The sequence below is a fragment of the Gammaproteobacteria bacterium genome (assembly GCA_022450155.1).
Lineage (GTDB): Bacteria > Pseudomonadota > Gammaproteobacteria > Arenicellales > UBA868 > REDSEA-S09-B13.
This window is the reverse complement of record JAKUQR010000012.1, coordinates 57,672-102,512: the sequence shown is the minus strand read 5'-3', so window position 1 is coordinate 102,512 and position 44,841 is coordinate 57,672. Positions and strand designations below refer to the sequence as shown.

Annotated in this window: 52 protein-coding genes and 1 pseudogene (1 of these 53 cut by a window edge); 22 read left to right on the top strand and 31 right to left on the bottom strand. The window is 55.5% G+C overall.

Annotated elements, in window-relative coordinates; translation table 11 throughout:
* Nucleotides 1–381 (top strand): isoaspartyl peptidase/L-asparaginase (locus tag MK323_08815; protein MCH2482265.1); only part of this gene is annotated, 381 nt, incomplete at its 5' end.
* A gap of 11 nt (nt 382–392) precedes the next feature.
* Here MK323_08815 and MK323_08810 read toward each other — a convergent pair.
* The gene (locus tag MK323_08810) at nt 393–926 is read right to left on the bottom strand and encodes an N-acetyltransferase (GenBank protein MCH2482264.1); all 534 of its coding nucleotides are present in this window, start codon (nt 924–926) and stop codon (nt 393–395) included.
* A gap of 85 nt (nt 927–1,011) precedes the next feature.
* Here MK323_08810 and MK323_08805 point away from each other — a divergent pair, with 85 nt between their 5' ends.
* From MK323_08805 to MK323_08795, 3 genes are all read left to right on the top strand, one after another.
* A complete protein-coding gene (locus MK323_08805; GenBank protein ID MCH2482263.1) occupies nt 1,012–1,812 on the top strand; it encodes a methyltransferase domain-containing protein in 801 nt (266 codons plus the stop codon).
* Nucleotides 1,809–2,819 carry a threonine/serine dehydratase gene (locus MK323_08800; GenBank protein MCH2482262.1) on the top strand — a complete coding sequence of 337 codons (1,011 nt, stop codon included), beginning with the start codon at nt 1,809–1,811 and terminating at the stop codon, nt 2,817–2,819. Before MK323_08805 ends, MK323_08800 begins: the two co-directional genes overlap by 4 nt.
* 229 nt (nt 2,820–3,048) lie before the next feature.
* Nucleotides 3,049–3,198 carry a hypothetical protein gene (locus tag MK323_08795; protein ID MCH2482261.1) on the top strand — a complete coding sequence of 50 codons (150 nt, stop codon included), beginning with the start codon at nt 3,049–3,051 and terminating at the stop codon, nt 3,196–3,198.
* On the opposite strand, the gene MK323_08790 is transcribed toward MK323_08795, so the two are convergent.
* Nucleotides 3,182–3,487, bottom strand: a complete 306-nt coding sequence (locus tag MK323_08790; GenBank protein MCH2482260.1) for a transcriptional regulator — start codon at nt 3,485–3,487, stop codon at nt 3,182–3,184. The two genes, MK323_08795 and MK323_08790, sit on opposite strands and share 17 nt — an antisense overlap.
* A gap of 11 nt (nt 3,488–3,498) precedes the next feature.
* Nucleotides 3,499–4,200: a hypothetical protein gene (locus tag MK323_08785; GenBank protein ID MCH2482259.1), complete on the bottom strand. Its 702-nt coding sequence runs from the start codon at nt 4,198–4,200 to the stop codon at nt 3,499–3,501.
* 151 nt (nt 4,201–4,351) lie between these two features.
* Here MK323_08785 and MK323_08780 point away from each other — a divergent pair, with 151 nt between their 5' ends.
* Nucleotides 4,352–5,407 carry a pyridoxal-phosphate dependent enzyme gene (locus MK323_08780; GenBank protein MCH2482258.1) on the top strand — a complete coding sequence of 352 codons (1,056 nt, stop codon included), beginning with the start codon at nt 4,352–4,354 and terminating at the stop codon, nt 5,405–5,407.
* A gap of 21 nt (nt 5,408–5,428) precedes the next feature.
* On the opposite strand, the gene MK323_08775 is transcribed toward MK323_08780, so the two are convergent.
* The 7 genes from MK323_08775 to MK323_08745 all read right to left on the bottom strand — a co-directional run bounded on the left by MK323_08775 (nt 5,429) and on the right by MK323_08745 (nt 12,072).
* Nucleotides 5,429–5,824 carry a rhodanese-like domain-containing protein gene (locus MK323_08775; protein MCH2482257.1) on the bottom strand — a complete coding sequence of 132 codons (396 nt, stop codon included), beginning with the start codon at nt 5,822–5,824 and terminating at the stop codon, nt 5,429–5,431.
* Nucleotides 5,825–5,910: 86 nt separating this feature from the next.
* Nucleotides 5,911–6,630: an SDR family NAD(P)-dependent oxidoreductase gene (locus MK323_08770; protein MCH2482256.1), complete on the bottom strand. Its 720-nt coding sequence runs from the start codon at nt 6,628–6,630 to the stop codon at nt 5,911–5,913.
* Entirely contained in the window at nt 6,627–7,868 is a 1,242-nt protein-coding gene (locus tag MK323_08765) for a pyridoxal phosphate-dependent aminotransferase (protein ID MCH2482255.1), read from the bottom strand. The genes MK323_08770 and MK323_08765 overlap by 4 nt, the downstream gene beginning before the upstream one ends.
* Nucleotides 7,869–7,971: 103 nt before the next feature.
* Nucleotides 7,972–9,210 (bottom strand): MFS transporter, encoded by a 1,239-nt coding sequence (locus MK323_08760; GenBank protein ID MCH2482254.1) that lies wholly within the window; start codon nt 9,208–9,210, stop codon nt 7,972–7,974.
* A gap of 53 nt (nt 9,211–9,263) precedes the next feature.
* Complete coding sequence (gene hpaD, locus MK323_08755) at nt 9,264–10,136, bottom strand: 3,4-dihydroxyphenylacetate 2,3-dioxygenase (GenBank protein ID MCH2482253.1); 873 nt, start codon at nt 10,134–10,136, stop codon at nt 9,264–9,266.
* 14 nt (nt 10,137–10,150) lie between these two features.
* The gene (gene hpaE / locus MK323_08750; protein ID MCH2482252.1) at nt 10,151–11,674 is read right to left on the bottom strand and encodes a 5-carboxymethyl-2-hydroxymuconate semialdehyde dehydrogenase; all 1,524 of its coding nucleotides are present in this window, start codon (nt 11,672–11,674) and stop codon (nt 10,151–10,153) included.
* A gap of 2 nt (nt 11,675–11,676) precedes the next feature.
* Complete coding sequence (locus tag MK323_08745) at nt 11,677–12,072, bottom strand: 5-carboxymethyl-2-hydroxymuconate Delta-isomerase (protein MCH2482251.1); 396 nt, start codon at nt 12,070–12,072, stop codon at nt 11,677–11,679.
* 133 nt (nt 12,073–12,205) lie between these two features.
* Between MK323_08745 and dapA the strand changes: the two genes are divergently transcribed.
* The 5 genes from dapA to MK323_08720 all read left to right on the top strand — a co-directional run bounded on the left by dapA (nt 12,206) and on the right by MK323_08720 (nt 16,915).
* Nucleotides 12,206–13,105, top strand: a complete 900-nt coding sequence (gene dapA / locus MK323_08740) for a 4-hydroxy-tetrahydrodipicolinate synthase (GenBank protein ID MCH2482250.1) — start codon at nt 12,206–12,208, stop codon at nt 13,103–13,105.
* Nucleotides 13,106–13,114: 9 nt separating this feature from the next.
* A complete protein-coding gene (locus tag MK323_08735; protein MCH2482249.1) occupies nt 13,115–13,966 on the top strand; it encodes a fumarylacetoacetate hydrolase family protein in 852 nt (283 codons plus the stop codon).
* The gene (gene hpaR, locus MK323_08730) at nt 13,959–14,456 is read left to right on the top strand and encodes a homoprotocatechuate degradation operon regulator HpaR (protein ID MCH2482248.1); all 498 of its coding nucleotides are present in this window, start codon (nt 13,959–13,961) and stop codon (nt 14,454–14,456) included. The genes MK323_08735 and hpaR overlap by 8 nt, the downstream gene beginning before the upstream one ends.
* Nucleotides 14,457–14,461: 5 nt before the next feature.
* Entirely contained in the window at nt 14,462–15,568 is a 1,107-nt protein-coding gene (locus MK323_08725) for a PEP/pyruvate-binding domain-containing protein (GenBank protein ID MCH2482247.1), read from the top strand.
* A gap of 231 nt (nt 15,569–15,799) precedes the next feature.
* A complete protein-coding gene (locus MK323_08720) occupies nt 15,800–16,915 on the top strand; it encodes a 5-methyltetrahydropteroyltriglutamate--homocysteine S-methyltransferase (protein MCH2482246.1) in 1,116 nt (371 codons plus the stop codon).
* A 70-nt stretch (nt 16,916–16,985) separates the two neighbouring features.
* Here the strand turns inward: MK323_08720 and metC are convergent, their stop codons facing one another.
* Nucleotides 16,986–18,149 carry a cystathionine beta-lyase gene (gene metC / locus MK323_08715; GenBank protein ID MCH2482245.1) on the bottom strand — a complete coding sequence of 388 codons (1,164 nt, stop codon included), beginning with the start codon at nt 18,147–18,149 and terminating at the stop codon, nt 16,986–16,988.
* Nucleotides 18,150–18,270: 121 nt separating this feature from the next.
* Between metC and MK323_08710 the strand changes: the two genes are divergently transcribed.
* From MK323_08710 to MK323_08700, 3 genes are read left to right on the top strand one after another with little or no spacing between them, the layout of a single operon-like run.
* Complete coding sequence (locus MK323_08710; GenBank protein MCH2482244.1) at nt 18,271–19,026, top strand: sulfite exporter TauE/SafE family protein; 756 nt, start codon at nt 18,271–18,273, stop codon at nt 19,024–19,026.
* A gap of 24 nt (nt 19,027–19,050) precedes the next feature.
* On the top strand, nt 19,051–19,968 hold the full coding sequence (locus MK323_08705; protein ID MCH2482243.1) for a sulfotransferase domain-containing protein: 918 nt from the start codon (nt 19,051–19,053) through the stop codon (nt 19,966–19,968).
* Nucleotides 19,969–20,000: 32 nt separating this feature from the next.
* Nucleotides 20,001–20,159, top strand: coding sequence for a hypothetical protein (locus MK323_08700; GenBank protein ID MCH2482242.1), 159 nt, complete (start codon nt 20,001–20,003; stop codon nt 20,157–20,159).
* Nucleotides 20,160–20,212: 53 nt separating this feature from the next.
* Here MK323_08700 and MK323_08695 read toward each other — a convergent pair whose 3' ends face one another.
* From MK323_08695 to MK323_08660, 8 genes are all read right to left on the bottom strand, one after another.
* Nucleotides 20,213–20,728: a hypothetical protein gene (locus MK323_08695; protein ID MCH2482241.1), complete on the bottom strand. Its 516-nt coding sequence runs from the start codon at nt 20,726–20,728 to the stop codon at nt 20,213–20,215.
* The gene (locus MK323_08690) at nt 20,725–22,458 is read right to left on the bottom strand and encodes a PEP-utilizing enzyme (protein ID MCH2482240.1); all 1,734 of its coding nucleotides are present in this window, start codon (nt 22,456–22,458) and stop codon (nt 20,725–20,727) included. The genes MK323_08695 and MK323_08690 overlap by 4 nt, the downstream gene beginning before the upstream one ends.
* Before the next feature lie 41 nt (nt 22,459–22,499).
* Complete coding sequence (locus MK323_08685; GenBank protein MCH2482239.1) at nt 22,500–23,663, bottom strand: aromatic ring-hydroxylating dioxygenase subunit alpha; 1,164 nt, start codon at nt 23,661–23,663, stop codon at nt 22,500–22,502.
* Between the two features lie 160 nt (nt 23,664–23,823).
* Nucleotides 23,824–24,471 carry an HAD-IA family hydrolase gene (locus MK323_08680; protein MCH2482238.1) on the bottom strand — a complete coding sequence of 216 codons (648 nt, stop codon included), beginning with the start codon at nt 24,469–24,471 and terminating at the stop codon, nt 23,824–23,826.
* A 39-nt stretch (nt 24,472–24,510) separates the two neighbouring features.
* The gene (locus MK323_08675) at nt 24,511–26,013 is read right to left on the bottom strand and encodes a tripartite tricarboxylate transporter permease (protein MCH2482237.1); all 1,503 of its coding nucleotides are present in this window, start codon (nt 26,011–26,013) and stop codon (nt 24,511–24,513) included.
* A gap of 11 nt (nt 26,014–26,024) precedes the next feature.
* A complete protein-coding gene (locus MK323_08670; protein MCH2482236.1) occupies nt 26,025–26,561 on the bottom strand; it encodes a tripartite tricarboxylate transporter TctB family protein in 537 nt (178 codons plus the stop codon).
* A 71-nt stretch (nt 26,562–26,632) separates the two neighbouring features.
* Nucleotides 26,633–27,595, bottom strand: coding sequence for a tripartite tricarboxylate transporter substrate binding protein (locus tag MK323_08665; protein ID MCH2482235.1), 963 nt, complete (start codon nt 27,593–27,595; stop codon nt 26,633–26,635).
* 159 nt (nt 27,596–27,754) lie between these two features.
* Nucleotides 27,755–29,047, bottom strand: a complete 1,293-nt coding sequence (locus tag MK323_08660) for an aminotransferase class III-fold pyridoxal phosphate-dependent enzyme (protein ID MCH2482234.1) — start codon at nt 29,045–29,047, stop codon at nt 27,755–27,757.
* A gap of 377 nt (nt 29,048–29,424) precedes the next feature.
* Between MK323_08660 and MK323_08655 the strand changes: the two genes are divergently transcribed.
* From MK323_08655 to paaX, 4 genes are all read left to right on the top strand, one after another.
* Nucleotides 29,425–30,219: an SDR family oxidoreductase gene (locus tag MK323_08655; protein ID MCH2482233.1), complete on the top strand. Its 795-nt coding sequence runs from the start codon at nt 29,425–29,427 to the stop codon at nt 30,217–30,219.
* A 159-nt stretch (nt 30,220–30,378) separates the two neighbouring features.
* Entirely contained in the window at nt 30,379–30,816 is a 438-nt protein-coding gene (gene paaI / locus MK323_08650; GenBank protein ID MCH2482232.1) for a hydroxyphenylacetyl-CoA thioesterase PaaI, read from the top strand.
* Entirely contained in the window at nt 30,813–32,114 is a 1,302-nt protein-coding gene (gene paaF, locus MK323_08645) for a phenylacetate--CoA ligase (protein ID MCH2482231.1), read from the top strand. The genes paaI and paaF overlap by 4 nt, the downstream gene beginning before the upstream one ends.
* Nucleotides 32,115–32,184: 70 nt before the next feature.
* Entirely contained in the window at nt 32,185–33,048 is an 864-nt protein-coding gene (gene paaX, locus MK323_08640) for a phenylacetic acid degradation operon negative regulatory protein PaaX (GenBank protein MCH2482230.1), read from the top strand.
* Here the strand turns inward: paaX and paaK are convergent.
* From paaK to MK323_08605, 7 genes are all read right to left on the bottom strand, one after another.
* Complete coding sequence (gene paaK, locus MK323_08635; GenBank protein ID MCH2482229.1) at nt 33,045–34,097, bottom strand: phenylacetate-CoA oxygenase/reductase subunit PaaK; 1,053 nt, start codon at nt 34,095–34,097, stop codon at nt 33,045–33,047. The two genes, paaX and paaK, sit on opposite strands and share 4 nt — an antisense overlap.
* 26 nt (nt 34,098–34,123) lie before the next feature.
* Entirely contained in the window at nt 34,124–34,630 is a 507-nt protein-coding gene (paaJ, locus tag MK323_08630; GenBank protein ID MCH2482228.1) for a phenylacetate-CoA oxygenase subunit PaaJ, read from the bottom strand.
* Nucleotides 34,624–35,322, bottom strand: a complete 699-nt coding sequence (paaC, locus tag MK323_08625; protein MCH2482227.1) for a phenylacetate-CoA oxygenase subunit PaaC — start codon at nt 35,320–35,322, stop codon at nt 34,624–34,626. The genes paaJ and paaC overlap by 7 nt, the downstream gene beginning before the upstream one ends.
* Nucleotides 35,323–35,390: 68 nt before the next feature.
* The gene (paaB, locus tag MK323_08620) at nt 35,391–35,684 is read right to left on the bottom strand and encodes a 1,2-phenylacetyl-CoA epoxidase subunit B (protein ID MCH2482226.1); all 294 of its coding nucleotides are present in this window, start codon (nt 35,682–35,684) and stop codon (nt 35,391–35,393) included.
* Between the two features lie 38 nt (nt 35,685–35,722).
* A complete protein-coding gene (gene paaA, locus MK323_08615; protein MCH2482225.1) occupies nt 35,723–36,703 on the bottom strand; it encodes a 1,2-phenylacetyl-CoA epoxidase subunit A in 981 nt (326 codons plus the stop codon).
* A gap of 125 nt (nt 36,704–36,828) precedes the next feature.
* Complete coding sequence (locus MK323_08610) at nt 36,829–37,476, bottom strand: RraA family protein (GenBank protein ID MCH2482224.1); 648 nt, start codon at nt 37,474–37,476, stop codon at nt 36,829–36,831.
* A gap of 16 nt (nt 37,477–37,492) precedes the next feature.
* Complete coding sequence (locus MK323_08605) at nt 37,493–37,642, bottom strand: flavin reductase family protein (protein MCH2482223.1); 150 nt, start codon at nt 37,640–37,642, stop codon at nt 37,493–37,495.
* 219 nt (nt 37,643–37,861) lie between these two features.
* Between MK323_08605 and MK323_08600 the strand changes: the two genes are divergently transcribed.
* Nucleotides 37,862–38,176 (top strand): SCP2 sterol-binding domain-containing protein, encoded by a 315-nt coding sequence (locus MK323_08600; GenBank protein ID MCH2482222.1) that lies wholly within the window; start codon nt 37,862–37,864, stop codon nt 38,174–38,176.
* Between the two features lie 38 nt (nt 38,177–38,214).
* Here MK323_08600 and MK323_08595 read toward each other — a convergent pair whose 3' ends face one another.
* Nucleotides 38,215–39,078, bottom strand: coding sequence for a 3-hydroxyacyl-CoA dehydrogenase family protein (locus MK323_08595; GenBank protein MCH2482221.1), 864 nt, complete (start codon nt 39,076–39,078; stop codon nt 38,215–38,217).
* Nucleotides 39,079–39,183: 105 nt separating this feature from the next.
* Nucleotides 39,184–39,492: a DUF1330 domain-containing protein gene (locus MK323_08590; protein ID MCH2482220.1), complete on the bottom strand. Its 309-nt coding sequence runs from the start codon at nt 39,490–39,492 to the stop codon at nt 39,184–39,186.
* A gap of 182 nt (nt 39,493–39,674) precedes the next feature.
* On the opposite strand from MK323_08590, the pseudogene MK323_08585 reads away from it, so the two are divergent.
* Nucleotides 39,675–40,398, top strand: a pseudogene (locus tag MK323_08585) (enoyl-CoA hydratase-related protein).
* Between the two features lie 17 nt (nt 40,399–40,415).
* Entirely contained in the window at nt 40,416–40,898 is a 483-nt protein-coding gene (locus MK323_08580; GenBank protein MCH2482219.1) for a cupin domain-containing protein, read from the top strand.
* A gap of 199 nt (nt 40,899–41,097) precedes the next feature.
* On the opposite strand, the gene MK323_08575 is transcribed toward MK323_08580, so the two are convergent.
* Nucleotides 41,098–42,579 carry a 4-hydroxyphenylacetate 3-monooxygenase gene (locus MK323_08575; GenBank protein ID MCH2482218.1) on the bottom strand — a complete coding sequence of 494 codons (1,482 nt, stop codon included), beginning with the start codon at nt 42,577–42,579 and terminating at the stop codon, nt 41,098–41,100.
* Nucleotides 42,580–43,100: 521 nt separating this feature from the next.
* Between MK323_08575 and MK323_08570 the strand changes: the two genes are divergently transcribed.
* Nucleotides 43,101–43,259, top strand: a complete 159-nt coding sequence (locus MK323_08570; GenBank protein ID MCH2482217.1) for a hypothetical protein — start codon at nt 43,101–43,103, stop codon at nt 43,257–43,259.
* 11 nt (nt 43,260–43,270) lie between these two features.
* Nucleotides 43,271–44,173, top strand: coding sequence for an alpha/beta hydrolase (locus tag MK323_08565; protein MCH2482216.1), 903 nt, complete (start codon nt 43,271–43,273; stop codon nt 44,171–44,173).
* Between the two features lie 93 nt (nt 44,174–44,266).
* Here MK323_08565 and MK323_08560 read toward each other — a convergent pair whose 3' ends face one another.
* Together MK323_08560 and MK323_08555 are read right to left on the bottom strand one after the other, a co-directional pair.
* Complete coding sequence (locus tag MK323_08560) at nt 44,267–44,641, bottom strand: cupin (GenBank protein ID MCH2482215.1); 375 nt, start codon at nt 44,639–44,641, stop codon at nt 44,267–44,269.
* Nucleotides 44,642–44,656: 15 nt separating this feature from the next.
* A protein-coding gene (locus tag MK323_08555) for a hypothetical protein (protein ID MCH2482214.1) crosses the window boundary here: on the bottom strand, nt 44,657–44,841 show its 3' portion. Its footprint extends 43 nt past the window's final position; 185 of the gene's 228 nt are visible here — the last part of the coding sequence; the start codon falls outside the window, past its right edge; its stop codon occupies nt 44,657–44,659.

The following is a 44,841-nucleotide window of genomic DNA, read 5'->3' as shown; positions in this document are numbered from 1 at the left end:
GGCTGGGCCTGGAAATATCCGGGTCGGGTCGGTGATTCGCCGATCATTGGTGCCGGCAACTACGCAGACAACCGCTACGGTGCGGCAGGCTGTACCGGCATGGGGGAAATGGCCATTCGCGGTGTGACGGCACACAGCGTGGTGTTCTACCTCAAGAGCGGTGCGTCGGTCGCCCAGGCCGGCATCCGTGCCATGCAGGACCTCGATCATCTGGGTGGTCGATACCTCTCAGGCATGAACATCGTTGTGCTGGACAGAAGTGGTACCCCAGGTGGCTTCAGCAGCATCAAAGACCGCACCTTCATCTACCAGACCGAAGACATGAGCACTCACGAGGAAACGATGCGTACGCTCGTAGACATTACCCAGCGCTGGGGCTAGGCCTTGAACCTTCAGTTGACTGATTCTTCTTCTTCGTAGAACACAGGCGCATAACGAACTTCGCCCCGAGGCAAGTCGGCGGACCCTTGATCGAGCGGCAGTATCTGGAATGCCGGCCTGTTGCGCCGGGTGCCAAACCAGAAACCCGATACAAAGGCCTGACAAAACCCGAACCGGCAGTAATAGGCGGGGTCACCCAACACAAAGCACGTTTCATAGTGGTGCTCGCGGCACCACTTGAGACCGTGACGGATGAGTTGGGTACCTATACCCTGCAACTGGCGCGCCGGCAGCACGGCCACCGGCCCCAGTGCAACCGCAACGGCCGACGTCCCGGCACCGATCACATCGACTTCTGAAAACAGAGCGTGTCCACACACCGTTGAATCGCTGAGCGCAACATAAGACAGATACGGGCGATGGCCTTGCCGAATGCGGGTGACGATCCGGGATTCCATCCCGCCCCCAAACGCAGTATCGTGCAGCCTGGCAACCGCATCAAAATCGGCGTCGTTTTCTTCCCGAAATTCCAAGAAACGGCTCATCGTATACTCATCATCCGGTAAATTAATCCAGCGCCCAAACGGCCTCGACTGATCATTGACGACCCGAGACGGTGGGTTCGAATACATGTCCAACCATAAAACTTCGGAACATTACGGACACGCTTTAAGCCACATCCATGATACCGGCTTTGCCGGTGTTGCAGAAGCGGCTGCAGACATGCTGATCTGCGCACTTAAAGCTTCGCGACTAACTCATGGCAGGATCACTGATCTGGGTTGTGGCAGCGGCATCCTGGCACGAAGACTGTTCGATCAGGGCTACACCGTCGAAGGGGTCGACCAGTCCGTCGCCATGCTGGCACTGGCGCAGTCGCGCGCACCGGGGGCAAAATTCAGACACGAGTCACTGTTCGACTGTGAGATCGGGCCCTCAGTCGCTGTCTGTGCCATTGGTGAATGTTTTAACTACCTCTTCGACCCCAACAATGATGACGCGGCGCTGGACCGCGTACTGCACCGCGTGCATCAGTCACTGGAAGGCGGTGGGATTTTTCTCTTCGACATCGCTACGCCGGACCGGATCGTGAAGGCGCCAGCGAAAAACTTTTTCCAGACGCAAGACTGCACGACCCTGGTCGAGAATGTTCGATCGGAGATACCGCTCAGGATGACGCGGGAGATATCTTCTTTTGTCAGGGACGGTGAATACTACGAACGTGTGGATGAAACCCATTCCCTGCGACTGATCGACCCCGACACGCTTGCGCACAGTATCACCACACTGGGTTTCGAATTTGAGATGTTCGAGTGCTACGGCCCAACTCCACTGCCCACCGGATGCGTCGGATTTCTTGCCCACAAACGCAATGCCCCCGGGCCAGATAAAGTGAATCGAGTATGGGGGAATCAGGCGGTACTGCCATGACAGCTGATCTACAGTCACTGAGACAGCGGATCAACGCCGCCGACGAGCGCATCCGGGAACATGTGCGGCAAACCTATCTGGAACACTCTCCCCTACTGAGCGATCTATGCGCTGGCAGTGTGTACTGCAAGCTGGAGAATCTGCAGCACACCGGTTCGTTCAAACTTCGGGGCGCCTTCAACAAAATACTCTCACTCTCGGAAACTGATCGAAAAAACGGCATCGTGACCTCATCCTCGGGTAATCATGGTGCCGGCGTCGCCTATGCTCTCAAGACACTGAAACAGTCCGGTACGATCTATGTTCCCGAGAACGTGGTGCCGGAAAAAGCACGCAATATCGAGCGGCTGGGGGGGCAGTTGACCTACTTTGGCACTGATGTTGTCGAAACCGACGCTGAAGCCTACCGTTTTGCCGAACAGCACGGCATGACTTTTATCTCCCCCTACAACGATCTGGATGTCGTTGCGGGCCAGGGGACGATCGGCGTGGAGCTACTGCACCAGATGACGTCACTGGATGCCGTTTTTGTTGCGGTCGGCGGCGGTGGTCTGATATCGGGTATCGGTGCCTGCCTGAAAACTGCGCTGCCTGGGATAGAGGTTGTGGGTTGTTCACCACAAAATTCTGCTGTCATGATGGCCTCGGTCGAGGCCGGTCACGTACTTGACATGCCAAGCCTGCCCACACTGTCTGACGGTACCGCAGGGGGTGTTGAGCCCGGCGCTGTGACTTTCGAGCTGTGCAGCACGATTGTCGACCGCTGGGTCAGCGTGACCGAATCTGAGATCAGCGGAGCCATTCGATTGTTCCTGGCCGAACACCGGATGGCTGTAGAAGGTGCGGCCGGCGTTGCCCTTGCGGCTTTTCAGAAAACCTCCACCGACTACGCCGGGAAATTCGTGGCGATCATCATCTGCGGCGGCAATATCGGGCGGGACAAGCTTCAGAGCGTGCTGTCTGAAAGCCTCACACCGGGACCGGCGAAGCCGGCCCCGGGGAGGTAACAATGGCGGATTGACGGGAACTCAGAGGGGAGGAGGAAAAATCCGGAGATGGCTCCCATCATAACGATACAGCTGGTTACCGCCTGAACATCTCCGTTGCGTGGCAGAGCTACGGGTACACCGGCAGACTCCGTCACGGTACTGAAGCGGGATACTAGGTATCCCGCCGCCTGGTCCAACAGCCAAATTGAACAACCTGCCGTTGGAAGGGAATAAATACGGTGGTCCGATGGAAACAAAGGAGGAGACAGCTTTCCGAGGGGATGTTCCCATCGTATCGATGCCACCGTTCACCGCTAACCCATCCCCGGAAGCAATTCTTGACCCTGTACTCAAGGCGACCGGTGCTGATCTACCCTGGATCATGCTGATGCCTTGAGCACGGATTCGATTGTCGTCAAATAGTTCTGCACTTCTTTTTTGCCCTTTTTCGTACAACGGTAGCTGGTTCTTGGTTTTCGACCGATAAATTTCTTGTCTATCTTCACCAGTCCCTCATCTTCCAGTTTCTTCATATGGGTCGAAAGATTGCCTTTTGTCAGTTCCAGTGACTGAAGCAGCGAGTTGAAGTCAACCGCGGCTTCTGCAAACGACAGGTGGGCCATGATCGACAAACGAACACGGTCAAACAGAACTGGATGAACATTGAGCAGATCGGTCGAAGCCACGACTCTTCGTCTCAGTCACCGAATCCGTTCTGCTGCCGGTACAGATACAACAGCCGCCCAAGCGATATACCTGTTATTACGATGAATACGACAAAGGGCACCAGCAACTCAGACGAGTCGTTGACAAATTGTATAAACCCAGCTGCTATACATAGGACGCCCAGCACCACACCGACACGGGTAGGCAGCGTAAACAATCGGCCCTGGAGCAGGTAATCACCGGTAAAAGCCAGCAGCAAGGGCGCGATCCACTGCGGTTGCCCGACCAGCAGAATCAGAGAAACCGCGATGAATTTCATCAGTAGGTCCGAGGTATAGGACAGATGCCGCGCATACCGGAAGTTTCTGGCAATATAGGTGTTGAATTCTTCGCCGCTGTTCTGTGCCGCCCGCCACAGTACAAGGTAGAGCGACACAATCATCGCCAGCACCAGACACGCCATCAGGCCGATGCCCAACAGCGGGAACTCGCCAGCTTCCCGCCCCAGCAGGATGAAAGCCGATATACCCCGGCCTGAAAGGACTTCGATGATGACAAACACCAGTGCGACGCATAACGCACCGGCCTGCAATAGAATGTTGGCGTTCAGCGTGGCGCCGAAAAGCCCTACAGACCGGTGTTCGGCCTTCGTCTGCTCGACCTGGTTGAGGACGCGTCTAAGCAGTTCAACATCGGCGATCGCCCGCCGGACATCGGTGTTACTGTCTGTCATCCCACCCCCATAGTTGCAAACTGGTTTGTATTACAAACCATAAATATAAAACTGACCGGCCAAGCTGTCAAGAGAGACTGGAATCAAAGACGAGCCGAGTTGGTGGAGAACGAATCGAGCAATTAAAATAGGAAGATTCGGGCCCTGATCAATGGCGATCGATCGCCTGGCATACTCCAAGTATTTCCCTCATTCAAATGGAACAATTCAGCCAGTGACCACTTCGCTTCAACTCGACGACATTCGATCAGCGGCACAAAGAATTCAGCCGTATATCAACCGCACACCACTGTACCATTGGCAGGACGACTGGGTGGACGAACACATTTCAGGCGGCGAGCTCCATCTCAAGCTTGAATTTCTACAGCGCACGGGCAGCTTCAAGGCCCGGGGTGCCGTGAACAACATCCTCACCCGGGATGATGTGGAGCGGGGCAAAGGCGTCACAGCCGTCAGTGCCGGGAATCACGCCATCGCCGTTGCCTATGCCGCTGATGCACTCGGTGTCTCGGCCAAGGTCGTGATGCATCGCGGTGCAAATCCGGCTCGTGTCGCCAAATGCCGCGCGTTCGGCGCCGAAGTCGTTCTGGTCGACGACATGACGCAGGGATTCCCGACCATGGAAGAAATTGCTGAGAGAGAGGATCGCAGTGTTATCCACCCTTTCGATGGCCAAGCGACGATGCAGGGCACCGGAACGGTGGGCCTGGAAATCGCTGAGTCCATAGCTGATCTCGATGCAGTGGTGGTGGCCGTCGGCGGTGGCGGCCTGATTGCCGGGGTAGGCAGTGCACTTAAAGCACTGCAGCCCTCGCTGACACTCTACGGCGTCGAACCTGACGGGGCTTCTGGTATGAGCCAAAGCCTGTCACTCGGCAGGCCCCTCGACAAGGTGGAGGTCAATACCATAGCCGACAGCATGGGTGCGCCACTTCACTGCGCCGAGAGTTTTGCGATCTGTCAGCAGGTGGTGGATGAGATTGTGCTGCTGGACGACGATGCACTGTGCCGAGGCATGACCATCGCTTTTGATCAGCTCAAGTTCTCACTGGAAGCCGCCGGCTCAGCAGTATTGGCCGCCCTGGCCGGACCCCTCAAAGGCCGACTCACGGGCAAGCGCACCGCCGCAATTCTCTGTGGCAGCAACATCGACGAGGCGAGCTGGCAACAATTGATCGAACGCGGCCGCAGCAGTCAGCCGGCATGAGACCACTCCGAAATTCAAACGTTATTTCTTTTCTTTAGCTTCAGTAGGATAGTCGTTTTTCTTCCAGGCCGAATATCCGCCTGCCATGTGGCAAACCGGGGAAAGACCCATTTCCTGAACACTCTTCGCTGCCAATGCTGATCGCAACCCGCCGGCGCAGAAAAATATGAAACGCTGCCCCGACTGGAAAACGTCCCGGGCATAGGGGCTTTGCGGATCCACCCAGAACTCGAGCATCCCGCGCGGTGCGTGAACCGCTCCTGGAATGGCACCTTCACGCCACAGTTCGCGAATATCGCGAATATCCACAAACACCACGTCTTCATCTTCCAGATGGTCCCGTGCTTCATCCACAGTCCACGTTTCGACAACAGTTTCGGCTTCGGCACACAGTTCTTTAATTCCTTTTGTAATCATAGGGTTCTCCATTGCGATCGGTCATGGACGGCCCGGTTCATAGAACGAACACGCCACCAGACCATCATGGACGCCTCATCAGCGCTTTACTGAACATAGTCTGCCACCTCGTGGCGACTTCCGGGTGCGGGGCCTGACACCAGAATAGCCACAACGGCATCGGCCACGAGCGCCGGACTCCGAAGCGCGCCTTGGACCTTGAACCCCACGAAGTCCTGAAGTCTGGGGAAATCGGTTTGCGCTGCTGAGCGGATCGACGCCTGCATGCCGGTGTCGATCAGACCCGGACTGATGTTGACCGCATTAATCGGGAAAGGATTGTCGGCCTGCTCCAGCGCAATCGTCCGGATGAAATGTTCGATGCCCGCTTTCGCGGCACAGTACAGCGACCAGCCCTCAATGCCCGAGAGAGCCGCGCCTGACGAGATGTTGACAATCGCCTTGGGACAGTCTTTGGCTTGAAAAGCCAGTATGAAAGCCCTGAGCAGCACAATGGCACCGACAAAATTCACGTTAACGTTGCCAAGCACACTGTCGAATGCCTTGTCGGCAACCTGACCGATGGGCATCACATCCCCAGCATTGTTGAACAGCAGCACGTGCTCGCAGGGGTCCGCCGCAATTCGCCCAAACTCATCGTCCAAGATCTGCTGCGCCACCGCCGGTTGCGCAAGATCCACCTGGACGGAATCGGCCGTACGACCGCTGCGTGACAGCTCCGTGATCTTGTACCCCGCACGCCGATACTCATCGACCAGTGCAGCACCCAGTCCCCGCGAGCCACCGGAGATGATCATTCGTTTCATCGAGTCCCCGATACCTGTGGACCACTGGTCCGATTGTTAACAGCGCACTCAATTCTGGCCAGTGCCTGTTCCAGCGTTTGGCGGCGACAAGCCACATTCATGCGGGCAAACCCCTCACCCTCCGGTCCGAAAATATGACCACCATCGACGTAGACCCGGGCGTCATCCATCATAAGGCTGTTCAAAGCCTCTCCATCCAGTCCAAGGTCCCGGCAGTCAATCCAGGCCAGATAGGTCCCCTCGATCGGTATCAGTTTCATCGACTGCAGGTGGCTCTTTAGATAATTGTCCAGGTACTCAAGATTGCTCCAGATATAGTCGATCACCTGCGCAAGCCAGGGTTCACCATGGTTGTAGGCGGCCTCAGTTCCGACCAGGCCGAACGGGTTTGTGCCCCAAAGACCCAGCGCCCGCAATTCGATCCGAAGTTCGTCTCGAAGCTCTGCATCGGGCACGATGATATTGGAGGTCTGCAGGCCAGCCAGGCTGAAGGTCTTGCTGGGTGCCGTACAGACAAAAACGTCTTTCAGAAATCGCTCATCCAGCGTACCGTAGCTGACGAACTGTCGGCCCGGCATGATCAGATCACTGTGAAGCTCGTCAGCGATGACCCGCACGCCGTTTTCGGTACAGATCTCGGCATAGCGGCTGAGTTCTTCCCGGCTCCACACCCGTCCGACCGGGTTGTGCGGACTACATAGAATCGCCAGCTTGACCGCAGGATCAGCGGCCTTTTCTGCCAGATCGTCAAAGTCCATTTCATAGCGGTCGCCCGTTAGCAGCAGAGCACTGGATGAGATCTCGCGCTGGTTATTCTCGATAGAGAATGTAAATGGATGGTAGACCGGTCGCTGTATCAAAACCTTATCGCCCGGCGCCGTGAAATGGCGAACGATTACGTGCAGTGCCGTGACCACACCCGGCATCATCAGGATCCAGTCCGGCTCCACTGTCCATGCCTTTCGCCGCGCCATCCAGCTGCACACTGCCGACAGGTAACTGTCGGTCTTGGATGCATAGCCGTAAACGCCCCGCTGCGCCCGCCGCGTCACCGCTTCAACAATGGGCGGTGCCGCCAGAAAATCCATGTCTGCAATCCACATGGGCAATACGGACTGGTCGCCTAGATCAGGATCGGTCAGATTCCAGTGTTTTAGTCCATGATCATCGACCATGAACTCCCACTTGATCGAATTGACACCGTAATGATCAACTGCCTGATCAAAATCTATAGTCACCGAAATACCTCAGTCGCTTGTATATAAAGCGGTTCCGGCGTCTGATTAACAGGTGGTCACCGGAGAAGGGGGCGAATTCTACTCTGTCCTGCAGAGTCCGGTATCACCGCATCTCACGCCAGTGCACAAGCACCGCCATTAATGCCATCATCCCGCACAGCGTCATCACACTGATTGCGCGCGCAGCACCGATCCAATCTGCGAGATACCCGACACTGAGCATACCGAGCGGCATGGTGCCGATACACATCGTCAGAATCCCCAGTACCCGTCCGCGGATCGATGCTGGTGTTTCCACAAAAATTAGGGTGCTCTGCATCGTGCCAAAACCCGCCAGGCCAAGCCCGCCAATCAGCAATACGGACACGGACAGCCCAAATACCCCGGACAACGAGAAAATGAATACGGCCACGAGCACGATTGTGGAGCCGATGACGAATATCCGCCGGTAATACACCGACTGTGCAAAGACCGTCACGACGATCGCTCCGAACAGCGCACCACACCCATCTGCTGCAGCCAATACACCGATCAGAGACGGTTCAAGATGCAAAACATCCTTACCAATAACTGGAATCATGCCTAGAAACGGGAAAGCAAAAAAGTTCATCAGCACAGTAATAACCAGAACCGCCGTCACAACACGGTTCGAGCGGATGTAACGCAGCCCCTCGATGATGTCCGCAAGTAAGGAGGATGTCCGTGCTGGCGGCGCCGATGGATCGGCCGACAGTTTCGCAATCAAAAATGCGGCCAGTGCCGAGAGAACAAACCCGACCAGATAAGTGCCTACCAGCCCAACGGCCTGGTAGACCACACCGCCGAGAAGTGGCCCGGCCATGCGAGTGGCGTTGTTGGTCGCGGAATCCAGGCCCATGGCCGCGCCCAGGCGCCGCATTCCTGCCACTTCACCGAGCAGCATGCGACGTATCGCAAAGTCAGCAGAAAACAGCAGGCCATTCGCGACTGCGCCGACACCGACCTGCCAGAGTGTGATGTAGCCACTCAGTGCCAGCAAAAACAAAATGGCACACACAACCGAGAGCAACACCAGCCCCCCCAGCAACAGTCGACGACGATCAAACCGTTCGGCGACCACACCGACAATGCTGCCCATCAGGATCAACGGCAACAGTCGCAGAAAGACCATCACGGCAACCAGCATGGGTGATCCAGTCACTTCGTAGGTGAATACCCCTACTGCGAGCATATCCAGCCAGCGGACCGTTCCGTAGATCGCGCCAGCCAGCCACACTTTTCGGAAATTGGAATCGCCCAGTAGTGACAGCCGCTCACGCCAGCCTGCGGCGCTGGCAGACTGTGCTTCGGGTTCAGCTGGCACGGCAGGAAACGGTCAGTTCTCGCACCCCGACCGGCTGCGCAGTTGTCACGGCGTTATGTGGTTGCAGAAGCAGTAAATTCCGGCACCTCGAAGACCACGTTGCACTGCCCGGTACCCGAGCTTGGAAAATAATCGGTGACAATGTCGACCGGTCCCCGGTACGTATCCCAACCCAGAGCACCGAGCAGCATGGCGGTATCATGCATACCGCCCTCACCCTGACAGGCTTCGGCATATTCCGGGAGCATTGCCGTGAATAGGTCGAAGCGACCGGACGCCCACAGTTCCAGTACTTTGAGGTCGACCTGACGGTAGAACTCACGACTGATGTCAAACATCGAATCCTGCGGACTGCCATCGTCCTGGAACCGGTGGGACAGTGAGCCGCTGGCGAAGATCGCCACCCGGCTGTCGCTGCGCACGATCGCCTCGACCACCGCTTCACCAAACAGACGGCTATTGTCAAGCGTGTGCCAGTCGCACCAGGCCGACACCGAGACCACCTTGAAATGCTGGTCATCATTCATGTACCGGTTCGGAACCAGTGTGCCGTATTCCAGGCCCAGGCTTTCCATCTGATGGGCGCGGGCATTCAGCCCTATTTCCTGTGCACATTCGGCAATCAGTTCGCCCAGTGCTGGATTACCGGGGCACTCGTAGGCCATGTCCTGAATAAAGTGCGGGAGTTCATTGCTGGTATAAACCCCCTTGAACCGCGGCGCACAGTTGATGTGGTAGCCGGCATTGACCAGCCAATGCACGTCAAACACCACCAGCGTGTCGGCGCCACGCTCGCGTGCTCGCCGACTGATCTCACGATGGCCATCGATAGCGGCCTGCCGACAGCCCTGGTGAGGACCGGGCAGTTCTGAGAGATACATCGACGGCACATGAGTGATTTTTGCTGCCAGAACCAGTTCACCCATAACGCTTCTCCCTGTCAGTTGGTCAGGCCCAACCTGGGGACCCGATGATCCGTGGTGGCTATACTGATGTTCTTGGTTTCCATGTAGAAATCAAAACTGTAATCGCCCCCATCGCGCCCCATGCCGCTGGATTTCATCCCACCGAATGGTGTCGGCAAGTGGCGAACATTTTCCGAATTCACCCAGATCATGCCGGCATCCATCTGCCCGGCAACCCGATGCGCACGACCGACATCCCGTGTCCATAAATAGCCGGCCAGCCCGTAGTCCACCGCATTGGCCTGATCCAGCGCATCGGCCTCGTCATCAAAAATCAGCACCGACAACACCGGCCCAAAAATCTCTTCCCGGGCCACGCGCATCGCACCGGACACACCGGTCAGCAACGTGGGCTGAAAATAACAGCCCCCGGCTTTATCCAGTGCCTCGCCGCCAACCCGGACCGTGGCACCTTCTTCTGCGCCCACCGCCATGTAGCTGCAGACCTTGCTGTGGTGGTCCGGATGGATCAAGGGACCGAGTTCAGTTGCCGGGTCGAGCGGATGCCCGACCTTGATTTGTTCGACCCGGCTTGCCAGCGCATCGACGAATTCGTCATGAATGCTCTGCTGCACCAGCAATCGGCTTGAAGAGGTACAGCGTTCACCATTTAAGCTGTAGATCATGAACACCACCGCATCCAGTGCCCGATCCAGATCAGCATCGTCGAACACAATCACCGGATTTTTTCCGCCGAGTTCAAAGTGAACGCGCTTGAGTGTTTGTGCGCCCTGCGACATGATGTGGCGGCCGGTTTCAGACCCCCCTACAAAAGCAACTGCACGCACATCCGGGTGCTCGGTTAAGGCGCGACCCGCCACCTCACCGAGGCCGTTGACGAGGTTCCAGACGCCTGCCGGCAGCCCCGCATCATGGGCGATCTCCGCCAGTAGCGTCGCTGTCAGCGGGCTCCATTCGGCCGGCTTGTGAATCACAGTACACCCGGCAGCCAGGGCCGGTGCAATTTTCCAGGTCGACAGCATGAACGGCGTGTTCCAGGGGGTGATGACCCCGACCGGTCCCAGCGGTTCGCGAACCGTGTAATTCAGCTGGTTAACCGCCGGCAGATGCAGACCGTCGCGTGCCGACGGCGCACGGTCTGCGAAAAAACGAAAATTCTCGGCACCACGCACAGCGGCCTTACTCATGTAGCGAATGGCCTGGCCGGTGTCGACGCTCTCGACCAAAGAAATCTCCTCGGCTCGCGCTTCGATGGCGTCGGCGATGCGGTGAAGCAGCTGGCGTCTCGCAGCACCGGACACAGTTCGCCACGCCGCGAATGCCCCGGTCGCCGCTTCAACGGCCAGATCGATCTCCGCTTTACCACCCATCGCGACGCTGTTGATTACGGTGCCATCGATCGGTGTGCGGTTCTCCAGTGCTGGCTCACGACCGCCAGCCACCGCTTTCCCGTCAATGAGGTGCCCTAGTGGCGTCCCCTGGAAGCGGGACAGATACTGCTCGGCCTTGTGCTGGTTGTCAGTACAACGATCAGTCATGGTCAGCCTCCCCGGCGACGTTTGACATAATCGTGCAGGTTGCTCTTCTTGTGGCTGGTCTCGGGCACGATCTCCTGGATCTCGAGCGACACACCCAGAGGATGGGCCGCCATGTCCGGTTCCAGAAATTCACACAAAGCCTCAAACACCTCATGTGCTGCCCGCTGCCGGGTTTCCAGATCCCGGCCGGATCCGATCCGCAAGACCAGGTGCACGAATGCATTGTCGCTATGACCATCTGCGATCAGATAACCCTCTCGGGGGACACGCCGGGTCCTGATGCCGCCCTCCGGGAATACGCCGGTTGCCAGTGCGGCCTGGTGCACGGTGTGCGTGAGATCGCCCAGGTCAATACGGGCTGACAGGTTTGCTGAGTGCTCAATAAAGATATGGGGCATAACGTAAGCCGGCCTGGCCGTCCGCAGCAGTGGGTGAAATGAGTGTTATGCTAATATTTAACATGTTAATTAAGTTGGTTAAACCCCTGCCGCCTGCTCGATCGATTCAAAACTGATTTCCGGAGGTATTTGCATGTCTGCTGGCGTTGAACAACTCAAAGGCTCCATCCCCCCCCTGATCACGCCCTTTCGGAATGGTGAGGTCGACCTGGCCGGTTACGCCGGACTGGTCGATTTTCAGGTCGAGCAGGGATCTCATGGCATTCTGGTTAATGGGACCACCTCTGAACCGTCCACACTGACCGTCGACGAGCGCAACCACTTGATTGACGTCGCCATGGAGACCGTGGCTGGACGAATACCGGTGGTCGCGGCCACCGGTTCCCAGTCACTCGCCGAAACGCAGGCTTTGACCGCCCACGCGGTTGACGCCGGTGTCGATGCGCTGCTGATCGTCACGCCTTATTACATCCGGCCGCCGCAACGCGGTCTGATCGAATACTACCTCGAAGTCACCACCCCTCATCCACTGCCGTGGATGATCTATCACATCCCCGGCAGGACCGCCGTATCCGTCACACTGGATACGGTCGCTGAACTGCGCGATCGTTCCCCACAGTTTGTCGGCATGAAACATGCCGTCAACGATCTCGGGTTTGTGTCCGAATGCCTTGCACGGGTCGGAAGTGACTTCAGGATTTTTGTCGGTCTTGAGGAACTCAGTTTTCCCATGATGGCAGTGGGTGCCTGCGGCCTGATGAACGCTGTAGGCAACCTGAGGCCAAAGCCCCTGGCAGACATGTGCGAGGCGGTGTGGCGGAACGATCTCGACGAGGGGCGCAAGATTCACCAGCGATTGCTTGAGATCAACAAGGCTGTATTTTTCGATACCAATCCGATCCCCATGAAGTACATGATGAAGCGCCTTGGAATCATCCCAGAAAACGAACACCGCCTGCCCATGGTGGCGGCCAGCACGGAACTCGCCGCCCGGCTCGACCGGGTGCTCGATAACGCCGGTCTACTGGACTGAGACGCCCGTATGAAACTAGCTTCTTTTCTCACAGAGAACCGGCGAGCCTATGGCATCGTGACCGACAGCGGTGTGATTGATCTCAGTCGGCTGTCTGAAACACCGGATAACCTGTGTTCTGCCCTCACTGACCCGGGCCCACAACAACTGGCTGCGCTGGGTGCTGAACTCGCACCGGATTTTGCGCTGAACGAGATCAGTTATGCACCGCCGATCACCGACCCGCAAAAAATCATCTGCATCGGCGTGAATTACGTCAATCGCAATGAAGAGTACGACGACACGGCCCTGCCTCCCTACCCCAGTGTATTCCTGCGCACGCCTGGTTCACTGGTGGGACACCTGCAACCGATCGTCCGACCACCGGAATCCGAGCAGTTCGACTACGAGGGCGAGATCGCGATCGTCATCGGCAAGCCTGGCCGACGGATTGCCCAGGACGATGCCGAAGCACACATTGCCGGGCTGACCGTACTTCAGGAAGGCAGCGTCCGGGACTGGATGCGGCACGGCAAATTCAACGTGACCCAGGGCAAGAATTTCGACCGATCCGGCGCTGTCGGACCCTGGCTAGTGACCGCAGATGAATTCGACAACTATGACAATCTGACCGTGACCACCCGGGTCAATGGTGAACAGCGCCAGCACGACACAACCGCCAATCTGCTGTTTTCATTTTCGTATCTGATCAGCTATCTATCTACCTTCATGGGTCTTCAAACCGGCGATATCATTTCAACCGGTACGCCGACGGGTGCTGGTGCCCGATTCGATCCACCCCGTTTTCTGGTAGCCGGCGATGAGGTTCAAGTCGAGGTGCCCGGTGTAGGACTGCTGCGTAACACGGTCGTCGATGAATAACAGCGACTCCAAGCGTCCGCCGCCAGCCGTTCCCGACAAAGGCGTATTCTCTCACGGCCTGAACGACTTTTCCCACACACTACCCATCAGGCTGCTGCGGGCACGGCACGCAGCCGTCAGCCAGTTTCAGCCGATCTTCCGCAAATACAACGTCACCGAACAGCAATGGCGAGTACTGCGCATGGTGACATCGGCGGGCGATATGACAGCGGGTGAACTGTCCCAGGCAATTTTCATCAGCATGCCCAGCCTGTCACGAATCATGCAGTCCCTGGAGGCGCGCAACCTCATTCGCCGCCGCGCCAATGAAGATGACCTCAGACAAACGATGGTGTCTTCCACCTTGGCTGCCCAGGCGATGGTCGCCGAGGCGGCCATCTGGTCGGATACGCGCTACAGCGACATTGCCCAATGGTTCGGCAAGGAGCGCCTGGAACAACTTCAAACACTGCTGGATGACCTGGTTCAGACTCTCGACCAGCATCAGTAGATGCTGTGCCCCCTAAACGCGATGCCGATGGCGAGCGTATGACCGACACATCGGACAGCCCTCAAGCACCGCCGGTCACTGTCGTGCTCAGCACAATCGAGGCCACAGACCCTGCGCTCGTGGGACCCAAAATGGTTCACGTCGATTGGCTTCGGCGCTGGGGCGCACCCGTACCTGAAGCGTTCTGTATCACTACGGGGGCCTTTAAGATATTTCTCGACCACAACGCTTTGGCACCATCACTGGCTGCTGCCGAATCAAGCTGGGCGGACGGTAACGATACCGACCTTAAACAGGCGAGCCTGCTCTGCCGTCAGAAATTGTTAGCCGCCGCCATGCCGAGCAACATAGAGCAATCACTCAATAGTGCCTACCGTGCCTTGGCCGGTACTGAAGACGATGCTGAGCTGCCAGTTGCGGTGCGCAGCTCTGCCAGTGGTGAGGACTCAAAAGAGGCCAGCTTTGCGGGTCAGTATGAATCTTTTCTCAACATCCAAGGCCCGGGGCCATTGGTTAACGCGGTACGCCAAGTGTGGGCGTCGCTGTTTTCAGAACGCGCTATGCGTTACCGGCGTCGTAGCGGAACTCCTTTCGGCGAGACCCCTATGGCCGTTATTGTCATGTCGATGGTGCCTGCCCATTGCGCTGGCGTCGCATTTTCTGCCGACCCGGTAACTGGCAAACAGGATCGAATCATCATCGAGGGTTGCTGGGGCTACGGCGAAGCCGTTGTTCAGGGTGTCACCGTACCAGACAGGATTGCAGTTGATAAGGAAGATCAGCGGATTCTGGACTACAGGATCGGTTCAAAACAGATCCACAGCGCAATCGATCCTTCTACAGGAACCGTTGGTGAATTCAAGACTGACCCTGAACGACAGACTGAACCGTGCCTGACCTCCGCTGAAGTCATTCAAATCGCCACGGAAGTCTCCCGGCTTGAACGACAGATCGGGACACCTGTCGATACCGAGTGGGTATTGACCAACGCGGGGCAGCTTTTTTTCGTTCAACTGAGACCTATTACATCCTTGCCTGATCCGGCTCCACAATCTACTGTTTCAACGCTGCGCGCTGCAGGCCGCTGGCGCCGAGACCGCAACAACAAATAGAACCCTCGAGCTAATCTCAGAGCAAGCACTCTCGGATCCAGATCAGAAAATGGTGCCAGCCGAGTTCTTGCTCAAGTTATGGCTTGTGAATCGTTTCTAGCCCCCGAAAAAAGAAACCTTCCGAGTGATCAAACTCGGAAGGTTCACAATTGAATTATTATTCTGTAGACGACTGGACACCTGGCAACGTTTCATCCTATAACATCGTTGCAACCCTAGGTACACACTCAAATGCTAGACAAGAAACCTATCTTTAGAGCCGATCATGTCGGTAGCTTGTTGCGGCCGCAGGCGGTGAAAGACGCCCGAAAGGCTTGCCTTGAGGATGGCAGCATCGATTCTGCGGCCCTGGCGCAGGTCGAAGACGAGGCCATTCGCCAAGCCGTCGTCATACAGCAATCGGCTGGACTCAAGGCAGTCACTGACGGTGAGTACCGGCGCTCGTTCTGGCACTATGACTTCATGGGCCACCTGACCGGTTTCGAGCTGGTTGAACGTGACCACGGCCTTAAGTTCTCGGGGGCGGTCCTTCGGCCGATATTTCCCACGATCCCAGGAAAACTAGATTTTCCCGACGATCACCCCATGCTGGCACATTTTTCATACCTGGCGTCGGTCGCTGACGTGCAACCGAAAATCTCTATACCAGGCCCGAGCTGCTGCCATTTTCGGACGGCTGCGGCAGACATCCTGCCTGCGGAATACACCGATCTTGACGTCTTATTCGCTGATATCACGGCAACCTACGCGAAAGCGGTCAAGGCTTTTTATACCGCAGGCTGTCGGTATCTCCAAATGGACGACATCTTTTTTGCCTACCTGTGCGATCCCAAGATCAGAGCCGAAAAAGCAGAACAAGGACTTGATCCGGACTGGCTGGTCTCACGCTACGCCCAGATGATGCGGGAGGCCATCCAGGACAGACCGTCTGACATGACCATCGCCATGCACGTTTGCCGTGGAAATTTCCAGTCGACCTGGATGGCAGAGGGCGCCTACGACCCAGTGGCCGATGCGGTGTTTAATCAGACTGGGATCGATGTGTTTTTTCTGGAGTACGACACAGAACGGGCGGGTGGCCTCGCACCATTGCGGCTGCTGCCAAAAGGTAGCCAGCGGATAATGGTCGGCTTCATCACGACCAAAAAGGGGGAACTTGAAAGCCCCGACACCCTGCGCCGAAAATTTGACGAGGCATCGAAACACGCCGACCTTGATCAGCTCGGCATCGCGCCGCAATGTGGCTTCGCCTCGACCGAAGAGGGCAACAAGCTGACTGAAGACGAACAAAGACGAAAACTCGAACTGGTGACAGCAACAGCTGAACGGATTTGGGGTAGTGTCTGAACAGACCCTTGCTGGGATGTAGACTCATCTGATTTTGCATCCACCGGCTCCAAGCTTCGACTCAAACAGTTCAAATTCTTGCCAGGCCCTGGGTAAGATCGGCGATCAGGTCCTCTGGGTCCTCAAGGCCAATGTGTACCCGGAGCATGAACGGCTTCTCAGTCCATGGCACCCGTTCACGTGCAACCGGCATATGGTTAAACGCAATCAGGCTCTCATAACCACCCCAGGAGGAGCCTATCTGGAAATACTTAAGGCTATCTGCCATCGCCTTCACCGCGGTTTCATCTTCAGAATGCATCGCGAGCCCAAACAAACTGGACGCACCCTTGAAGTCACGCTTCCACAGTGCATGGCCAGGATCACCCGCCAGCGCAGGGTATAGCACGCGGTGTACCTGAGGCTGATCTGCCAACCAGGTGGCTACGTTTAACGTTGATTCCTGCTGCCGGCAAAGCCGAACAGAAAGCGTGCGTAGCCCTCGAAGGGCGAGATAACAATCATCCGGACTGGCTGCGTCACCGAGATTGTGCGCATGGCTGACCAGAATTCGGTGAGTGGCTTCACTAGACGACGTTACCATGCCGATGACAAGATCTGAATGACCGGCAATGTACTTTGTACCAGCCTGAATCGAAATATCGACACCGTGTTCAAGCGGCCGAAAAAATACCGGTGTGGCCCAGGTATTGTCCATAACCGTCAACACACCTTTTTCCTTTGCAGCCCGGGTAATTCCAGGGATGTCCTGCATCTCGAAAGTGAGCGAACCGGGTGCCTCCATAAATACCAGCCGTGTGTTCTTCTGGATCAATTCCGCGATCGCATCACCTATGTCCGGCGGGTAATATTCCGTGGTGACACCATATCGGCTCAACACCTGGTTACAGAAGGTACGCGTTGGCCCATAAACACTGTCCGAGATCAGGATATGATCCCCAGCACTGACCAATGCACCCAGAGCCACACTGATGGCGGACAGTCCCGATGTAGTAACTATGGTGCCATGTCCGCCTTCAAGATCAGCGATTGCTTCACCCAATGCCCGTGAATTCTGGGTACCCCGTGCGCCGTAGGTAATATCCGTGAGGTTTTTCTCGTCATCGAATCGATGAATGTAACTGTCCATATCCGCCGACAGAATTGTGGACGCGCGGTACACCGGCAGATTGACTGTGCCCTCAAAACTGCTGGGGCCACGCCCCAGGTGTACAAGCTTTGTATCTTCCTTCATGATCTTTCGACTCAATTCCCCGATCAACTTCCATTGCAGTTGACTGACTATTCTACAAGCTCATGCCGAGTTGAAACGGTACCGGAACAAAACACAATGCTAACGTTAACATTCAACCCTGATGAATATCGTCGAGCTTATTCCACCTGATCTGACAGCCCTGTCGACCACTGGATTGGTGCTGTTGAGCTTTCTGACCTCAGCACTGACCGCAGCCGTCGGCATAGGCGGAGGGCTCGTATTTCTGGCCGCCCTGGCTTCTTTCCTCCCACCATTGGTGGTTCTGCCCGTACATGGTGTGGTTCAGTTTGGATCCAACGGCGGCCGGGCCAGTCTGATGTATGAGCATATCGACTGGTCTGTCACAGGGTACTTTCTGCTGGGTTCTATCCTTGGCGTCATCGTCGCCGGCCGAGTTTTTGTCGCACTCCCAGTCGAAGTCCTGCGCGGGCTCCTGGGTTTTTTTGTGCTGTATTCTGTCTGGACGCCGAAACTACGCCCTTCCAGCATACCTCTGCCGGGTTTCCTCGGTGTCGGCGCCGTCACCAGTTTCGCCAGCCTATTTGTCGGCGGCACCGGCCCCCTGGTTTCAGCGTTTCTCTCGCCCGAACATCTGGGCCGCAAAAAGCTGGTGGCGACCCATGCGATCTGTATGACAGTACAGCACGGGCTGAAAGGCGTGATATTCGGTTTTCTGGGTTTTCAGTTCCTGCCGTGGCTGCCGGCACTGCTGGTCATGATACTCAGTGGCTTTCTCGGCACGCTCACGGGCAGGCGTATTCTTCATCGTCTGCCGGAAAAGCTGTTTACGCAACTGTTCCGCGCAATACTGACCGTACTGGGTGTGCGACTGCTTCTACTGGCATTTATCGGGTAGTCATCAAGACACGGAACGCACGACATGATGAACAGGAATCGACCGCGCTGGCCCGGCCCAGAAAGCCGACCGACCACGCTGGCGGGTATGCGGGAGCGCATGCAGCATTTCCGCAGTGACGAAAGCGAACAGCGGGCAGATGAGACACTCGTGCAAGCGAATGACGTGTTTATCGCCACCTATCCCAAGTGCGGAACGACACTGCTGCAGCAGATGCTGCACACGTTACGGACCCGGGGCGATATGAGTTTCGAGGAAATTACAGAAGTGGTGCCCTGGTTTGAATCTGCCTGGGATATCGGCATCGACCCCGGCGCCGAACAAGTCGCATCCCCTCGTGTTTTCAAGACACACCGGTCTGCAGACAAACTGAGCAATGTCGGTCGCTTCATTCACATGACACGTGATCCGCTGTCACTGGCGGATTCCTTCTACCGATTCTTCTCCGGCTGGGCCTTTGAGACCGGCAGCATATCGATCGAAGAATTTGCGCGGAAAATGATCCTTGGCGGCACCGGCTCGGGGCTCTACTGGCACCATGTGCTGAACTGGTGGCCACGACGGCAAGACGAAAATGTGCTGTTTCTGTGCTACGAAGACTTTCTAGACAACCCCGCAGCGATCATTGCCCGCGTTGCGCAACACGCGGGTATTGCCCTTGATCCAGAACTTGCTGAGATGACCCTACAACACACCAGTCTGAACTTCATGCGGACCCACGCGGGTAAGTTTGATGACCACCTGCTGCGCGAGCACTTGGACCCGGTTCTTGGCCTGCCGCCGGGCGGGGAAACACACAAGGTCGCCCCTGAAGGCGTACAACGTACGGAACTGTCGGCCTCTGTACACCGGCTTTTCGATCAGCGCTGGCAGGACACGATTGGCCTGAAGCTCAACTTCAAAAACTATGATGAACTGCGCCGTGCCGCTGCGCTCGATTGAACCCGGCGGAAACCGGTGCATGATCATGACCCATGACTCAATCAACCGAAACACTGACGGCCCGGCGCGATCGACTGCTCGGAGAGAACACACCGCTGTTCATGATGCTGCGCAGCTTCACTTATCTGGGCTGGTGGAACGAAAGACGCAACGAGTTCTATGTCGGCCTATATCGAGCCCGTGATTGCTGAAGCGAGGGCGGCCACGCTCGAGTTTTTCAAATCCGCCAACAGATTAGTGTTGGCTATTGATCCGGTTGGGTCGACCGGTCCCAGTAATCGGATAGTTTGTTGTGGTTCGCGATTGGAAAATCAGCCAGCGAGCAGCGAAACTGAAGGTACTCATCAACACTATCGGCCCGCGCCCACGCGCGGTACTCTTCGGCAACAATCAATGACTCCGCATAGCAGGCAAATTCGTGATACTGATCATTGCGGCTGCAATCCAGTTCATCCAGCGAGGCCGTGTCTAGTTCTCGTACGTCGATCACAGTCTCGACCTCGGGTGCGTAGCGAAAGATCTTGGTGATGTGTGGAAACGCTGTGACGAAACCTACGCCTTCATAACTCCCCTCACAAAAACGAGCTTCAAACTCTGCCATCGAAAACCGCGCATTGGCCCAGTCGTATAACGCCGGTTCATTTCGACCAACGATAGACAGCAGATAGAGCTTGAATACTGACCGCCCATCCGGCATGTTCAGCACCGTCTGTCCCGCGGTGATGCCGTGATAGGACTGGCAGGACAGAACCTGTGTCATCCGTGTGCCCGCTGGAGAATTGTTACGGTACCGGTAGTGCCATCGAGCGCCAAGGTATCTCCAGTTTTAATCCGGGCTGTTGCGTTACCCATGGCCACCACACAGGGGATGCCATATTCCCGGCCCACAATGGCCGCATGCGACAGCGTGCCGCCTTGGTCGGTGAGGCAGCCAGCAATCTTGGTAAACGCCGGGGTCCAACTCGGTGTCGTCCCTTCGCAGACCAGTATCTCGCCGGTTTGTATTTGATGAATGTCGTCGGCGCCCAGCAGTACTCGTGCAGGCCCGGTGGCCGACCCGCGACTTGCCGGCATACCGTTCAACGTAGTAGCGCTGCCCTCGATTTTAAGAGTTTCCAGAAACGCCGGTGTGAACCCGTCGAGCTCCGTCAGAATGGGATCACTCACCGATTCAGGCGGCACACCCAGAAATTTCGGTATTTGATGACGACGTTCCCGCCAGGACCAGTAGTAGTCTTTTCTTTCGCCCACCTGTGCCGAGAGTTCATTCCACCTTGTTTCACCGCGCGCCAGAGCCAGTAACTCGGGATAAAAGCAGAACACGGTGTCTTCCGGGTCCGCCAGGTCCAGCGCCTGGCCCAGGCCCAGTGCGGCTTTGCGCATCGGAATAGCCGTACGGTAATCAATGTAAAAATTGTGATCTTCATTCCACCACAGAAAATTGGCCTTACGGCAACTGTCGAGCGTCTGGTCAAATTCACGCTGCTCGGCACGACTCAGTCGTGAACGGGCCGCCTCCAGCGCATTTTCACGGTCGTCTTCAGCCAATTTGCGCTTAGCATCGAAATCAGGTCGTTCACCAGACGCCACATAGGTCCCAATAGACTGCAGAACCGGTGCGGGGTCTTCGATCCAACTGGGTGAGAGCGGATCTGCCACCGTTTCGGTGCGCCAGCCCCATTCATCCAGAAATTGATCAAAGGCCTCCGCCCAGCCCGCTGCCCCACCACCGGCAGTGCGCATTTTCGGCAGCAGATCAGCGTGGCTTTCGGTACTGGTAAACCATTGCGCAAGATCATTCTCTCTCACCAGATCCACCATTTCCCACAGTGCACGGTCGCCCTGGCTGATCCGGCTATCATATCCCTGCAGGAACGTGGCGACGTCGGCGTGCGGTATCGACAGTTCTGTACACAGATCATAAAACCCGGCATGGTTGATGAGCAGCAGGTACATGAGTTCGAAGTGCCGTTCCCAGCTCCAGCGCACGTGCTCGCGCGTATACACCAGGTAATCCCCCATCTCTTCCGGACTGCGCCCGGATGTCTCATAGGATTCGATCAAACGGTTGGCGGCCATCAGCGCATCAATCTCCTGAGTCCAGATGCGGTCAAAGTCATCAACAAACTGCGGCAGCCGCTGTGCCAACCGCTGATCGCGCGCCTTGAGAACCGCTTCTGATTCCAGAGCCAGCTCCGATCCAAACAAATGTGTGCCGGCAACCCGCATGTCATATCCATTGGTCGGCGGCAGCGGCGAGTGATGCGAGGCGTACTGCATGGCCCAGGTTAGCGCCAGTTCACAGAACATCAACCCATAGGGCGTACAGCCGTTGGGCCAGCGGTATTCCAGGACCCAGAACCCTTTGAGGTCTGCTTCAGTGAGTTTCTTAAACGGTGCGTAGTAGACCGTTTGTGCCACGTGCTCGGGTACCATTCCCGGATAACCTGGATCTCTCGCCAGTTCTTCGGCACTGATGGTGTCAATCATCGACAATTTTCTCGGCTGACCCGACTGTGACGATTTTTTTTTCATGGTGATGTGCTTTCTTGGTCAATCAGTGAGCGGGCCAGGTATCTATAAAATTCCACTAATGTACCTTCGAACGGGCTGAGGGGTCCACGTTGGGCCTTACTAGACATCATCACTTTAGCCAACTCGGTCGTCGCCTTTGCATCTTCCTCGTTCACTTTAAGGATGAGCTCTCGTCGTTCCTCAGCAATATTGGGATGTTCGCGAGCGACCTCGTTTGAGACTAGATAACCACCCAGTACTCTCGTATTGCTTATCCCCGCAGGACTGAAACTCAACCAGTTGTTGGTGTTGGGACGCATAGCCATCGTAAATGCCGGAAAGATGTACACCATATAGCCGGTATACAGGTCTTCGTCAGAAAACGTATCCAAATAACCCATCGGGTTGAAAGGATGGTCTTGACCTCCAATGTAGGCATCATCCATCCGACATCGTTGATGCGTGAAAGAACCGTCCTCCGGGCTTGCTGGTAAATACGTATTTTTCGCGGGTAACTGCCCTCCAACTGTATCTTTATGTAACCCCACGTGGTGGTAGTATTCCATGGAGTTTTCTGCCGACAACTTCCAATTACCCGCCCACTCGGTCTGGTAATGCATGATTTCTGTTTGCTCGTTGAGTCGATAATTTACGAGATACTGATTTGCTGTATGCATTTTTTCGAGGAGTGGCGGCGCACCATCATCCAAATTAATAAACAAAAATCCACACCAGGTTTCGAGCCGGTAACTTGGCAGGCTACAAAGGGACTTATCGAACACAGATGAACCTTTCATAAAAGGTGCAGCGTATAAACTCCCGTCGGTCTCATATGTCCAGGCATGGTAGGGACAAACAAAACGCTTCGTGTTTCCACTCCCTTGAGCGACGGGCATAAAGCGGTGACGGCAAATGTTCGACAATGCACGTATCACCCCATCCTGCCCATGTACGACCACTAAAGATTCATTAAGAATATCTATACAGTAATAGTCCCCCGGGGCCGGAATGTATTCCGCTCGGCCCACACAGAGCCACTCTTTTCTAAAAATAGCATCCAGTTCCAGCGCATATAAATCAACATCGGTATAAGCCTCGGGGGGAAGCGAGTAGCACGATAGATGGTCAAGAGACAAGTACTCTGACAGCGTACTCATCAACTCGTTGGATGGTGAGTTCATAGAATCAGACGATTTTCCTGTTCGCGCCCAAACTCAGTATAAAACAATAAACGGTGCTGTCGGTCACCAGTCAGTCACATACCGATTCGTACTCAGTCTATTCTGTACAACCCTCTATAAATGTTCATCCAAGTGGCTCCGGAATAACATCGAATACGAATCAAGTGAGTTTCAGTGCCCTTCGAACATCATCAAACCCGGATTCTGGATCCGTAATGTCCAACCGAATGGCTTCAATCCCGCAGGCAATTGCTCCATCGACATTCTTCTGCTGATCGTCAACAAAAACCACGGATTCAAACGAGGCGTCGAGTGCCTCCACTGCCAGCTGGTAGGCTTGTGGCTCGGGTTTCAGGATGCCCGTGTGTGTCGCATCGACAATGGCATCAAAACTGCCCAGTATCTCGAACGCGTCATACACTTCCGGCCCGTGAAAAAGTTCTAACTCATTGGTCAGTAGGCCAACTCTGCACCCTTGGGCCCGGGCTTGCCGAATCAGGGTTTCTGCTTCGGGCCGAACGGACGACTTGAAGTTCCTCAGGTCAGTGACCAGTTTACGGATGGTGATTTCTTCTCTCAATATCTGTCCGAGTTCACCACAGCGGATGTACCAGTAATCACGCTCTGAGATCTGCCCGCTCAGGTACTGCTGCCAGAATTTATCATCCGCTGAATCAAATGGGCCTGTCCAGTTGAGTGACCCGTCTGGCAGTCGATAAAGCCGTTCGATATCGCGGCATCGTTCGAAAAGCGAATACGTGATGACGCCCCCAAAATCCATTATCAGGTCACAGGGCTCCACAGGCATTGCGTCGGTTTAGTTCACTCGGACTGCGACACGCCGCTGTCAGGCTGCGGGCGACGTCTTCGTCCGGCGCTGTCGGTAATTGCGGATCTCCGACCAGACATGTACCGCGAGCGCCAGCACAATAATCACCGCGATGGTGGCCGAGACCGGTCGGTTAACGAAGTCCAGCGGCGTTTCAACCCGGGCCATGCTGGTGCGCAGCTTGGCCTCGATGATCTCGCCCAGCACCATGCCCAGAATGATCGGCACCAGCGGCCAGTTGACCCGGCGAAGCACGTAACCGAGCAGACCAAATCCAATAGCCGCCCAGCAGTCTGGTAGGCTGTTGCGGATGGAGTAAACCCCAACCAGTGCCAGCGTCAATACCACCACGCCGAGAAACCTTTCCGGCACTTTGATGACACGGATCAACAGGGGTGTAGCTATCAGTAGAAAAGCCAGCACAATAAAATTGATGAGGAATAGACATACATAAAGGCCAACCACAAATTCTGGCTGAGTCTCAAAGAGTTTTGGACCCGGAATCAGGTTGTGTACCGTGAAAACCGACAGCATCATCGCCGTCAACGCTTCACCGGGGATACCCAGCGCCAGCAATGGAATCATCGCGGCAGCTGGTACGGCATTGTTGGCGGACTCCGCCGCCACCAGGCCTTCTGAAGACCCTTTGCCGAACTTCTCCGGTGTCTTGCTGAGTTTCTGCGCCAGACCATAGGAGAAAAACTGAGCCAGGAACTCACCCACCCCAGGGATGATGCCCATGATGATCCCAAACCCGGACGAACACAGGGCGACCCGCTTAAGCCGTCGAAAGACTTCAAACAAACCAGCGAAGGGGCTGCCCGTCACCTTGGGAATCTGTCGAGGCGCATCCGAGGATTGCAAAAGGATAAACGCCTGCGAAATCGCAAACAGGCCGAGAACGGCTGGAATGAGTGCCAGACCACCGCGTAACCAGGGCAAGCCGAAAACAAAACGGTCGGTGAGCCGGAATGGTTCCATGCCAACCACCGTGATGAACACACCCATGCCAACCAGCGCGGCTGCCGCCAACGTCTGTCCACGATGGGTCAATATTACCAACACCAGTCCCAAAAGTGCCGCCATCAGGATATCCCGGCTGCCAAAGTAAGGTGCGACTGCCGCCAACTTGGGTGTGAGAAAAATCAGTGCCAGCACACTGAGGATCCCGCCAATGAAGCTGGCACTGTAGGCGAGCGACAACGCCCGACGCGGCTCTCCCCGACGGGCTATAGGGTGGCCATCATAAGTGGTCAGCGCATTAACCGGTGTGCCCGGTGTGTTGATCAGAATGGCCGGAATAGCGCCGCCATAAAGGGCAGCGCCGTAAATACCCAGTAACAGCGTCAGTCCAACCAGGGGTTCGAGCTTATAAGTTGCCGGCAGCAGTATGGCGATGGCAACCGCGGGACCGACCCCTGGAATGGCTCCGATAATGACCCCGCCAATTGCACCGATTAAAAGCGCAATCGCGACATCCCATCGCGCGATCAGCATTAACGACTCGAGCAGTAACTCGATCATGGGAAAGTTCAGAAGTTACGGATCATGAAATTTCGAATCTCCGGGGGCAGGTAACCATAGATATAACCATCCGGCAAACGGACCTGAAGCCCGGTCCTGAATAGCAGTACGATCACCAGCCCGATCAGTACTGCCGTCACTATCCATCGTACACCGCGAAACCCCACCCGCAGACTGAGCGCCGGCATAAACAGCAGCGTCGCCATCAGGTAGCCAACCCACCGGATGATGTAGACATAAACCAGAAACCACACGGCAAACTCGCAGCAGCGATGAAAGCCGGCGACGACGATACGCGGTGATTCCAACTCTATGCCAGAGCGCATCTGACGAAACGACACAACGGACAAGACGAGCGCCGGCACACCCATCACCAGCAGACCGAGGGCCGGGAAAAACCCGGGTTGCATGACCAGATCAGCGCGCTTGAGCCACCGGGTCTGACTGCCCAACTGACTCACCAGAACCAGCGTCACCAGAACAATGAATGCGGCACAGAAAAAGTTGATGGCCGCACTGGATCGGATATTGTCGGGTTGATCCATGATGCTCTCATCCAGAAACAAAGTCGGGCGGCTACGCCGCCCGACAGAGATCTCACTAATTTTGTGAGTATCTAATCCAACTGACCTAATTTTTTCATCATCGACTCAGTGGATTTCCAGTCACGGGCGATGCGTGCTTTGGCCTCGGCTGGACCTTCCCAGAAGAAGATGCCGCCAGTATTCTTGGCAACTTTTGCGACCGCATCACCGGCAATCACCCGCTTAGCCACGGCTGCGAGCTTGTCTTTGACGATCTGTGGCGTTCCCTTCTTGACAAACAGACCATTCCAAAGCGTCGGAACGTCAATACCAGGCACCTGTTCGCTCAGAGTCGCGACATTAGGTGTCACGGAAGTTCGCTGGTCACCCGTAAAAGTCGCCAGGACCTTAAGATCGTCGAGGCAGGGTAAAACCAGCTGCGCGGTGGTATTGATCACGTCAGCATCACCACTGGCCAACGTATTGCAATCGTTCATGTCGAATGCAGCATCGCTGCCAAACTCAAAGCCTAACTCCATAGCAGCCACGAACGTAGCCTTGGTTGGAATTAGGGGATGGCCAAAGTGGCCCAGGGCCACCTTGTGGGACTTGGCATACTCGGCAAGTTCAGCCATGTTGCTGTATGGGGCGTCCCCACTGGCGGCCAGCAGGAATGGATAAATGATAAAGATGCCGACCGGCTCAAACAGGTCGGGGTCCTCGAATCCCGGCACGCCGACGAGCGGACCGATGATCGGCACACCGACCACGAACGACCCGATGGTATAGCCATCAGCAGGCGCATTTGCGACCTCGGCGGCACCTGGGAACGGACCACCACCGCCACCCGGCTTGTTCACCACGGCCGCGGCAACACCGTATTCTTTCTGAAATTCTTCTGCAATCAAACGGGTTACCACATCTTCGAGATCACCCGGCGGCCAGGGCACAATAAAGGTCACCGGTTTTTCGGGATACTCAGCCCGGGCAGCTGAACCAAATACCAGAAACGACGCCAGAATACTCAGTACGACCAGCTTCAAGGTTATTTTCATGTCTTATCCTCCACAGTTGGAATTATCACAACGCACCTTACCTTTCAGTGTGCTGATTCCACAAGAATAAAAGATCTCGAGGGAGCTGCACTATTACCAGCAAGTTACATCTGCCACTTTAGTTAAGAGACCTACCTAATTCAAGACTTGGCAGCTGTTTCAGGCTCCGGCAAAGCCGACAGACAGTGCCTGTGCCAGGGAATTAATCTCCGATTCAGTGATGACCAGAGGCGGCGACATGATGATGATATTACCGGAAACGCGGATCATCGCGCCGGCCGCGAATACTCGATCGGCCAAGGCGTCGCCGAGTTGCGGGTCCAATGGGGTTTTCAATCCGCGATCAGCCACCAGCTCGATGCCCACCATCAGCCCCTTTCCTCGCACGTCGCCGATCATTTCGTGTTCTGCCTGCAGTGCTTTGAGTGAAGCCATCAACTGTTCACCTCGAGCCAATGCATTGCCGGGCAGATCTTGGCTGAACGTGACATCCAGTGTCGCGAGTGCCGCGGCACAGCCAACCGGATGGCCGGAGTAGGTATAGCCATGGCCGATGGCGCCGTCGGGACCGCTTTCCATAAACACGGTCTCAATCCGTTCATTGAGCATCACCGCGCCAAAAGGAAAGTACCCGGACGTGATGGCTTTGGCGAAACACATCATATCGGGTCTGACGCCCCAGGCCCGGGCACCGAACCAGGAACCCGTCCGGCCGAAACCCGTGACGACTTCATCGGCGATCAAGAGAATGTCGTACTTGTCGCACAACGCGCGCAGTGCCGGCCACAGATTTGGCGGAGGCACCAGGATGCCACCGGCGCCCAACACAGGTTCTGCGATAAAAGCCGCGATACTGTCTGCACCCTGATAGTTGATCTCCTGTTCGATCTGCCTGAGACAGACCTCCGTCAACTCGTCAATGTCGTCGATCCCGAACGGGTTATGGTAGAGCGACGGGAAAGGCAGCTGGATGCAACCCGGCAGCAGTGGCTCATAACTCTTGCGGAAACGGTCATTGCCATTGACTGAGGCACCACCGAAATGAGTTCCGTGATAACCCTTTTTGAAGGAGAAGAATTTCACCTTACCCGACTGCCCTGCCAGCTTCCAGAACTGGCGCGTTAACCGCAATGCAGTCTCGACACTGTCGCTGCCGCCCGAGGTAAAAAACGCTCGGCGCATACCTTCGGGTTCAAGCACACCGACCAGCCGGTCCGCCAGTTCGATCAGTCGGATGTTTGTCGTGCCTTTAAAGGCCGAATAAAAAGGCAACACGTCCAGTTGCTGGGCAATGGCCTGTTTGATCGGCACACACGAATAACCCAGGTTCACATTCCAGATGCCCCCGACCGCATCGATCACACGATGGCCTTCGTCATCCTGGATATAGACCCCTTCGGCTCCCGTGATAATTCGCGGCGGGTTTGCCTGATGAACCCCCGGGTGCGCCATCGGATGCCACACACTGCGAGCATTACGCGCTCTGATATGATCAAGATCCGGTTCAGTGCCAGCCGGAATGAGAGTTTCAGATAGGGTCGCAGGTTCAGTTGTCATGGTCCGGTTCTCCTTTGCGGTCGACTGGGCAGTTCGCAGGTGGGTATCAACACCAGATTCACCAGTGCCCAGGTCAGTGGGCCGTAGGTTAACCAATACTGGTCTACCCCGCACGTCGATTTCCTCAACTCCGGTCAGATTGGCGCCCGACCAGCACGCATCGCAACGATGTGCCTGGGCCAGGTGGAACGACAACCGGTGCCAAGGTAGAGTGCACCTGACGTTCGGGAACCACTGATCGAACAAACAGAATTCTTGCCGAGGGTATCAGGATGGCAGAACAGCGATTGTCGGGTCGTAAGGTGCTCGTCACCGGTGTAGGCCGGGCGATTGGACCGGCCATTGTGCGCCGGTTTGCGCAGTCGGGCGCCCATGTCGCCGCAGCTAACCGGACACTCAGTCGAGCACAAGCTGTTGTGGGCGACCTCACGCAGCAGGGTCTGTCGGCTTGGGCACTGCCGCTTGACCTTGAAACGCCAACCGGAGCCGCCGAGGCTGTCACTGCTGCTGCAGATCAACTCGGGGGGCTCGATATTGTGGTGCACAACGCCGGCGGCTGTCTCTGGTCGCGTCTAGAAACACTTTCAGAAGAAGATCTCGAACTGACCTTGTCAATCAATCTCAAGGCCTGTTTTCGGCTCTTAAAGGTGGCCCTGCCGTCGCTCCGCCAATCTGAACACGGTCGTTTCCTGGTCACCTCCTCAGTGACCGGGCCCAAAGTGGCCATGCCCGGTGCGGTTCATTACGGTGCAGCCAAAGCCGGCGTCAATGCTTTTGTACGTGGTGCAGCACTGGAACTGGCCAGTGACGGGATCACGGTCAATGCGGTGGAGCCGGGTTATATCCAGAAACCCGACGGGTTTCTGGCTGATCCCGCACAGCGAAGCCGGATTGAGCAATACATCCCGCTGGGCCGGCTGGGTGATCCCGATGACATCGCCTGGGCGATGGTTTATCTCGCCAGCGACGAAGCTAGTTACGTCACCGGACAGACCATCGTCGTCGACGGTGGTGCCCTGCTGCCGGAAAGTCCAGACCTGATCAGCACTGTACCGAACGAGGGCTGACCGATTCTCCGAACGGACATCTGTTGCGCCTGCAGCCCGGAGAGCAAGACCCGTCCGATTCGATGTGATACGATATTTTCATAGTCGACAAACGTTCTGTATCCCGTTTTGTGCCACTTGAAAAGTGAGAATCTCGTCTTGGACACCGAATCAGCTGAAATGGCGCTCGCCAAAGCGTGTAGTGAACACATGCACCGCGACGATCGTTGCTCACAGATGCTCGGCATGACTGTCGAAGAAAGTCGTCCCGGTTACGCATGCCTTCACATGCGGGTTCGCGAGGAGATGCTCAATGGCCACGGCAACTGTCACGGCGGCATGATCTTTACGCTAGCGGACAGTGCGTTTGCACACGCCTGTAATACGCGAAACCACATCAGCGTGGCCGTCAGTTGTCAGATCGAGTATTTGGTCGCCGTCACAACGGGTGAAATACTGGTCGCTGAAGCAGTCGAGCAGTTCCTTCAAGGCAAGAATGGCGTCTACGACGTACGGGTCGAGTCCAGCGATGGCACTCTGGTCGCCCTTTTCCGTGGCAAATCGCGCGCAATTGGTGGTGTTCTGGTCACCGAGGCCACGGCTGGAACAACGACATGACTGTTAAACAACCCCAAGAGAACGACCTGGAGCCGATCGAAACCGCGAGTGTCGATGAATTGCAGGCGCTGCAGCTTTCGAGATTGAAATGGTCACTCAACCATGCTTATGACCATTCCGCGTTATATGCTCAGAAATTTGACGCGGACGGTATACACCCGAACGATCTGACTGGCCTCGAAGACTTGAATCAATTCCCGTTTACCGACAAGGCCGATCTTCGCAAATTTTATCCATTTGAAGCATTTGCTGCCCCCATGGCAGACGTGGTGCGTGTTCATGCCTCGAGCGGAACCACTGGAAAGCCGACTGTCGTCGGCTACACCCGAAACGATATCGACCTCTGGTCAACGGTCATGGCACGGTCGATCCGGGCAGCCGGCGGCCGGGCTGATGACCTGATTCATATCAGCTATGGTTATGGGCTCTTTACCGGTGGTCTCGGGGCACACTACGGTGCCGAGAAACTGGGCGCTGCGGTGATTCCGATGTCGGGCGGTCAGACAGAAAAACAGGTCCAGCTGATCAATGATTTTCGACCGTCGATTATCATGGTGACACCGACCTACTGCCTGAACATCGCGGATGCGTTTGAACTGGCCGGTCTCGATCCCCGAAAGACCTCACTGCAGGTCGGCATCTTAGGTGCTGAGCCCTGGACCGAATCGATGCGTGACAACATTGAATCCCGAATGGGGCTTGAGGCGGTCGACATCTATGGACTGTCTGAGGTGATTGGCCCCGGTGTTGCCCAGGAATGTATTGAAACCAAGGACGGCCTGACGATCTGGGAAGATCATTTCTACCCGGAAATCGTCGACCCCGAAACCGGTGAATGCCTGAAAGAGGGAGAGCGGGGCGAACTGGTGCTGACTTCCCTGACCAAGGAAGCCTCACCCGTGATTCGTTATCGAACCCGCGACCTGACTTGCCTGATGCCCGGCTCCGCCCGAACCATGCGGCGGATGGCCAAGGTCACCGGCCGCAGTGACGACATGATGATCGTTCGCGGGGTCAACGTATTTCCTTCACAGATCGAGGAACAGGTTCTGGCCATCGAAGCCTTGAGTCCCCACTATCAGATCGAATTGTCGCGGACCGGGAGTCTTGACAAGCTCACCATCAACGTTGAACTGGATCCCATAAACGCCGCGTCCCACAAACCCGACGATGTCGCTTTATCCCTGACTCACCGCGTTAAGACCTTCATTGGAGTAACCGTCGATGTGGTGCTGCATGATGAAGGGGGTGTACCCCGATCGCAAGGTAAGGCGCAAAGGGTGATCGACAATCGCTGACCGCACGGCACCTGTTCGATTTGAGACAACAGTGCGCCAGCTGCTGTCAAATTTCAGGGTGAGACGACCGATGCGGGCAAAATCACTGCTGATCACGATCTTTGGTGACGCACTTGAGCCCAGGGGTGGGCAGGTCTGGCTGAGCAGTCTGATCGCACTCGCCCGGCCGCTGGGCGTAAGTGAACGACTGGTCCGAACTTCAGTTTACCGGCTGGCACAGGAAAAATGGCTTGAACGAACAGCCTCGGGGCGGCGCAGTTATTACGCACTGACCGATACCGGCCGTCGCCAGACGGCCGATGCCGAACACCGAATTTACGCTGCAGGCAGCCGCCGCTGGGACGGCCAGTGGCGGCTGGTGATTATTCCACAGAAAACGATCAGCCGAGCAGACCGTACCGGCCTCAAGAAGGAACTCAAGTGGCAGGGATTTGGAACGCTGACCTCAGACACGCTGATCCATCCCACAGCAGACCTTCCGCCGGTGTGCCGGGCACTGGCAGAACGGGGACTCGCGGACAAAGCCAAAGTGTTCTGCGGGCACACGATCAAGGACCGCGAATCGCCGCAATCGCTGTTGGATCGGTGCTTTGATCTGGAACAGATAGCCCGTGAATATGATCTTTTCAACCGACGGTTCGAGAACCTCTGGCGGTCGACCCGCCGCAAGAAATTATTTGATCTCGAATCGGCTTTTGCAGCCCGTACCCTGCTGATTCATGACTATCGCCGGATTCTGCTGCACGATCCGGACCTGCCTGAAGACCTTCTACCGGTTCACTGGCCCGGTACCCGAGCCAGAAAGCGCTGTGCTGCAATCTACCGTGCACTGCAGGAGGCGGCTGACCGCTGGACAGTGTCAGTATGTTGCGATGAGCCAGACCTGCTGAAGTCACCCGGCAAAGGCTACCACCAGCGGTTCAGTGGCAGTTAAAGCGCGTCAAAATCAATCACAATGCGATCGGTCAGTGGCACCGACTGGCAGGTCAGCACAAAACCTGACGAAAGGTCCGACTCTTCCAGTGCAAAGTTCAGCTGCATATTAACGCGCCCCTCGACAAGTTTCGCCCGGCAGGTCGCACATACCCCACCTTCGCAGGCATAGGGAACCTCCGGCCGGACACGTCTTACCGCTTCCAGCAGCGTATCCCTGTCACGGCTCATCTCAAAAGTCGTGGATTTGGAATCGAGTGACACCACAACGGAACAACGACCCCCCTGAGCCTGAATCGGCATGCGCTCAGGCCGGTTTTCGATGTGCTGATCCGGGGGTGTAAAAAGCTCGTAATGAATGCACGACGGTGGAACATTTTTCTCGAGCAGCGCTTCCCTGACCGCATCGATCATACCTTTGGGGCCACACAGGAAAAATTCATCGTGCTGGCCTGCAGGCACCAGGCTCTCGAGCAGGGCTTTTGCCTTGGCGCGGTCGATGCGGCCATCAAGCAGCGGCAAATTCCGGCTCTCCCGCGACAGCGTATGGACTATCGAGAGCCGGTCCATGTAGGTGTTTTTCAGCCGTTCCAGTGCCTCCCTGAATATGATACTCCCGGTCTCGCGGTTGCCGTACACCAGGGTAAACCTGCTTCGGGGCTCGCGCTCGAGTGTGGTCTTGATGATGGAGATCAAGGGTGTGATACCGCTGCCCGCTGCGAAGGCGGCATACCGCTTGCGCTGACCGGGATCCAGCGGCACATTGAAATGCCCGATCGGTGATCCCACCTCAATCTTTTCTCCGGCAGCAAGCCGGTTATGCACAAACCCAGAAAAAACGCCCTGCGGTATTGCCTTCACCGCGATACGTAATTCACCCTCGTCTACACTGCTGCAGATCGAATAAGACCGACGAATCTCGGTACCGCTTAAAGTTCGGCGCAGCGTCAGGTGTTGTCCTTGCTCAAACCGGTACTCGTTACGAAGCTGTTCTGGTACTTCGAACGCAACAGACACCGTGTCGTCTGTTTCCGACCGTACTTCAGTCACCGAGAGAGCGTGGAAGCGCACGGTGGCTAATGCGGTTTAAAGTAGTCAAACGGCTCGAGGCAGCTGTCACAACGCCACAATGCCTTGCACGCTGTTGCGCCGAAACCGGAGAGCACACGGGTTTGGTCGGAACCGCATCGGGGACAACTGATACCAGACTCCATCGGACCTGCCTCGCAGGCACGACACGCCGGGGGCGCAATCCCGCTTGCAAGCAGATGCCTGCGTCCTCGATCAGTGATCCAGTCGGTTGTCCAGGGCGGATACAACACCTGCTCAACAGCGACCTGGTCGATGCCAGCCCGCCCAAGAGCCTCATGGATGTCCTGTTCGATCACTCGCATTGCCGGACAGCCTGAATAGGTTGGCGTGATCATCACCTGCACCTGGATGTTTCCCCCTTCGTCACACACGTCAACAGCCCGGACGATCCCCAGATCGCGAATACTGACCGTCTGAATCTCGGGGTCGTAGACGCTATCCAGCGCCTCAAGCACCCGCAAACGGGTGTTTTCACCCGCCGTACTCACCATGTGGCTCCCGGGTATGCCCTCTGCAGGAACTGCATCTCGGCAAGCAGATAGCCCAGGTGCTCACTGTGCAGACCAACTCGCCCACCGCTCATCGGATTGGTGATCTCGGGCATACTCAACGTGGCTTCAGACAATACGGCGTGCACCTGCCGCTCCCATTGCGCTTGGAGATCATTCATTGCCGGAACGAGATCCCGGGCTTCCAGCGAGCGGTAAACTTCATCCACCTCAAAGAGTTCCGGCACACACGGCGTGCAGATTTCCAGGGCGTTCACCATCCGGTTGTGACTCTCTTGCGTGCCGTCACCCAGGCGCACCACCCAGCCACTGCTGTGTCGCAGGTGGTAACGCACCTCTTTGAGTGATTTAGCCGCGATCCCGGAAATTTCCCGATCGCAGCCTTTGCTCAGACCTTCCAACAACAGAAGATGATAGGCGTCAAAGAAGTATTGGCGTAACATCGTCCTGCCGAAGTCGCCGTTTGGCAGTTCGACCAGGTGCAGGTTATGCCAGTCCCGAACATCGCGTTGATAGGCCAGGTCATCCTCAGTACGCCCAGCGCCCTCTTCCATTACGGCAGCGGTCAACCACAGCCGGGCCTGTCCGATCAGATCCAGTGCGATATTCGACAGTGCCATGTCCTCTTCTAGGGTCGGCGCATCTCCTGACCATTCAGACAACCGGTGGCCCATGATCAGGACGTTGTCACCCAGACGTGTGAGCAGTTCGAAGCGGGATGAATCAGTGTCTATTTTTTTGGTCACAGGTTTTCCACACCATCGGGTACAGGATAGAACGTTGGATGACGATAAACCTTGTCTTCCGCCGGCTCGAAGAACGAACCTTCATCCTCGGGTGAGGACGCCGTGATGTCAGTCGCCGGAACAACCCAGATGCTGATCCCCTCCTGCCGTCGGGTGTAGAGATCACGGGCATTTTCAAGGGCCATCTTGGCATCGGCGGCATACAGACTGCCGGTGTGCTGATGATTGAGGCCGCGCTTAGTTCGGACAAAGACCTCCCACAGTGGCCACTGGTCCGGTGCATTGGTCATGGTGATCCTCTCTCTGTATCGGTGTACGGTTAGCAGGTTTACGCCGCTTGCTGATCGGCACCCTGTTTCTGTGCATAAGTAGCCGCAGCCTCACGAACCCAGCGGCCATTTTCATGGGCTGCTTTGCGCGTTGCCATACGCTGCAGATGACAGGGTCCGCCCCCTTTAACCACCCGCCAGAATTCATCCCAGTCGATCTCGCCAAAATCATAGTGACCACGGTCGGCGTTCCATCGTAGGTCAGGATCGGGTAGGTTCAGCCCGAGGTGTTCTGCTTGCGGTACCGTGATATCGACAAAGCGCTGGCGCAGTTCATCATTGCTCTGACGCTTGATCTTCCAGGCGGTGGAGGACCGGGTATGCGCGGAATCGCTGTCGTGCGGTCCGAACATCATGAGTGAAGGCCACCACCAGCGATTCAGTGCATCCTGAGCCATCGCCCTCTGATCAGCAGTGCCTTCGGCGAGGGTGACCATGATGCCGTACCCCTGGCGCTGGTGAAAACTCTCCTCCTTACAGATCCTGACCATTGCCCGAGCATAAGGCCCATAGGAAGTCCGACACAGACTGATCTGGTTAACGATGGCAGCACCGTCAACCAACCAACCGATCGCCCCGATATCTGCCCAGGTCAGTGTGGGGTAGTTGAAAATACTCGAGTATTTCATGCGGCCTTCATGCAGGGCCGTTACCAGTTCTTCTCGGGTAGTTCCCAGCGTCTCGGTTGCACTGTAAAGGTACAAACCGTGACCACACTCATCCTGCACCTTGGCCAATAACCCGATCTTGCGATGCAGCGTGGGTGCACGTGTGATCCAGTTGCCTTCAGGCTGCATTCCGACAACCTCGGAATGTGCGTGCTGCGCGATCTGTCGGATCAGCGTCTTGCGATAAGCATCCGGCATCCAGTCCTTGGGCTCGATCTTGGTTTCGGATTCGATCTTGGCCAGGAACCCCCGTTCGAGATCTGCGCTGTGCGTGTCTACGGCAGATTCAGACGGTTCTGGGGTATTGCTCATGCGTAGTCTCCAGAAGACTGTGTACATTGTATATGTTACAGAATTTTGTACAATATTCAAAGTTCTGTGTCATAATTTGACGATTCCCTGGTATCGGGCAATGGACTCGTTAGCGACTGGAAACGCTAGAATTTGCGGTACTTCAGGTAGGCTTGTTCGGGATCCATCCCACCCAGAATGGCATCGCGCATTTCACTTTCCGTCGACATCACCTGTTCGGTCTGACTGACCGCTTCCTCACAAACCGATGCCGGTATGACGACAATCCCATCCCGGTCAGCCATCAGATAATCACCACTGACGATGGTCACAGATCCGATGGTTATGGGTTCACCCAGGCGATCATAGGTCCAGCGCTCCACGATATCGGCTGGCGTGTTGAGATCACAGAAAACAGGAAAGCCCATTTCGAGGATGAAATCCGTGTCCCGGCACCGGCCATCCACGACATAACCGAGGGTGTTTTTGACCATCAGGGCCCGGGCGGACAGCTCCCCCATCAGCGCAATTTCCTTGGTATTCGGCTGGCAGACCAACACCTTGCCGCCTGGGACACGGGACAGCACCTGGGCCCAGGCCAACAGACTCTGGTGCCGGCTGAGCGTCCGATCGATGTGCCCCGAAATGGTGTAGATCTCTCCAGCCAGTTGCTGGGTGGGATCAAGCGCAATCAGGTTAGAAGGCAGTACACAGTTGTCATGACCCATCTGGCGCAGCACATCATGAACCGCACTGGCATAACAGGCCTGCAATCGCTGAGTCAGCGAACTCATGACGGTGGCCAGAAATTCAAGTTTGGTCGAGCGGGGGTTTGAACGATGCCTGGGTGACCCCGTTGACCGAGGCGGTCGAAATATTCTGATCTTTGTCTTCAGCGGTCAGAACATACAGCCCATAGGGGATCATTCTCAATGCAGTTTTCTTGGCATCTTCGTCCATCATATAGTCCTGTCAGGTTAAGTGAGTAACATCTTACCATCATGCACCATCGTAGCCGTTACCTACTGAACAGACAATTTAGACCCACGCCTGACGCTATAAAATTGCACCAGAACGCTGCAAGACAACGATACAAAACAAGTATGAAAACTTTTTCTTTTAAATTATATTTCGCGTACTCACTCAACTTTCGCTGAAACAATCCGCGGGCTTGATCTAATGTCAAAGACGACTTCTTTTTTTACCGATTACCTACCACAGAAACTCTCTGCCCATCCGGACCTTGCGGGCAAGGTCGATCAGATCTTTCAGTTTGATATTGACGGCTTGGGATCGTGGCATGTTGATCTGACCGTTGGAGAGGGCTCAGTTTTGACCGGACCGCATGACAATCCCGACTGTACGATCACTTGCTCAGAGGCAGCTTTCGAACAGATACTCGACAAGCCGGGCTCGGCGATGGTGCTAATGACCCAAGGAAAACTGACCGTATCTAACCTTGCAGCAGCCCTGTCACTACAGAAAATCTTCTAACGCAAAACCTCTCTGAATGTCTGCGTCGATACGCATCGTCAAGCCTGATCAGTCCAGATGTAAAACCCTTCGCCGCTTTTCCGGCCGAGTTTTCCCTCTGCCACCATCTTCCTCAGAAGCGCCGGTGGCCTGAACTGTTCTTCGCCCAGTTCACGACAAAGATAGTCACCCACAGCCAGCCGGATATCGAGTCCAACGAGATCGCCCAGTCGTAATGGGCCGATCGGGTGACGGTATCCGTGAACCATTGCCGCATCGATATCCTCGGGCGCTGCGACACCCTGCTCTACCATCCGGATCGCCTCCATGCCCAGCGCTATCCCCAGGCGAGAGCTTGCAAAGCCGGGAGAATCGTTCACAACCACCAGTTCACGATTCATGCGCAGACCAATTTCCCGGACAGCTTCGACCACCTGTTCTGACGTCTGATCTGCACGGATGATCTCCAGTAACCTGACCTTGTGCGGCGGATTGAAGAAATGCATGCCGACAACCCGTTCCGGCAAGCGACTGCTGCTGGCAATCTCAGAAACACTGAGCGACGATGTATTGGTCGCCAGAATGCTGTGGTCCGCCGCCTGATGACTGATGCGGCTGAAGACCTCCTGCTTGAGGTCCATACGTTCCGGCACAGCTTCAATGACGAGATCACACGTGTGGACAACAGAATCCAGATCGGTCGCCAGCTCAAGCCGCGATAGCGCTGCTGATCGCTGTACCTCGGAGATCTTGCCACGCGCTACGGCAGCTGCAAGATCGTGTTCGACTTCGGTAAGACTTTTCTGCAGCGTGCTTTCATCCACGTCGGTCAGCCAGGTCTGGTAACCGGCCAGTGCGGCAACGTGAGCAATTCCCCGACCCATGGTGCCTGCTCCAACAACCACTACGTTTCGACACTCCATCACTGTCACCTGTCAGTGAAAATTTATTTAGACCAGCGGAATACCGACTTGTCCATACACCTGCCCGCGACGACCACGCTCCCGATCGATCCTGAGATACAGGCTTCAGTCACCCGGCTGGTTGCCAGCGTAACCTTGGATAATCACCAGATCCGACTCCGCAGCATCGGCTCGCAGGGCTTTTGCGGATTGGTATTCGGATGAGTGATAGCAATCAAGCGCCGCCTGGTAGCTGTCGAATTCGATGACTACATTTCGTGAACGTGCTGTCCCCTCAGGCACTTCCTGTTCACCGCCACGCACGAGAAAACGGGCATTGAATTGAGCAAATGGTGCCGCATTGGCCTGAACATATTGCTGATAGGCTTCCATGTCAGAAACATCGACCCGCGCAATCCAGTACCCCTTGGCCATACGATCTTCTCCTTAAGCCGATAATCTTCAAGATACGTCCAGGACAGATAGCCTGGTCCACTTCATTACAGTGATTCGATATTGTGCCAGTTTTGGGTCGATGCCTGTACTCACCCGATAAACCCTAGGCGCAGTATCATAGACAGCTTAGCCCGAGACAGTGACCCAGAGAACTATAGATTATGTCCAAAGGCGAACAAGCGCTTTCCACGAGTCTGCCCGAAAACCCAGATGGCTTCAGGATTGCACTCGATACCTCCGGCGAGCACGCCGACATCGTCCTACAGCGCCCACCGTTGAGTGTTGTCATCATGCCGCAGCGAACAGCTGCGGCAGACTTTTGAAGCGCTAAGCTGCGATGAACGCATTCGTGTCACCGCACTCCCCTGCCGAAGGAGAACACTTTTCGTCGCATGGCAACATCCAGGGCTTCCTGGAATCCACTCCTGAAGAGGTATCGGACCTCGCGACTAATATTGCTGCACCGGCACGCTGCCTGAACAACGGATCGCTCAGATACCCGGATCTGCTGGCTCAATACGTCTGCTGCACATGATTGGAATTCAGAGGACCAAGGACATGACGTTTCGTTCCCGACGCGTCAGTGGTAGCGAAGCCAAAGACTGGGGTATGGTTCTCAATTGTGTCGACGACAGCCAGCTAGAAACAACCTTGGATAAACTGGTAGATGAACTCCGTACATTCTCCCCGTTGTCCCAGCGCACGATCAATCGTGTATTGAATGCTTCTCAAAACACGACGCTAGAAGCTGGAATTGACATCGACGGTAACGCATACGGCCGGCTCCGTTCTTCCAATGATTTTAGGGAAGGTGTCGAATCCTTTCACGCCAAGCGAAAACCGGAATTCAAAGATTCCAGAGTACTGCGCTGGGGACGCACCTGACTATGACCTCTGCTACGATGACCGAAAAAAGAAGTCGGGCCGTACAACCCGACGAAGGCGAAAGCTACTGGCAACCCGTTCCGACCAACGGGTTTGTAGAACTTGCAGTAGCACAAGCCGTGAATAGCAACGGCCCGGGATTCGATGTCGGCATACAGGAGGTGGCCCCCGAATGCTCAGTGCGAGAGCACGTCCACGACCACCACGAAGAAGTGATCATCGTACTAGAAGGTGATGGCACCGCAACGATCGACGGCGAGGTACATCCAATGCACACCGGTACCATCTTGTATTTGGCACCCGGTAGCCGGCATCAATTCATAAACCAGGGCAATATCCCTCTGCGGTTCTGCTTTGTCCTCACACCTGGCGGGCTGAAGGACTTTTTCTCAGCCGTCGGGCGGCCCAGAATGCCCGGTGAAAACGCGCCGGAACCCTTTGAACGCCCAGCGGACGTGAAGTCCATTGAAAAACGCACGGTATTTGGATCCGCTGACTGAGCGTTGGGATCCCTCTGCAACTAGCCCCGGTAGGTCAAAAAAATCTCTTGTGCGCCGCCACGGCCAGTGCCTTAACACCCTCGGAATCCGACGGTCTTCCCGGCACATGCACCTCCGAAGCAGAAATCGACTCGGATTGGTACTCGATGCGTTTATTGCACCATGGTTCTTGATTTCGACTAGGTATCACGTAGAAACCTCAACTCGAACCTCCGGTTTCAAGGTCGTAACGACCGGTAATGTTTGATACCAGAGACGCTGCACCTTCCCAGTCATAGGTGCGCATACTGTGCGCCCGAGTCACAAACTGGGCACCGGCATAGAACATTTCATATTGCGTGTGGCGACCGGCAAATTCTGAACCGACGGCATCCCACGCCAGCTTTAGGAGTTTGACGCGGTCTCTATCGCTGCGTCCATCGGCCGAGACCTGCACACTTTGAAAAATGGACGCAAGCTCAGGGTTTTCGTAGTCGGCCGACGAAGAAGGCAACATAATCAGGGCGCCTCCAGCCAACTCGCGCAGCGTGTTGATCATCTGCGGATAAAGCTCCTGTGTCAACGTTAGTGCAGCATAAACGGCATGGCGGTCGGGCACGAAGTACTCACCCCACGGTCGGCCCTTCACCTCCATCCCAAGCATCATGTTCTCCACAGCTGCCGCCTGCGCTGCCATCCTACCTAACGAGTCTGCTACAGAAGGGATCTTGACTGTGCCGATGGTCTCGCAGATATCACGGGCCAGTCCAACTAGAAACTTGAGTTTGACGCTGAGTCGGATCTGGGCCTGATAGTTCTGGTAGATATGTCCCGGGGTGTCATGGAACTGCCGCCGGCACATCTCGGGATCGCGATATACGAAGATCCGCTCCCACGGCACCTTCACATCGTCAAAGTACATCAAGGCATCGTTCTCGTCGTAGCGAAAAGCGAGCGGGTTATCGAATTCCGATACAGCATGTTGTTCATATGATTTGCGTGACAAAACTTTCAAGCCCGGGATATTCATTGGTACTGCAAACGATATGGCGTAATCCACGTCTTCAGGACGCAACGGCTGCAGATGAGCGACAAACACCTCGTTCGCCATGACGGCACTGGTACCCAGCATTTTTGCCCCGCGAACCGTAACCCCTTCACTGTCTTCGTCCACGATCTTCATCATTGGATTATTGTTCTCGAGTTCGATCGCCGATTTGGACTGATCGACCTGAGGATTGATGATCACGTAGGTGAGATACAGATCATTATCGCGGGCGTAGACATAGTAATCCCAGTACGCTTTTGCCCTGTGATGATCGTATTCCTCGAACAGGTCCAGACCCATCAACTGGCCGGTTATAGCCGAAGCCAGATGATCCGGTGAGCGTCCGATGAAACCCGCATGCTGTTCCGCCCAGCTCACCAATGCCCGACGCCGGGCGACCAGTTCTTCATAGGTTGTCGGCATCTGCCAGGCCCGGTTCACTCGACGACCGCTTGTGGGCGATTCGAAAGTCATCAGATCAGAATTTTTTGGATCCGCCTGGAAATCGTAAAGACCGGCTGCGGTGCGCACCGACTGGCAAAAAGCGATGTGGCGGGTTACATCGGCTACCATTTGGCCATCAAGGTAGACGGCACGGCCATCCACCAGACTCTGAAGGTGTTCTGTGGCGTTCTTGATGGGTTGACCAGTCATCGCGGCATTCAGTTAGCAGTAAGCAATTAACAAATTATAAGGTGATTCACAATTATCATGGATGGCCTAATTCGGGTTCGATGGCCAACCACAACGCAGGCGCCGTCGAAGTTAGCGACACAATAGTCCACTCAACTAAAATAAAAACCCTTCAGTACATTACAGACCAACCAATGGCCCAACCTGCGAAAAATGCTATGGTTTCGTGACAATCTAGAGACAAACAACGGACAGCACCACTCACAATTTATTCAGGTTCTAATCAGACTTTCGACAAATCTGGGCCAAAGCAGCGATAGATCTCCAAGGCAACGCCACCACATCTAGGAATCAGCCATGATCAAACATGGAAAAAATATCGCGACAATCTCAAAGACGGCCAAGTAATCTATGTCGGGGATGAAACAATGAGAGACACCCCTCCTATCCAACTTTTGACCAGATCATCAATACTTATGCCGCGCTGTATGACCTAAATTAAGTACCGGAGAATATGGTTCTAACCTCGTACAAGGGAGAGAGTGAGTAATTCAACACATATTTCTCAGAACAAAACAAATTATGCTGCCCATAAAAAACGGACTCGTGCCCATCGTTTCATCACCGAGTGGTCGTATGGATTGCTGGTCCGCTTGCTAGCCCGACAGACCAAAGGCAAGATCGTGGCCAACATGACCTGAGATAGCAGACGATGACCTTCAACATTTTGACACCTGCACAAACGGTGGATATCAGCATGGATGACGGTGCCATCATCCGTCTCCGCCGTCACAGCAAAGGGAAACAGCGGCTGCTTCTCAGCCATGGAAACGGATTCGCTGTCGATGCGTACTATCCATTCTGGCAACTGTTTCTGGACAGCTTTGAGGTGGTCGTTTTTGATGTTCGCAACCACGGTCAAAATCCCCGCCACAACTTCGCGGCACACCACATCAATCGTTTTGTACTCGATTTCGAAACTATTTACACCCATATTCCCCAGATCTTTGGTGCTAAACCGACGGTAGCGGTTTTTCATTCGATTTCAGCGATTACCGGCCTGTTACAGAACCTTGAACATGGTCAGCGCTGGGACGCGCTGCTAGTAGTTGATCCACCTGTGATACCAGAACCAGGACACGCGTTGTATCAACTGGCCCATTCATTCGAACTGAAGCTGAGGGACTGGGCAGTCAGTCGACCACACAGATTTTCCAGTCCTAATGAACTAACACAAACTCTGATTGAAACAAAACGCCTGAATCGCTGGCAGAACGGCAGCCACCAACTTATGGCCGCGGCAACACTAACGCAGAATACAACTGGTTGGGAACTGACCTGTCCCAGCACCTACGAATCCCAAATCTACGACGACAATGCTAAGCTGAATATCTGGGCCCAGCTGACAGAACTGACGGGTCCGGTCAGGTTTCTGGGTGCTGACCCGGAAATCGAAGGTGCCTGGCCACCCGCTTTTGTCAATCGGGCAATGCACGTCGAGTTGGGTCTTCCCTACTCATGTATAACTGCAACGACGCATATGATGCAGATCGAACGACCACAAACAGTCGCGAAAGAGTTTCTATCCTTCTTGCACAATACCGGCATTGCGTGATCTAAGAACGCTGCCCATTCTTCACACTACGCACAAACTCGATTTGGGACCGAAAACGCAATGGCCGCAAGTGCGCAGCAGTTTCTAACGCAGTCAGTCGAAGTAGTGAATCTCAAGTAACAAACAACCGTTGCAGGATTTAAACGGACCATGATCAGTACCCGGCGGTCTGCAGGCATAGGTGTTAGCTGCAAAAGTCTCACCGCCCTGACCGTCCTCGTCATTACCCACAATCAGATCGCCCGACACTAGGTACACCTCCTCCCAATACTCGTGATTGAAAGGTGCGGTGGTATAGATACCCGGTTTGAAGCGCAGTAGGCGAGTCCGGCTGCCAGTTCGATTGACTTCATCCAAGCTACCCGAAAGTATTTTCTGCTCGATCCCGACTGGGTAACCCTGCGGTACTTCCCAGCCATTTTCGAGATCAAGTGAATAGAACTCTCTATGTGTTTTGTTGATGCTGATCATATTACCCTCCAGTTATGCATAAAACCGGACAGTATAGAGATCGTGGTTCCCTGTGAAACAATAAGTTGAATCGATCTCCGGTACCTGTTCGGAACACACGGCAAATGCAGGCACACGAAGTGCGCTGTTAAAACCGAACAACTCCGAAGTGCAGATTTCTTCTGTAGGGCCGCCAACGGGCAGTGAAGAAGCCGTGC

What these genes read in the sequence shown, in the direction of transcription:
- MK323_08810 (MCH2482264.1), bottom strand. Translation starts at nt 926, where the DNA reads ATGAGCCGTTTCTTGGAATTTCGGGAAGAAAACGACGCCGATTTTGAT.
- MK323_08805 (MCH2482263.1), top strand. Translation starts at nt 1,012, where the DNA reads ATGTCCAACCATAAAACTTCGGAACATTACGGACACGCTTTAAGCCAC.
- MK323_08800 (MCH2482262.1), top strand. Translation starts at nt 1,809, where the DNA reads ATGACAGCTGATCTACAGTCACTGAGACAGCGGATCAACGCCGCCGAC.
- MK323_08795 (MCH2482261.1), top strand. Translation starts at nt 3,049, where the DNA reads ATGGAAACAAAGGAGGAGACAGCTTTCCGAGGGGATGTTCCCATCGTA.
- MK323_08785 (MCH2482259.1), bottom strand. Translation starts at nt 4,200, where the DNA reads ATGACAGACAGTAACACCGATGTCCGGCGGGCGATCGCCGATGTTGAA.
- MK323_08780 (MCH2482258.1), top strand. Translation starts at nt 4,352, where the DNA reads ATGGCGATCGATCGCCTGGCATACTCCAAGTATTTCCCTCATTCAAAT.
- MK323_08775 (MCH2482257.1), bottom strand. Translation starts at nt 5,824, where the DNA reads ATGATTACAAAAGGAATTAAAGAACTGTGTGCCGAAGCCGAAACTGTT.
- MK323_08770 (MCH2482256.1), bottom strand. Translation starts at nt 6,630, where the DNA reads ATGAAACGAATGATCATCTCCGGTGGCTCGCGGGGACTGGGTGCTGCA.
- hpaD (MCH2482253.1), bottom strand. Translation starts at nt 10,136, where the DNA reads ATGGGTGAACTGGTTCTGGCAGCAAAAATCACTCATGTGCCGTCGATG.
- hpaE (MCH2482252.1), bottom strand. Translation starts at nt 11,674, where the DNA reads ATGACTGATCGTTGTACTGACAACCAGCACAAGGCCGAGCAGTATCTG.
- MK323_08745 (MCH2482251.1), bottom strand. Translation starts at nt 12,072, where the DNA reads ATGCCCCATATCTTTATTGAGCACTCAGCAAACCTGTCAGCCCGTATT.
- dapA (MCH2482250.1), top strand. Translation starts at nt 12,206, where the DNA reads ATGTCTGCTGGCGTTGAACAACTCAAAGGCTCCATCCCCCCCCTGATC.
- MK323_08735 (MCH2482249.1), top strand. Translation starts at nt 13,115, where the DNA reads ATGAAACTAGCTTCTTTTCTCACAGAGAACCGGCGAGCCTATGGCATC.
- hpaR (MCH2482248.1), top strand. Translation starts at nt 13,959, where the DNA reads ATGAATAACAGCGACTCCAAGCGTCCGCCGCCAGCCGTTCCCGACAAA.
- MK323_08720 (MCH2482246.1), top strand. Translation starts at nt 15,800, where the DNA reads ATGCTAGACAAGAAACCTATCTTTAGAGCCGATCATGTCGGTAGCTTG.
- metC (MCH2482245.1), bottom strand. Translation starts at nt 18,149, where the DNA reads ATGAAGGAAGATACAAAGCTTGTACACCTGGGGCGTGGCCCCAGCAGT.
- MK323_08710 (MCH2482244.1), top strand. Translation starts at nt 18,271, where the DNA reads ATGAATATCGTCGAGCTTATTCCACCTGATCTGACAGCCCTGTCGACC.
- MK323_08705 (MCH2482243.1), top strand. Translation starts at nt 19,051, where the DNA reads ATGATGAACAGGAATCGACCGCGCTGGCCCGGCCCAGAAAGCCGACCG.
- MK323_08700 (MCH2482242.1), top strand. Translation starts at nt 20,001, where the DNA reads ATGACTCAATCAACCGAAACACTGACGGCCCGGCGCGATCGACTGCTC.
- MK323_08695 (MCH2482241.1), bottom strand. Translation starts at nt 20,728, where the DNA reads ATGACACAGGTTCTGTCCTGCCAGTCCTATCACGGCATCACCGCGGGA.
- MK323_08690 (MCH2482240.1), bottom strand. Translation starts at nt 22,458, where the DNA reads ATGATTGACACCATCAGTGCCGAAGAACTGGCGAGAGATCCAGGTTAT.
- MK323_08685 (MCH2482239.1), bottom strand. Translation starts at nt 23,663, where the DNA reads ATGAACTCACCATCCAACGAGTTGATGAGTACGCTGTCAGAGTACTTG.
- MK323_08680 (MCH2482238.1), bottom strand. Translation starts at nt 24,471, where the DNA reads ATGCCTGTGGAGCCCTGTGACCTGATAATGGATTTTGGGGGCGTCATC.
- MK323_08670 (MCH2482236.1), bottom strand. Translation starts at nt 26,561, where the DNA reads ATGGATCAACCCGACAATATCCGATCCAGTGCGGCCATCAACTTTTTC.
- MK323_08665 (MCH2482235.1), bottom strand. Translation starts at nt 27,595, where the DNA reads ATGAAAATAACCTTGAAGCTGGTCGTACTGAGTATTCTGGCGTCGTTT.
- MK323_08660 (MCH2482234.1), bottom strand. Translation starts at nt 29,047, where the DNA reads ATGGCGCACCCGGGGGTTCATCAGGCAAACCCGCCGCGAATTATCACG.
- MK323_08655 (MCH2482233.1), top strand. Translation starts at nt 29,425, where the DNA reads ATGGCAGAACAGCGATTGTCGGGTCGTAAGGTGCTCGTCACCGGTGTA.
- paaI (MCH2482232.1), top strand. Translation starts at nt 30,379, where the DNA reads ATGGCGCTCGCCAAAGCGTGTAGTGAACACATGCACCGCGACGATCGT.
- paaF (MCH2482231.1), top strand. Translation starts at nt 30,813, where the DNA reads ATGACTGTTAAACAACCCCAAGAGAACGACCTGGAGCCGATCGAAACC.
- paaX (MCH2482230.1), top strand. Translation starts at nt 32,185, where the DNA reads ATGCGGGCAAAATCACTGCTGATCACGATCTTTGGTGACGCACTTGAG.
- paaJ (MCH2482228.1), bottom strand. Translation starts at nt 34,630, where the DNA reads ATGGTGAGTACGGCGGGTGAAAACACCCGTTTGCGGGTGCTTGAGGCG.
- paaC (MCH2482227.1), bottom strand. Translation starts at nt 35,322, where the DNA reads ATGGGCCACCGGTTGTCTGAATGGTCAGGAGATGCGCCGACCCTAGAA.
- paaB (MCH2482226.1), bottom strand. Translation starts at nt 35,684, where the DNA reads ATGACCAATGCACCGGACCAGTGGCCACTGTGGGAGGTCTTTGTCCGA.
- paaA (MCH2482225.1), bottom strand. Translation starts at nt 36,703, where the DNA reads ATGAGCAATACCCCAGAACCGTCTGAATCTGCCGTAGACACGCACAGC.
- MK323_08610 (MCH2482224.1), bottom strand. Translation starts at nt 37,476, where the DNA reads ATGAGTTCGCTGACTCAGCGATTGCAGGCCTGTTATGCCAGTGCGGTT.
- MK323_08605 (MCH2482223.1), bottom strand. Translation starts at nt 37,642, where the DNA reads ATGGACGAAGATGCCAAGAAAACTGCATTGAGAATGATCCCCTATGGG.
- MK323_08600 (MCH2482222.1), top strand. Translation starts at nt 37,862, where the DNA reads ATGTCAAAGACGACTTCTTTTTTTACCGATTACCTACCACAGAAACTC.
- MK323_08595 (MCH2482221.1), bottom strand. Translation starts at nt 39,078, where the DNA reads ATGGAGTGTCGAAACGTAGTGGTTGTTGGAGCAGGCACCATGGGTCGG.
- MK323_08590 (MCH2482220.1), bottom strand. Translation starts at nt 39,492, where the DNA reads ATGGCCAAGGGGTACTGGATTGCGCGGGTCGATGTTTCTGACATGGAA.
- MK323_08580 (MCH2482219.1), top strand. Translation starts at nt 40,416, where the DNA reads ATGACCGAAAAAAGAAGTCGGGCCGTACAACCCGACGAAGGCGAAAGC.
- MK323_08575 (MCH2482218.1), bottom strand. Translation starts at nt 42,579, where the DNA reads ATGACTGGTCAACCCATCAAGAACGCCACAGAACACCTTCAGAGTCTG.
- MK323_08565 (MCH2482216.1), top strand. Translation starts at nt 43,271, where the DNA reads ATGACCTTCAACATTTTGACACCTGCACAAACGGTGGATATCAGCATG.